56 protein-coding genes (2 of these 56 cut by a window edge) are annotated in these 57671 nt (G+C 65.6%); 27 read left to right on the top strand and 29 right to left on the bottom strand.

The window, feature by feature from the left end; all coding sequences use genetic code 11:
- The 10 genes from pks13 to glf all read right to left on the bottom strand — a co-directional run.
- Positions 1–557 carry the 5' portion of a polyketide synthase Pks13 gene (pks13, locus tag H7K34_RS25350; protein ID WP_264064872.1) on the bottom strand. It extends 4672 nt beyond the left edge of the window, so only the first 557 of its 5229 coding nucleotides appear in the window; it begins with the start codon at positions 555–557; its stop codon lies off the left edge, out of view.
- Positions 558–664: 107 nt separating this feature from the next.
- Positions 665–2557 (bottom strand): long-chain-fatty-acid--AMP ligase FadD32, encoded by a 1893-nt coding sequence (gene fadD32 / locus H7K34_RS25345; protein WP_108926399.1) that lies wholly within the window; start codon positions 2555–2557, stop codon positions 665–667.
- Positions 2558–2878: 321 nt separating this feature from the next.
- Positions 2879–3892, bottom strand: a complete 1014-nt coding sequence (culp6, locus tag H7K34_RS25340; RefSeq protein WP_264064718.1) for a carboxylesterase Culp6 — start codon at positions 3890–3892, stop codon at positions 2879–2881.
- A 131-nt stretch (positions 3893–4023) separates the two neighbouring features.
- A complete protein-coding gene (locus tag H7K34_RS25335) occupies positions 4024–4920 on the bottom strand; it encodes an esterase family protein (protein WP_108926517.1) in 897 nt (298 codons plus the stop codon).
- Between the two features lie 183 nt (positions 4921–5103).
- On the bottom strand, positions 5104–6141 hold the full coding sequence (locus tag H7K34_RS25330) for an esterase family protein (protein ID WP_264064717.1): 1038 nt from the start codon (positions 6139–6141) through the stop codon (positions 5104–5106).
- A gap of 324 nt (positions 6142–6465) precedes the next feature.
- Positions 6466–8460: a terminal beta-(1->2)-arabinofuranosyltransferase gene (gene aftB, locus H7K34_RS25325; protein WP_272896309.1), complete on the bottom strand. Its 1995-nt coding sequence runs from the start codon at positions 8458–8460 to the stop codon at positions 6466–6468.
- On the bottom strand, positions 8447–9358 hold the full coding sequence (locus H7K34_RS25320; protein ID WP_108926518.1) for a decaprenyl-phosphate phosphoribosyltransferase: 912 nt from the start codon (positions 9356–9358) through the stop codon (positions 8447–8449). The genes aftB and H7K34_RS25320 overlap by 14 nt, the downstream gene beginning before the upstream one ends.
- 11 nt (positions 9359–9369) lie before the next feature.
- Complete coding sequence (locus H7K34_RS25315; RefSeq protein ID WP_264064715.1) at positions 9370–9888, bottom strand: phosphatase PAP2 family protein; 519 nt, start codon at positions 9886–9888, stop codon at positions 9370–9372.
- Entirely contained in the window at positions 9881–11791 is a 1911-nt protein-coding gene (locus tag H7K34_RS25310) for a glycosyltransferase (protein ID WP_264064713.1), read from the bottom strand. The genes H7K34_RS25315 and H7K34_RS25310 overlap by 8 nt, the downstream gene beginning before the upstream one ends.
- Positions 11788–12990 carry a UDP-galactopyranose mutase gene (gene glf / locus H7K34_RS25305; protein WP_264064712.1) on the bottom strand — a complete coding sequence of 401 codons (1203 nt, stop codon included), beginning with the start codon at positions 12988–12990 and terminating at the stop codon, positions 11788–11790. Before glf ends, H7K34_RS25310 begins: the two co-directional genes overlap by 4 nt.
- Before the next feature lie 251 nt (positions 12991–13241).
- Here glf and H7K34_RS25300 point away from each other — a divergent pair, with 251 nt between their 5' ends.
- The 3 genes from H7K34_RS25300 to H7K34_RS26695 all read left to right on the top strand — a co-directional run bounded on the left by H7K34_RS25300 (position 13242) and on the right by H7K34_RS26695 (position 17883).
- Complete coding sequence (locus H7K34_RS25300) at positions 13242–14129, top strand: PirG (RefSeq protein WP_264064711.1); 888 nt, start codon at positions 13242–13244, stop codon at positions 14127–14129.
- Positions 14130–14271: 142 nt separating this feature from the next.
- Positions 14272–15918 (top strand): LGFP repeat-containing protein, encoded by a 1647-nt coding sequence (locus tag H7K34_RS25295; RefSeq protein WP_264064710.1) that lies wholly within the window; start codon positions 14272–14274, stop codon positions 15916–15918.
- 48 nt (positions 15919–15966) lie between these two features.
- Positions 15967–17883 (top strand): spermine/spermidine synthase domain-containing protein, encoded by a 1917-nt coding sequence (locus tag H7K34_RS26695; RefSeq protein ID WP_308205458.1) that lies wholly within the window; start codon positions 15967–15969, stop codon positions 17881–17883.
- Here H7K34_RS26695 and H7K34_RS25280 read toward each other — a convergent pair.
- The 7 genes from H7K34_RS25280 to H7K34_RS25250 form a co-directional block, all read right to left on the bottom strand.
- A complete protein-coding gene (locus tag H7K34_RS25280; RefSeq protein ID WP_264064708.1) occupies positions 17880–18350 on the bottom strand; it encodes a DUF350 domain-containing protein in 471 nt (156 codons plus the stop codon). The two genes, H7K34_RS26695 and H7K34_RS25280, sit on opposite strands and share 4 nt — an antisense overlap.
- Before the next feature lie 29 nt (positions 18351–18379).
- Positions 18380–19546, bottom strand: coding sequence for a glutathionylspermidine synthase family protein (locus tag H7K34_RS25275; protein ID WP_264064707.1), 1167 nt, complete (start codon positions 19544–19546; stop codon positions 18380–18382).
- Complete coding sequence (locus H7K34_RS25270; RefSeq protein WP_264064706.1) at positions 19543–20169, bottom strand: hypothetical protein; 627 nt, start codon at positions 20167–20169, stop codon at positions 19543–19545. Before H7K34_RS25270 ends, H7K34_RS25275 begins: the two co-directional genes overlap by 4 nt.
- 136 nt (positions 20170–20305) lie before the next feature.
- Positions 20306–21133: an HAD family hydrolase gene (locus H7K34_RS25265; protein WP_264064705.1), complete on the bottom strand. Its 828-nt coding sequence runs from the start codon at positions 21131–21133 to the stop codon at positions 20306–20308.
- 45 nt (positions 21134–21178) lie between these two features.
- Positions 21179–21964 (bottom strand): lysophospholipid acyltransferase family protein, encoded by a 786-nt coding sequence (locus H7K34_RS25260; protein WP_264064704.1) that lies wholly within the window; start codon positions 21962–21964, stop codon positions 21179–21181.
- Positions 21965–21985: 21 nt separating this feature from the next.
- Positions 21986–22735: a lysophospholipid acyltransferase family protein gene (locus tag H7K34_RS25255; protein ID WP_264064703.1), complete on the bottom strand. Its 750-nt coding sequence runs from the start codon at positions 22733–22735 to the stop codon at positions 21986–21988.
- Positions 22736–22741: 6 nt separating this feature from the next.
- Positions 22742–23509, bottom strand: a complete 768-nt coding sequence (locus tag H7K34_RS25250; RefSeq protein WP_264064702.1) for a lysophospholipid acyltransferase family protein — start codon at positions 23507–23509, stop codon at positions 22742–22744.
- Between the two features lie 60 nt (positions 23510–23569).
- On the opposite strand from H7K34_RS25250, the gene H7K34_RS25245 reads away from it, so the two are divergent.
- From H7K34_RS25245 to H7K34_RS25235, 3 genes are read left to right on the top strand one after another with little or no spacing between them, the layout of a single operon-like run.
- Positions 23570–24325, top strand: a complete 756-nt coding sequence (locus H7K34_RS25245) for a phosphotransferase (protein WP_264064701.1) — start codon at positions 23570–23572, stop codon at positions 24323–24325.
- Between the two features lie 38 nt (positions 24326–24363).
- Positions 24364–25914, top strand: coding sequence for an MBL fold metallo-hydrolase (locus H7K34_RS25240; RefSeq protein WP_264064700.1), 1551 nt, complete (start codon positions 24364–24366; stop codon positions 25912–25914).
- The gene (locus H7K34_RS25235) at positions 25911–26243 is read left to right on the top strand and encodes a hypothetical protein (protein WP_264064699.1); all 333 of its coding nucleotides are present in this window, start codon (positions 25911–25913) and stop codon (positions 26241–26243) included. Before H7K34_RS25240 ends, H7K34_RS25235 begins: the two co-directional genes overlap by 4 nt.
- Here H7K34_RS25235 and H7K34_RS25230 read toward each other — a convergent pair.
- Positions 26240–27796 carry a phytoene desaturase family protein gene (locus H7K34_RS25230; protein WP_264064698.1) on the bottom strand — a complete coding sequence of 519 codons (1557 nt, stop codon included), beginning with the start codon at positions 27794–27796 and terminating at the stop codon, positions 26240–26242. The two genes, H7K34_RS25235 and H7K34_RS25230, sit on opposite strands and share 4 nt — an antisense overlap.
- A 49-nt stretch (positions 27797–27845) precedes the next feature.
- On the bottom strand, positions 27846–28493 hold the full coding sequence (locus H7K34_RS25225) for a TetR/AcrR family transcriptional regulator (protein WP_264064697.1): 648 nt from the start codon (positions 28491–28493) through the stop codon (positions 27846–27848).
- A gap of 69 nt (positions 28494–28562) precedes the next feature.
- Between H7K34_RS25225 and H7K34_RS25220 the strand changes: the two genes are divergently transcribed.
- Positions 28563–29048, top strand: coding sequence for a DUF2834 domain-containing protein (locus H7K34_RS25220; protein ID WP_264064696.1), 486 nt, complete (start codon positions 28563–28565; stop codon positions 29046–29048).
- A gap of 4 nt (positions 29049–29052) precedes the next feature.
- Here the strand turns inward: H7K34_RS25220 and serS are convergent, their stop codons facing one another.
- A complete protein-coding gene (gene serS, locus H7K34_RS25215; protein WP_264064695.1) occupies positions 29053–30312 on the bottom strand; it encodes a serine--tRNA ligase in 1260 nt (419 codons plus the stop codon).
- A gap of 111 nt (positions 30313–30423) precedes the next feature.
- Here serS and H7K34_RS25210 point away from each other — a divergent pair, with 111 nt between their 5' ends.
- The 3 genes from H7K34_RS25210 to H7K34_RS25200 all read left to right on the top strand — a co-directional run bounded on the left by H7K34_RS25210 (position 30424) and on the right by H7K34_RS25200 (position 32402).
- On the top strand, positions 30424–31791 hold the full coding sequence (locus H7K34_RS25210; RefSeq protein WP_264064694.1) for a septum formation family protein: 1368 nt from the start codon (positions 30424–30426) through the stop codon (positions 31789–31791).
- Between the two features lie 4 nt (positions 31792–31795).
- Entirely contained in the window at positions 31796–32146 is a 351-nt protein-coding gene (locus H7K34_RS25205) for a metallopeptidase family protein (RefSeq protein WP_264064693.1), read from the top strand.
- A gap of 64 nt (positions 32147–32210) precedes the next feature.
- On the top strand, positions 32211–32402 hold the full coding sequence (locus H7K34_RS25200; RefSeq protein ID WP_264064692.1) for a hypothetical protein: 192 nt from the start codon (positions 32211–32213) through the stop codon (positions 32400–32402).
- Here H7K34_RS25200 and H7K34_RS25195 read toward each other — a convergent pair whose 3' ends face one another.
- Together H7K34_RS25195 and pheA are read right to left on the bottom strand one after the other, a co-directional pair.
- Positions 32403–33095 (bottom strand): histidine phosphatase family protein, encoded by a 693-nt coding sequence (locus tag H7K34_RS25195; protein ID WP_264064691.1) that lies wholly within the window; start codon positions 33093–33095, stop codon positions 32403–32405. It abuts the gene before it with no gap.
- A 3-nt stretch (positions 33096–33098) separates the two neighbouring features.
- Positions 33099–34064 (bottom strand): prephenate dehydratase, encoded by a 966-nt coding sequence (gene pheA, locus H7K34_RS25190; protein ID WP_264064690.1) that lies wholly within the window; start codon positions 34062–34064, stop codon positions 33099–33101.
- Positions 34065–34163: 99 nt separating this feature from the next.
- On the opposite strand from pheA, the gene H7K34_RS25185 reads away from it, so the two are divergent.
- The 3 genes from H7K34_RS25185 to H7K34_RS25175 all read left to right on the top strand — a co-directional run bounded on the left by H7K34_RS25185 (position 34164) and on the right by H7K34_RS25175 (position 36912).
- Positions 34164–34952, top strand: a complete 789-nt coding sequence (locus H7K34_RS25185; RefSeq protein WP_264064688.1) for a DUF2470 domain-containing protein — start codon at positions 34164–34166, stop codon at positions 34950–34952.
- A gap of 280 nt (positions 34953–35232) precedes the next feature.
- Positions 35233–36177 carry an LCP family protein gene (locus tag H7K34_RS25180; RefSeq protein ID WP_308205461.1) on the top strand — a complete coding sequence of 315 codons (945 nt, stop codon included), beginning with the start codon at positions 35233–35235 and terminating at the stop codon, positions 36175–36177.
- Positions 36178–36354: 177 nt separating this feature from the next.
- The gene (locus H7K34_RS25175; protein WP_108926424.1) at positions 36355–36912 is read left to right on the top strand and encodes a ferritin; all 558 of its coding nucleotides are present in this window, start codon (positions 36355–36357) and stop codon (positions 36910–36912) included.
- On the opposite strand, the gene H7K34_RS25170 is transcribed toward H7K34_RS25175, so the two are convergent.
- Together H7K34_RS25170 and H7K34_RS25165 are read right to left on the bottom strand one after the other, a co-directional pair.
- Complete coding sequence (locus H7K34_RS25170) at positions 36909–37733, bottom strand: glycerophosphodiester phosphodiesterase (RefSeq protein WP_264064684.1); 825 nt, start codon at positions 37731–37733, stop codon at positions 36909–36911. The genes H7K34_RS25175 and H7K34_RS25170 overlap by 4 nt on opposite strands.
- A 4-nt stretch (positions 37734–37737) precedes the next feature.
- The gene (locus H7K34_RS25165) at positions 37738–38778 is read right to left on the bottom strand and encodes a DUF4328 domain-containing protein (RefSeq protein ID WP_264064870.1); all 1041 of its coding nucleotides are present in this window, start codon (positions 38776–38778) and stop codon (positions 37738–37740) included.
- 537 nt (positions 38779–39315) lie between these two features.
- Between H7K34_RS25165 and H7K34_RS25160 the strand changes: the two genes are divergently transcribed.
- From H7K34_RS25160 to rraA, 10 genes are all read left to right on the top strand, one after another.
- Positions 39316–39471: a hypothetical protein gene (locus H7K34_RS25160; RefSeq protein WP_264064682.1), complete on the top strand. Its 156-nt coding sequence runs from the start codon at positions 39316–39318 to the stop codon at positions 39469–39471.
- A gap of 165 nt (positions 39472–39636) precedes the next feature.
- The gene (locus tag H7K34_RS25155; protein WP_108926524.1) at positions 39637–40260 is read left to right on the top strand and encodes a superoxide dismutase; all 624 of its coding nucleotides are present in this window, start codon (positions 39637–39639) and stop codon (positions 40258–40260) included.
- A gap of 197 nt (positions 40261–40457) precedes the next feature.
- Positions 40458–40991, top strand: coding sequence for a peptidase (locus H7K34_RS25150; RefSeq protein ID WP_090597853.1), 534 nt, complete (start codon positions 40458–40460; stop codon positions 40989–40991).
- Positions 40992–41245: 254 nt separating this feature from the next.
- Positions 41246–41773 carry a TMEM165/GDT1 family protein gene (locus H7K34_RS25145; RefSeq protein WP_264064681.1) on the top strand — a complete coding sequence of 176 codons (528 nt, stop codon included), beginning with the start codon at positions 41246–41248 and terminating at the stop codon, positions 41771–41773.
- 390 nt (positions 41774–42163) lie between these two features.
- Positions 42164–42562, top strand: coding sequence for a transcriptional regulator (locus H7K34_RS25140; protein WP_108926525.1), 399 nt, complete (start codon positions 42164–42166; stop codon positions 42560–42562).
- A 122-nt stretch (positions 42563–42684) separates the two neighbouring features.
- A complete protein-coding gene (locus H7K34_RS25135) occupies positions 42685–43341 on the top strand; it encodes a DUF6474 family protein (RefSeq protein ID WP_264064680.1) in 657 nt (218 codons plus the stop codon).
- A gap of 15 nt (positions 43342–43356) precedes the next feature.
- Positions 43357–44031: a YcnI family copper-binding membrane protein gene (locus H7K34_RS25130; protein ID WP_264064679.1), complete on the top strand. Its 675-nt coding sequence runs from the start codon at positions 43357–43359 to the stop codon at positions 44029–44031.
- Positions 44028–44540: a copper resistance CopC family protein gene (locus tag H7K34_RS25125; protein WP_264064678.1), complete on the top strand. Its 513-nt coding sequence runs from the start codon at positions 44028–44030 to the stop codon at positions 44538–44540. The genes H7K34_RS25130 and H7K34_RS25125 overlap by 4 nt, the downstream gene beginning before the upstream one ends.
- Positions 44541–44650: 110 nt before the next feature.
- The gene (locus H7K34_RS25120) at positions 44651–45097 is read left to right on the top strand and encodes an Rv3852 family protein (protein ID WP_264064677.1); all 447 of its coding nucleotides are present in this window, start codon (positions 44651–44653) and stop codon (positions 45095–45097) included.
- Positions 45097–45570 carry a ribonuclease E activity regulator RraA gene (gene rraA / locus H7K34_RS25115; RefSeq protein WP_264064676.1) on the top strand — a complete coding sequence of 158 codons (474 nt, stop codon included), beginning with the start codon at positions 45097–45099 and terminating at the stop codon, positions 45568–45570. Before H7K34_RS25120 ends, rraA begins: the two co-directional genes overlap by 1 nt.
- A gap of 4 nt (positions 45571–45574) precedes the next feature.
- Here the strand turns inward: rraA and H7K34_RS25110 are convergent, their stop codons facing one another.
- On the bottom strand, positions 45575–47044 hold the full coding sequence (locus H7K34_RS25110) for a flavin-containing monooxygenase (RefSeq protein WP_264064675.1): 1470 nt from the start codon (positions 47042–47044) through the stop codon (positions 45575–45577).
- 77 nt (positions 47045–47121) lie between these two features.
- Between H7K34_RS25110 and H7K34_RS25105 the strand changes: the two genes are divergently transcribed.
- The 3 genes from H7K34_RS25105 (at position 47122) to H7K34_RS25095 (ending at position 49893) form a co-directional block, all read left to right on the top strand.
- The gene (locus H7K34_RS25105; RefSeq protein ID WP_264064674.1) at positions 47122–47763 is read left to right on the top strand and encodes a TetR/AcrR family transcriptional regulator; all 642 of its coding nucleotides are present in this window, start codon (positions 47122–47124) and stop codon (positions 47761–47763) included.
- Positions 47764–47786: 23 nt separating this feature from the next.
- Positions 47787–48986, top strand: coding sequence for a DNA polymerase IV (gene dinB, locus H7K34_RS25100; RefSeq protein WP_264064673.1), 1200 nt, complete (start codon positions 47787–47789; stop codon positions 48984–48986).
- 148 nt (positions 48987–49134) lie between these two features.
- Positions 49135–49893: a YoaK family protein gene (locus H7K34_RS25095; protein WP_264064672.1), complete on the top strand. Its 759-nt coding sequence runs from the start codon at positions 49135–49137 to the stop codon at positions 49891–49893.
- A gap of 4 nt (positions 49894–49897) precedes the next feature.
- Here the strand turns inward: H7K34_RS25095 and H7K34_RS25090 are convergent, their stop codons facing one another.
- Positions 49898–50905: a PHP domain-containing protein gene (locus H7K34_RS25090; RefSeq protein WP_264064671.1), complete on the bottom strand. Its 1008-nt coding sequence runs from the start codon at positions 50903–50905 to the stop codon at positions 49898–49900.
- 21 nt (positions 50906–50926) lie between these two features.
- Entirely contained in the window at positions 50927–51367 is a 441-nt protein-coding gene (locus H7K34_RS25085) for a hypothetical protein (RefSeq protein ID WP_264064670.1), read from the bottom strand.
- Positions 51368–51418: 51 nt separating this feature from the next.
- On the opposite strand from H7K34_RS25085, the gene H7K34_RS25080 reads away from it, so the two are divergent.
- Positions 51419–52270, top strand: a complete 852-nt coding sequence (locus tag H7K34_RS25080) for an LLM class F420-dependent oxidoreductase (protein ID WP_264064669.1) — start codon at positions 51419–51421, stop codon at positions 52268–52270.
- 374 nt (positions 52271–52644) lie between these two features.
- Here H7K34_RS25080 and H7K34_RS25075 read toward each other — a convergent pair whose 3' ends face one another.
- A complete protein-coding gene (locus tag H7K34_RS25075) occupies positions 52645–54111 on the bottom strand; it encodes a glutamate synthase subunit beta (protein ID WP_264064668.1) in 1467 nt (488 codons plus the stop codon).
- On the bottom strand, positions 54104–57671 hold the 3' portion of the coding sequence (gene gltB / locus H7K34_RS25070; protein ID WP_264064667.1) for a glutamate synthase large subunit. Its footprint extends 1016 nt past the window's final position; 3568 of the gene's 4584 nt are visible here — the last part of the coding sequence; its start codon lies beyond the right edge, outside the window — the gene reads right to left on this strand; the stop codon is at positions 54104–54106. The genes H7K34_RS25075 and gltB overlap by 8 nt, the downstream gene beginning before the upstream one ends.

The following is a 57671-nucleotide window of genomic DNA, read 5'->3' as shown; positions in this document are numbered from 1 at the left end:
GGGTCGATGTTGTCGGCCTCGGTCTTGGCCACCGCGAAGAACTCGGAGTCGAAGCCTTTGATGTCCTTGAGGTAACCGCCGCGGGTGCGGGCGGCGGCGACCCGCTCGGCCAGCCGGGGTTCTTCGAGGAACTCCGACCAACGCCCTTCGGGCAAGTCGGTGATGGCGTCGCGACCCTCCATCAAGGCTTGCCAGGTTTCGTCCGGGCTGTTCATGTCGCCGGGCAGCCGAGTAGCCAAACCCACGATCGCGATGTCCACGCGCTCGGCCGGGCCGGTGCGCGTCCAGTCGACACCGTCGAGGTCGTCGTCGGGCCGTTCCGGTTCGCCCTCGATGATCCGGGTCGCCAGCGACTCGATGGTCGGATGCTGGAACGCCACCGCGACCGACAGCATCACACCGGTCATGTCTTCGATGTCGGCGGCCATCGCGACGGCGTCGCGTGATGACAGCCCCAGCTCGACCATCGGAATCGACTCGTCGATCGCGTCGGGTGACTGCCCGACGGCCTTGCCCACCCAGTTGCGCAGCCACTGCCGCATCTCGGGGACCGTCATCTCGGTCTTCTTGGCGGGCACCTCCCCGGTCTCGTCGCCGGGGACCGAGGCGGTGTTATCCGAGTTGTCCGGGAGGTCAGATTCTGTGTCAGCCATGGTTCCTGAATTCAGTCTGTTGCGGTGGCGAAAGCGGTCGGGGAGCCGACACCGCTGCGCAGACTGCCGTCGAGATAGGCGGCGCGGCAGGCGCGGTGCCCGATCTTGCCGCTGGAGGTGCGAGGAATCGTCCCCGACTGCACCAGCAGCAGGTCACGGATCGTGACCCCGTGACGCACGGCGATGGCCGCGCGAATGTCGTCTGCGATGGGTTGGTAGTCGAGCTTGTGCGTGCCGGCCGCACGCTCGGCGACGATCACCAGCTGCTCGGAGGTGTCCTCCGCGTCGAACTTGAGCCCGGCGTGCGGGTTGTCGAACACCTCTTGCGGTAGCTGGTTGGCCGGGACCGAGAAGGCGGCCACATATCCGGTGCGCAGCGCCTTGCTGGCCTCCTGCGCCGAATACTCAAGATCCTGGGGGTAGTGGTTACGCCCGTCGATGATGACCAGGTCCTTGATGCGGCCCGCTATATAGAGGTCGCCGTTGAAGTAGGTGCCGTAGTCGCCGGTGCGTACCCACAGCCCATCGTCAGCCGCACCTTCGGCGTGGGACTCGGGAACGCGCGACTTGAGGATATTGCGGAAAGTCTCGGTGGTCTCGGCTTCCTTACCCCAGTAGCCGACGCCCAGATTCTTGCCGTGCAGCCAGATCTCGCCGATGTGCTCGTCGGGCACCTCGCTGGCGGTGTCGGGATCGACGATGACGGCCCATTCGTCGACACCAATCCGTCCCGCGGATACCTGCGCGACGGCGGTCGGCGCGTCGGGAGCCACCTCGACGAAGCGGTGGTTGTTCAGCTCGTCGCGATCTACATGGATGACCGTCGGTGCGGTGTTGGGCGGGGTGGTCGAAACGAACAGCGTCGCCTCGGCCAGGCCGTAAGACGGTTTGATCGCCGTCTCCGGCAAACCGTAGGGCGCAAACGCCTCGTAGAACTTGCGCATCGACGCCGGCGATACCGGCTCGCTGCCGTTGAGGATGCCTTTGACGTTGCTCAGGTCCAGTGGCGGCTCGTCGTCGCGGGGCAGGCCGCGAACGGCGGCGTGTTCGAAGGCAAAGTTCGGCGCGGCCGAGAAAACGCCGCCCGTCTCGCCGGGCTTACGCGCCAGCTCCCGAATCCAGCGGCCGGGCCGGCGGACGAACGCAGCGGGCGTCATGATGGTGAAGCTTTGACCGAGCACCGGCGCCAACAGCGCCGTGATCAAGCCCATGTCGTGGAAGAGCGGCAGCCAGGACAGGCCGCGGTCACCCTCGGTGCCCTCCAAGGCCTGCAGCACCTGCAGCACATTGGTGGGCAGGTTCAGGTGGCTGATCTGCACGCCGGTCGGGGTGCGGGTGGAGCCCGAGGTGTACTGCAGGTAGGCGGTGGTGTTCTCGTCTGCCTCCGGCTCTACCCAGGTGGCGGCAACCTCGTCGGGCACCGCGTCGACAGCGATCACCCGGGGCCGTTCCTTGGCCGCCCGAGCGCGGATGAATTTGCGGACGCCTTCGGCGGAGTCGGTGGTGGTCAGGATCGTCGAGGGGGAGCAGTCGTCGAGCACCGCGTGTAACCGGCCGATATGGCCCGGCTCGGCCGGGTCGAACAGCGGAACCGCGATGCGGCCCGAGTACAGCGCGCCAAAGAAGGAAACGAGGTAATCCAGGTTCTGCGGGCACAGGATGGCGATGCGATCACCGGGCTGCGTGACCTGCTGCAGACGAGCACCCACGGCACGGTTGCGGACGCTGAAGTCGGACCAGACGATGTCGCGCTCCACACCGTCGCGCTCGGTGGAGTAGTCGATGAATCGATAGGCCAACTTGCTGCCACGAACCTTCGCCCACTTCTCAACGTGACGAACCAGGTTCGTGTTATCCGGGAACTTGATTCGACCGTTCACAATGAACGGGTTGTGGTAAGCCATGCCGCCCTCTCCTGTTACACACTCGCCGGCCAGCTACTCCGGCGGTCCTAGTTGTCGGCCTCGCCGACGATTTCCCTGCGCGGGCCGGCTTCCTGCACAGCGCAAACTGCGCCGGTCCGTGCGAGCTTCGACCCGGTCAGGAACCGACAAACACTGATAGCTCTTAGTTTTCTCTTAATGTTAGGCGTCGGCGCGCAGCAGACCAAATCTCAAGGTACCGCCGATTGCCCCCGGTACGGCCGACCTAACCGCTGTGTCCCCTCGTCCAGCTACCCCCCGCGCCGTCCGGCCCGCCGGCTTTGTCCGCGGCCACCCGGGCGGTCACCCATGCTTGGGATGTGGCGCATTTTCGATGAGATTACGCGTCCAGTTCAACGTCCAATCCGTGGCCGCGGCGCCGTCCAAATTCCAGAACTGGGTGGTGGCGTACATGGCGTGGATCGGCTGGCCCGCACCGCCGGCCAGCGTGTTGAGTGTATTCGGCAGGTTCGCGACGCTGAACGCCTCGTTCGGAGCGGCGCAAATCAGGTCACCCGGCGCGCAGATCTCGTTGGTCTTGGCGTTGAGATCGCCGAAGCCGCCGGGCCGCGCACCGGTCATCGTCAAACCGAGCCCGGACAACATCGGCACCTCGTGCAGCGTGACCTCGGCGCCCTCACCCGGCGGGTTGGGCCCGATGTCGTTGCCGACGCCCTGCTGGCGGCGGCCGTCGGCGATCACCGTCACCCCGAGCACCAGGTCGTCGTCGACGGGTCCGCGGCCGTTGCCGACATCGCTGGCGATGTCGCCCGCGATCACCGCGCCCTGCGAAAAACCCACCAGCACATAGCTGGTCAACGGGCACTTGTTGTTCATGTCGGTCAGCGCTTGGACGGCCGCGCGGGTGCCTTCCGCCCGGCTTTCGTTGTAGGACATCTGCGTGTCGGAGCTCAACGGGTTATGGAACTGTGCCGTGTAGGGGACGGTGTAGGTCAGCACCCGCGAGGGCGGGAACTGCGCGCTGATCGCCCCGGTCAGCTTGTGCAGCAACGCATTAGGAAACTGCACCGGGTTGAGGGGATCGTCCTGCAGGGATGACTCCCACGTCCCGGGAATCACCATCAGCTCGACGTCGGGGCAAGAAGCGTCCTGCGAAGCGGGCCGCGGCTTGTGCGGATGCGTCGTCGTCGAGGACGGCGGCAGCACGCCCGGCGGCACCGCGCTGGGCGGTGATTCGGTGTTGCGCAGCATGGTCACGACCGCCACGATCACCAACAGCACGACCCCGGCCATGCTGAGCGCGGCCACCCAGGCGAGGATCCGGCGGCGTCTGTTGCGCTGGGCGTTCGTGCTCATGTTCTCCTGCTAGCAGAGTCGGCGGGTCGCTCCTCGAATACAGACAAGCGGCCATCCCGGCCCTGCTGCACTCAATACACGGTACCGGCTGAGCGCGCGGCGCCGTCCCTGCTGCCAGCGAGGCCGGGTGGCTAGCGGATCGCGCCCACGATGTCGCCCGACATGGCACCCAGCTGTCCCGACCACGAGCCCCAGCCGTTGTCGCCGCCACCCGGGAAGTCGAAGTGGCCGTTGTGCCCGCCGTCGTTGCGGTACTGCGAGTAGAACATCCGGCTGTTGCCCATCGCCTCACCGGCTTGCCCGATCATCGCGGCCGCATCGCCGCCCATGTTGGTCGGGCTCCAGACCCATACCCGGGTGTTGTTCTGCGCCAGCAGCGCGGCGTGCACGTAAGGGTCGTGCCACTTCCACCGGCCCAGCTGCGGGGCTCCCCACATGCCGTTGCCGTCCACGCCGCCGAACTGCTGCAGGCCGGCCAGGATCGCGCCACCCGTGGTGGTGTTGGACGGGTAGAGGAATCCGGACAGCGAGCCGGCGAAGCCGAATCGGTCGGGGTGGAAGGCGGCCAGCGCCATTGCGGCATAGCCACCCTGGGAGGCGCCGACGGCGGCGTGGCCACCGGGTGCCAGACCCTTATTGGCCGCCAGCCAGTCGGGTAGTTCGCTGGACAGGAATGTGTCCCATTGCTTGCTGCCGTCCTGCTCCCAGTTGGTGTACATGCTCCAGGCCCCCCCAGCGGGCGCCACCACCGAGATCCCCTTGCCGCCCAGCGTGTTCATCGCGTTACCCGCGGTCACCCAGTTGCTGACGTCCGGGGCGGCGTTGAACGCGTCCAACAGATACACCGCGTGCGGACCACCCGCCAGGAAGGCGACCGGGATATCGCGGCCCATGGCGCCCGAGGGCACCATCAGCGTCTCGTAACTGGCCGCTGCAGCCTTGCCCGTCATTCCCGTCGCCACACCGCCGAACCCCAGTGTTAGCGCGGCAACGCAAAGCACCCGCAGAAGCGCTGACAGACCCCGCACGTTACCCATGTGACCCTCCATCATGTCGTCGCTGTGTTTGCACAGTAACCAGGGCTGAAGTGAAGCCGACCCGCAGGGTAGTGAAATGGACCACACCCGACGACGGCCACGCGGATAGCTAACGGCGGCGACCCGTGAGGATCGCCGCCGTTAGCTGTTTTGCTTTGGTTTTTCGCTGCCGGACTAGGTGCCCTGAGTGGAACCTGCGTTGGAAGCGGTGGCCGGGCCGGCGCCCGGGGTAGCGCCCAGCGCCGACTGCAGGTCAGGCAGCATCGCGTGCAGCTGCGAGCCCCAGTAGGGCCAGTCGTGGGTTCCGTTGGCGTCGAAGTTCCACACCGCGTTGTGACCACCGGCCGCGTTGTAGGCGTCCTGGAACTTCAGGTTGCTGGTCCGCACGAAGCCTTCCAGGAACTTGGCGGGCAGGTTGTCGCCACCGAGGTCGGACGGCTTGCCGTTACCGCAGTACACCCAGATCCGGGTGTTGTTCGCGACCAGCTTGCCGACCTGCAACGACGGGTCGTTACGCTGCCACGCCCCACCGTCGGTCGGGCCCCACATGTCGTCCTTCTTGTAGCCGCCGGCGTCACCCATGGCGAGGCCGATCAGCGACGGGCCCATCCCCTGCGACGGGTCCAGCAGCGCCGAAAGCGAGCCGGCGTATGGGAACACGTCGGGGTGGTAGGCAGCCAGGATCAGCGCCGACGACCCGGCCATCGACAGACCGACGGCCGCGCCGCCGGTCGGCTTGACCTGCTTCTCAGCCGACAGGTACTGCGGCAACTCGCTGGTCAGGAAGGTCTCCCACTTGTAGGTGGTGCAACCGGCCTTACCGCAGGCGGGCTTGTACCAGTCGGAGTAGAAGCTGGACTGGCCACCGACGGGCATCACGACCGAGATGCCCGATTGGTTGTACCACTCGAAGGCGGGGGTGTTGATGTCCCAACCGTTGAAGTCGTCCTGAGCGCGCATGCCGTCGAGCAGGTACAGTCCGGGCGAGTTCGCGCCACCGCTCTGGAACTGGACCTTGATGTCGCGGCCCATTGCGGCCGAGGGAACCTGCAGGTACTCCACCGGCAGACCCGGGCGAGAGAACGCCGCTGCGGTCGCCGGTCCCCCCACGACGCCAATCAGACCCGAAAGCAGGGCCGCGCCCACAGCTCCCACCGCGAGCCGGCGTGGCATGCGTGCCACGGCGCCGCGAAACCTGTCAACAAACGTCATCCTTGCTTCCTCATCTTCTCGGCGCACCCAACATCAGGACGCGTCGTTGATTGGGGTCGAACTGCATGCGATCTCCGCGCAGCAGTGCTCTTGTAGTGAACCACACCAACCCGCGCGGGCTCTCATTGAGACGGTTCCGCAAACCCTCGTCCGGCCGTGATTTCTTGGGGTTTTCAGGCCGGGCACCAAAGCTTGGAGCGCCATTTCCGCATGTGCCGGACGGTGAACGCATACAGGTGAACGTGCAAATGTGAATTTGCTGTCAGCATCAGGAAGCAAAAATTGTGCCGCGTTCGAGATCTGTGAGATTTCTCCCCGCAATATTCACTCGCGCGGGGGCGGGGGACTCGGCTCGGGGACCGGAAGACCGCACCGGGCGAGCTCGTAGAGCGGGACCCTATCGATCCGGTAGGCGGTGAATTCAAAGGAGTGCAAGAAGTTTGAGAAGAACCGGTGCAGCGACATCGGGGCGCGCACCGACGCCAGCATCGCCTTCGTCTCGGGGCATTGCAGCGCCGCCACGGCCTGGGCGACCCAATTCGCGTCCAGGTAGCCCGGAATCCCCGGATATACCTTCACCCACGGGCCGTCGGCGATCACCCAGTCCGGGAAGAGGTTTTTGTCGTGCCCGATCCTGCCGTGCGTGAGGCGCTGCGTGTGCTGGGCGAGCGGGTTCGCCAAACCGATTTGGTCGATCACTCGGACGTCGAGCCCGACGTTCATGCCCAGCATGCCCAAGTTCGTGAAAAACACTGCATGCTGCGGCTTTTGCGGCGGCCTGCTATCGGCAGGGCTGCCGGGCGCCGGCGGTGGCTGCTGCAGTTGCGGCACGATGTCCCACTGGATGTAGTTGCCCGACGGCAGCAACAACGCCCCGTCCGGAGTGTTGTCCAGCGCGGCCAGCACGGCCGCCATCCTCGGGTAGTCCAGGTAATCGGCGGCGGTCAGCGGGTGCGCGTGCCCGGTCGCCTGCGCATAGAAGCGGCGCTCGTCGACGATGCCGCTGTAGGTGACGTGGGTGGCGTCGTAGCCCATCCCCGGTGAGTTTGCTGCCCACAGCGACCAGCCCGCGATGCCGAGCCAGAGCGCGCTGGCGGCACCGGCCAACCAGTAACCCGTCTCGCGTGAGTAGTCCTGCCCGTCGGGGATCAGCACGGGGATGACGGCGACGGGGGCCAGCAAACAAAATAGCGGCGCCAACAGCACCCGCGCATGCATGAAATCGCCGCCCTGACGGGTCCAGTACAGCGCCTGCAGCAGCCCGCTCACGAGGACGAATGCCACCACCGCGGGTGGGCTCTGCACCGCATGAGCCAGCCGGCCGTAATTGGGCGCGAGCATCGGGCGTAAGAACGACGGGCGGCGCCGCGCACCCGACAGCAGCAGCCCCAGCGGCACCAGCAGCAGCACCGGCAGCCAGACGGCGTAGGGCGAGACGAAGTTCGACAGATAGGTCATGCCCTGAGACCACTTGTCACCAGCGGCATCCTTGGCCAGAGCCGTCCCGGGAACCAGCAGCCCGTAGTAGCCCATCCGGAAGATCTGGTAGGCCACCGGCAGGAGCCCGCCGGCCACCACGATCAGCGTCCGACGGCGCCAGGTCCGGGCCGCGATCAGCATCATGATCAGCGCCAGCCCGCCCATCAACGCCAGCTCCGGTCGCACCAGAACACTGAACCCCGCGACGAACGCCAGCAGGCCGGTGAACACCTCGTTGTCCGGACGGTTTCGCAGCGCCTGCGACCAGCGGACCATCATCCACCACAGCAACCCCAGGTAGGCCAGGGCCAGCCCACTCTCGAGGCCGGAGGTGGCGAAGTCACGCGCCGGTGGCAGCGCAATGTAGACCAGCACCCCGGCGGGCAGCATGATCGCCCGTCGCCCCCGCAAGCTGGGGGCGTATAGGCGGCCGGCGCCCAGCATCAGCAGCGCCACACCCAGCACGGAAAGGATCAGCGCCAGCGTCAGTGCCACGTACTCCATGCGCACCGGTCCACCGACCCAGCTTCCGACGTACATCAGGTAGGTCCACGCCGTCGAGGTATTCGCCTCGACCCGCTCGCCCTGGTTGAAAACCGGCCCGTTGCCGGCCAACAGGTTGCGCACGGTGCGCAACACGATCAGTCCGTCGTCGGCGATCCAGCGTCGCTGCCAGGCTCCCCACCCGAAGAGCACCGCGACAATCGCGACACTGATCCACAGGCTGACCCGGGTCACGGTGTCGTACGGGAAGGGCTGTCGGCCACCCCGCCTGACCCTGGGCCGGTGGCGCATCAACTCGCGCTTGATGGCCTCCAGACCGGGGCTAGCCGAAGGCAACCGCGGCACCAACTGTTGCGATCCACGCTAGGAACAGCAGCTGCAACACCCGGTCACGCAGCGCGATTTCTTCGGGCTCACCGGCCAGCCCGCCGTCGACGTCGACCGCGTAGCGCAGGACCGCGATGGTCAGCGGGACCATCGACACCGCGTACCAAGAGCCCGAACCCCGGTCCCGCTCGAACGCCCACAACCCGTAACACATCACAAAGGCCGTGGCCGACATCGTCCAGACGAACCGCAGATAGGTACTGGTGTAGCTCTCCAGCGACTTGCGGATCGCGGCTCCGGTCCGCTCGGCCAACTGCAGTTCGGCGTAGCGCTTGCCGGCCGCCATGAACAGCGACCCGAACGCCATGATCAGTAGGAACCACTGGGACAGTGGGATGTCGGCGGCCGCGCCGCCGGCGATGGCCCGGATCAGATAGGCCGAGGAGACGATGCAGATGTCCAGCACCGCTTGGTGTTTGAGGCCGAAGCAGTACGCCAGCTGCATGCCGATATAGATGGCCATCACCACGGCCAGGTTCGGCGTCAGCCACCAGGCGATGCCCAGCGACGCGGTGCCCAGGACCACGGCCAGGGTGTAGGCCAGCCATTCGGGAACCACGCCGGCCGCGATCGGCCGGAATCGCTTGGTGGGGTGTTCCCGGTCGGCCTGGACGTCGCGGACGTCATTGATCAGGTAGATCGCCGAGGCCGCCAGGCAGAACACGACAAACGCCACGCCCACCTTGGTCGCCACTTCGGCGTAGTCGTAGCGGACTCCACGGCCGGCTGCGGCGACCGGCGCGGCCGCCACCAACACGTTCTTCACCCATTGCCGCGGGCGCATCGCCTTGATCACCCCGATGATCAAATTCGCCGGGGGTTGTCCGGTCGCCACGTCTTCACTCATTTCGGCCACACCTATCTCGACTTTCTATCGAGCCAGAGTGCAAGGCGGGCGACCGCGGCGCCGAGCGCCACGCCGAAAGCAACGTCGCTGGGATAGTGCACGCCCAGCAGTATCCGTGACAGCGCCATCGGCGGAACCAGCAGCACGGGCAACGGCAGATCGGTGGCCCGGCCCATCAAAACGGCCGCGGCCGTGGTGGAGGTGGCATGCGCCGACGGGAAGCTCAGTTGGCTGGGGGTGCCGACATTGACCGCGACGGCCGGATGATGTGGGCGTTTACGGCGCACCACCCGTTTGATCAGCACGGCGGCCGCGTGCGCGGAAAACGTGCCGCCGGCGGCTACCAGCCACTCCCGGCGTCGGCGCCGGATCAACGACGCACCGAGCAACTGCACGATCAGCCAACCGACGCTGTGCTCACCGAAGTGGGACATGCCACGGGCGGTGGCCAACACGCCGGGCCGGTCTGCCAGCGCCGCCTGCACGGCCACCATCGCGGCGACTTCGCCGCGCGGCGCCGCTTCATCCATGTTTCGACTTTTGTCCGGTCGGCTGGCTCGTCTGGGGCAGTAGCACCGTCTCCCACTTCTGCTTGCTGGACAGCACCGGCAACGCTTCCTGGTACACCCGGCGCATCTCGTCGAATCGGCTCAACAGCTGACGCTGGCGGCGCAGCGACTTCAGTAGCAGCGTGAACATCTTGCGCCGATCACGCTGCCGGTAGACCACGCCGCAGCCATCGGCGGTGGTGACGGTGACACCGTCGACGGTGCATAGCCGGAACCAGCGCGCGTCCTGGGTCGGCACGTTGAACTCCGGGCGGCGGTGGCTTTCCGGGTCGGCGGCGGTGAGGTTGTGCAATATCCCGCGGGCCAGCCGGTAAGCGATGGACACCGGGTTCACCGGCGGCTTCATCGCCTTGCTCTGATTCAGCGGTGCGGGCAGCTCGGTCGCCGCCGGCAGCACGACGGCGTCCGGGTACTCCTTGCGCAGCCGATGCACTTCCGGCAGCCCCGATTCCAGAATCGAGAAGATGTGCTCCGGGCCGGCGAGGAAGTCGTCGATGGCCCTGTTCTGGATCACAACCGTTGAATATTCAAGGCAGGCAAGGTGTTTCAGTGTCGCCTTGAGGTGGCTACGGACCAGGCCGGTGATGTCGCCGTCCCAGTGCATGGCCGCGACCACCAGCCGATTGCGCAGGTGGAAGTAGGCCTGCCAGTCGATGGCGTCGTCCTTGTCGCTCCAGGCCATGTGCCAGATCGCGGCGCCGGGCAGCGTGACGGTCGGGTAGCCGTGCTCGCCGGCGCGCAGGCCGTATTCGGCGTCGTCCCACTTGATGAACAGCGGCAGCGGCTGGCCGAGCTCCTCGGCGACTTGGCGCGGGATCATGCATGTCCACCAGCCGTTGAAGTCGACGTCGATGCGCCGGTGCAGCAGCGCGCTGCGATCGCTCTTGTCGCTCAACGGGAATTCGGCGAAGTCGTGGTCGTATTCGGTGTGCGGCGCGGCGGTCCACATGAAGTTCGATTCGTTGACGACCTCGCCCATGATGTGCAGGTGCGACGGCTCCTGCAGATTGAGCATCTGACCGCCGATCAGCATCGGCGTCTTGGCGAAGCGGTTCATCGCCAACACCCGCAGGATCGTGTCCGGCTCGATGCGAATGTCGTCGTCCATGAACAAAATCTGTTGGCAGTCAGTGTTTTTCAGCGCCTCGTACATCACCCGGCTGTAGCCACCGGACCCGCCAAGGTTGGGCTGATTGTGGATGGAGAGCCGACTACCCAGGCCCGCCGCCGCCGCCGGAAAGTCCGGGTGCTCGCGCACCTTGCGAGTTCCCTGGTCCGGAACGATCACCGCACCAATTACCTTGTCCACCAAGGGGTCTGCGGTGAGGTCGGCCAGCGCGTTCACACAGTCCGCGGGCCGGTTGAACGTCGGGATACCGACGGCGATGTTGGCCGTGCCCGGAGCGGGTTCGGTCGCGTACCAGCCTCCGCTCACCAAGTTGACCGCGGTGTCGGTGGTGATGTCGAACCAGATCCAGCCGCCGTCCTCGAACGACTTGAGTGGCACCTCGATCTCGACGACGGCCGGCTGATCCTCGGTGCCGACGAACGCGCGGCCCTCCACCGAGATCCGCACCCCGGTGGCCTTGGTCCGGTACAGGTCGACGCGTCCGGTTCCGGTCAGCTCGACGCGCAGCACCACCGATTTGCAGATCGACCAGCGGCGCCAATAGCTCGCCGGGAAGGCATTGAAGTAGGTGGCGAACGAGACCTCGGACTCCTTGCCGATCTCCAGCGAGGTACGGCCGGTCGCATGCGCACGCCGGGAGTTAGTGGTCGACTCCTCGAGGTAGAGCTTGCGCACGTCGAGCGGTTCACCCGGACGCGGCAAGATGATTCGGGACAGCAAGCTCACGGCACTCATCCGCGCGCGCCTTCCTCTTCTTCGGCTAAAGCGGCGCCGTCGCGCAGGTGTGGCGCCAGGGTGTTGTCGTACATGTTCAGTGCGCTGGCAATCGCCATATGCATATCCAGATACTGATAGGTGCCCAACCGCCCCCCGAAAAGCACCTTCGAAGCGGCGGTCTCGGACTTCGCCCTCGCTCGATAGGCGGCCAACAGGGCGCGGTCGGCTTCGGTATTAATCGGATAGTAGGGCTCATCGTCGTCCGCGGCGAACCGGGAGTACTCCCGCATGATCACCGTCTTGTCGGTCGGGTAGTCGCGCTCGACATGGAAGTGACGGAATTCGTGGATGCGGGTGTAGGGAACGTCGGGATCGTTGTAGTTCATCACCGGCGTGCCCTGGAAATCGCCCACAGGTAAGACCTCGAGCTCGAAGTCCAGGGTGCGCCAGCCAAGCCGGCCCTCGGCATAGTCGAAGTAGCGGTCCAGCGGGCCGGTGTAGACGACGGGAGCATCGGGGCTGTCGGCCCGCAGTTGGTCGCGGACTTCGAACCAGTCGGTGTCGGTGCGGACCTCGATGCGGTCGTCGGCGGCCATGTTCTGCAGCCACGCTGTGTATCCGTCGACCGGCAGTCCCTCGTAGGTGTCGTTGAAGTAGCGGTTGTCGAAGGTGTAGCGCACCGGCAGCCGGGTGATGTTCGCCGCGGGCAGTTCCCTCGGGTCGGTCTGCCACTGCTTGGCCGTGTAGCCCTTCACGAAAGCCTCGTAGAGCGGCCGGCCGATCAGCGAGATGGCTTTTTCCTCGAGGTTCTGCGCGTCGCCGGTGTCGATCTCGGCGGCCTGCTCGGCGATCAGCTGCCGGGCCTGCTCGGGGGTGAAGTACTTACCGAAGAACTGCGACACCAGGCCCAGGCCCATCGGGAACTGGTAGGCCTGTCCGTTGTGCATCGCGAACACACGGTGCTGGTAGTTGGTGAATTCGGTGAACTGGCGCACGTAATCCCACACCCTCTTGTTCGAGGTGTGGAACAGGTGGGCGCCGTACTTGTGCACCTCGATCCCGGTCTGCGGCTCGGGCTCGGAATAGGCGTTGCCACCGAGGTGCGGGCGTCTTTCGACGACAAGCACACGCTTCCCGAGTTGGCTGGCCACGCGCTCGGCGATGGTGAGGCCGAAGAATCCGGAACCGACAACGAGGAGGTCAAAACGAGCGGTCATCGGTTGCTTAGGCTATCTGACACCGGAGGCGCACCCTCATCTGACGAGGCTGATGCGCCGGTGTTCGGGCACGTGAAGACTGGTTTGCAATGACCCGAATCACACGTAACGCGCAGGGTCGCAATAACCTCACGATTCAATATCACCACTCTAGTAACACCTTCCTCACTCGTACCATCGACTGTGTGCGGTTCCCACCGGATAAGTCCGGCAGGACACGCCGACACAACCGATAGATTGAGGAGACTTCCGTGCCGAACCGACGCCGTCGCAAGCTCTCGACAGCCATGAGCGCCGTCGCCGCCCTGGCAGTGGCGAGTCCTTGCGCCTACTTCCTTGTTTACGAATCGACTTCTGGCAGCAAGCCGCCGGAGCACCACGAGTTCAAGCAGGCAGCGGTCATGACCGACCTGCCCGGCGAGCTCGTGGGCGCGCTGACGCAAGGCCTGTCCTCGTTCGGGATCAATCTGCCCCCGGTGCCCGCTCTGGGCGGTGCCGGTACCGGCACCACGGGCCTGACTTCGGGCCTGACCAGCCCCGGTCTGACCAGCCCCGGTCTGGGAACTCCCGGCTTGGGCACTCCTGGCCTGACGAACCCCGGCTTGACGAGTCCAGGCTTGACGAGTCCGGGCCTGACTCCCGGTCTCACCAACCCGGGCCTGACTCCTGGTGCCGCGCCCGGTGCGCTGACGCCCGGTGTGCCGACCACGCCCGGTATGCCGACCACGCCGGGTGCAGGGTTGAACCCGGCGCTTGCCAACCCGGGGCTGACCAGCCCGGCCGGGCTCACCCCCGGCGGTCTGGGTGCTCCCGGTGAGGTGCCGATCAGCGCACCGATGGACCCGGGTGCCGACGGCACCTACCCGATCCTGGGTGACCCGTCGACCCTGGGTGGCGCGTCGGGTCTCGGCGGTGCCGGCACCGGCGGCAGCGGCGCAAGCGGCGGTCTCGTCAACGACGTGATGCAGGCCGCCAACCAGCTGGGCGCCGGTCAGGCCATCGACCTACTCAAGGGCGTGCTGATGCCGGCCATCATGCAGGCTCGCGGCGGCGCAGGTGCCGCTGGCGCTCTGCCCGGTGCGGCTGGTGCTCTGCCGGGTGCGGCCGCAGCGCTCCCGCCGGCGCTGCCTCCCGTCTAAAGCTTCGGGGGTCCTGTTACCTGACGGCATCGCAGAGGCACACCCTCTGCGATGCCGTCGAACAGTTTCTGCAGCGGTTTTAGACACCAGGAAACTCGTGTCGCCTCATAGATAACATCAGAATCACACGTAACATCAGCTGGTGTCGTCCCGCAGCCGTGCGCCAACGATGTTGCTTACTGCCGTCGCGGCCACGGTTGTCATCGTTTCGGCGGTGGCGGACTTAACTCGCGATCGCGGCGCCACCGTCTCCGCGCCATCCCCACGCGAAACCCAACTCGCCGAGCAGCCGCTGATCGGCCTGGGCGGCGGCGTCACGGTTCGCGAGCTCACCCAGGGGACGCCGTTTTCTCTGGTGGCACTCACCGGCGACCTGGCCGGCACCTCGACCCGGGTGCGTGCGAAGCACCCCGATGGTTCGTGGGGCCCCTGGTATCAGACCGAGTACGAGACCGCGGCTCCCGACACCAAGCCGTCGGATAGCGGATCCGGCCCCACCGAAGGTCCCCGCAGCACCGATCCGCTCTTCGTGGGGACCACGACCACCGTGCAGATCGCGGTCACCCGGCCGCTCGACGCCGCGCTGACCCGGCCGCCCGCACTGCCACCATCGGATAACGATCTCGGATACCGGCCGGCCTCCAAGGAACAGCCCTTCGGGCAGAACATCTCCGCGATCCTGATCTCGCCGCCGCAAGCGCCCGCCAAGACGCAGTGGACGCCGCCGGCCGGGGTACTGATGCCCGGCCAGGCGCCCCCTATCATCAGCCGCGCGGAGTGGGGTGCCGACGAGTCGCTGCGATGCGGTAGCCCGCAATACGACAACGGGATTCGCGCCGCCGTCATCCATCACACCGCGGGCAGCAACGACTACTCGCCGCTTGAATCGGCGGGGATCGTCAAGGCCATTTACACCTACCACAGCAAGACATTGGGCTGGTGCGACATCGCCTACAACGCGCTGGTCGACAAGTACGGTCAGGTGTTCGAGGGCAGCGCCGGCGGTCTCACCAAGGCGGTCGAGGGTTTCCACACCGGTGGCTTCAACCGCAACACCTGGGGTGTCGCGATGATCGGCAACTTCGACGACGTGCCGCCGACTCCTCTTCAGCTTCGTGCCGTCGGGCGGTTGCTGGGCTGGCGCCTTGGAATGGACGGCGTCGACCCCAAGGGCACGGTCACCTTGGAGTCCGCGGGTAGTCACTACACCACGTTTCCGGCCGGCGCCTTCGCGACGCTGCCGACGATTTTCACCCATCGCGACGTCGGTAACACCGATTGCCCCGGCAACGCCGCCTACGCGCTGATGGACGAAATCCGGGATATCGCATCCCATCTCAACGACCCGCCCGAGGAGTTGATCAAGGCGCTGCAGGGCGGGGCCATCTACCAGCACTGGCAGGAGATGGGCGGCATGAACAGCGTGCTGGGCGCTCCGACCTCGCCGGAAGACAACGCCGATGGGGACGGGCGCTACTCCACCTTCGCCAAGGGCGCCATGTACTGGTCACCGGTGACCGGAGCACAGCCCGTCACCGGCGCGATCTATGACGCCTGGGCCTCGCAGAGCTACGAACGCGGACCGCTTGGCTTGCCGACCAGCGCCGAAATCCAAGAGCCGCTGCAGATCACGCAGAACTTCGCGCATGGAACGCTGAATTACAACCGGCTGACCGGGGACGTCAACGAGGTGCTCGACGGGATCACCACACCGCTCTCGTCACAAAACCCCAGCGCTCCGAGCGTCCCGCCGGAACACTTCTCGCTACCGACGCACCCGGACGCCTGACCGACGGCCCCGGGGCACGACGCCGCCGCGCGTACTAGTCTGCGACCTGTGCCCGAGTCACCGTATCTGAGCATCGATCTTGGTCAGGTGCGCAAGAACTTCCGGGCGCTGCGCACCGCACTGCCCGACGCGCAGATCCGCTACGCGGTCAAAGCGAACCCGGCCGAACAGATCCTGCGTCTGCTCGCGGCACAGGGGTCCGCATTCGACGTCGCATCGGTCGGCGAGATCGACACGTGCGACGACGCCGGCATCGACGGCGGCTTGCTGACGTTCGGGAACACCGTCAAGAAAGCCGCCGACGTTGCCCGGGCGTATGCGCGCGGGGTCCGTCGGTTCACGTTCGACAGCGAGCAGGGTATGGCGGCCATCGCCGAGCACGCCCCCGGCGCGGCGGTGGAATGCCGTATAGCACCGGACTTTCCGTCTTCGGTGACGCCATTCGGGCACAAGTTCGGCTGCACGCCGGAAGCGGCGACGGGGCTGCTGGACCGCGCCCGGCTGCTCGGGCTGCAACCGCAAGGCGTGTCCTTTCACGTCGGCTCGCAGCAGCTCGACCCCGAGGCATGGGCGTTGGGAATTCGCTGTGCCGCACCAATTTTTGATGCGATAGCAGAACTCAGCACGATCAATATCGGCGGTGGCTACCCGCTGGCATACGCGGTCGGTGCACCCGATCTCGACGTCATCGCCGACGTCATCACCTCGGCGCTGGCCCGGCATTTCGGCGCGGACCCACCGCAGCTGGCTGTCGAACCCGGGCGGGTTATCGCGGGTTCGGCGGGCACGATCAGCTGCGAGGTGGTGTCGGTGCGTACCGGCACCGACGACCGGCGCTGGGTGTACCTCGACATCGGCCGCTACGGTGGTCTGGCCGAGACGGAGAACGAGTACATCCGGTACCGGCTGCGAACCGACCGCGACGGCGATCGGGTCGATGACGCAGTGGTCGCCGGGCCGACCTGTGACGGCGACGACGTGCTGTACCGAAACTATCCGCTTCCGGTAACGCTGCGCCCCGGCGATCGGGTCGAGATCGACGACGCCGGCGCCTACACCGCGAGCTACGCGTCGGTGGAGTTCAATGGATTTCCTTCACTGCCAACGTATTTCGTAGGTTCACCCGACAAGAGTCGGGAGATCGTCGAGCCGCTGGCGCCGGGGCTGACCCGAAGCTGGCATATCTCCAAGGTCATCTGCGACGTGGACACCGAATTCCAGAACCTGGTGATCGGCCACACCCACCAAGGCGTCGCGTTGTTCAGCGACGGCGAACGGCAGAGCACCGAATTCAGCCAGCTCGTCTATCACGAGGCGTTGCTGGTGCCCGCGCTGCTGCTGGCCGGCGACATCGATCGCGTGCTCGTCATCGGGTCGGGCGAGGGCGTGGTCAGCCAGCTGGCGGTATCGGCGGGCGCCACACACGTCGACCACGTCGACATCGACCGCGAAGCGGTTCGGCTGTGCGCGCAGCATCTCCCCTACGGCTACACCGTGGACGAACTGCACAGAGCGGAAACAGGATTCGGGCCTGTCGCGGTGCACTACTGCGACGGCTGGGAATTCGTCGAACGGTCCACCACGCCATACGACATCGCGGTCATCGATCTGCCCGACGAGCGAACCGAGCCCGCCCAGCACAACCGGCTCTACGACACCGAGTTTCTGCAGCGCTGCCGCGACGTCAGTCATGTAGTTGTAGCTCAGGCCGGTTGCCCGACGCTGTGGCGCAACGAGTCCCTACATACCTCCTGGCAGCGATTCCGTGAAACCTTCGGCACCGTCCTATATTTCGGCAGCGACGAGCACGAATGGGCGTTTCTTTCCGGGCTGACCGAAACCCACGACGATCCCGTCGCGCTGATGTCGGCGCGATTACCGACGCTGCCGTACCGGCCGGGCACCGTCGACACAGAGACGCTGCGTGCGTCCACCATCCCCCCGAAAAGCCTGCGGGATCGCTAGAGAATCGCGACCGCCACCACGATGCCGAGCGCGACCTGTGCGGCGGCCACCATCAATGCCTCATAGCTGAATTCGTCGGCGTTGAACAATGTGTCCATGTCGATACCGATCACCATGGTCGCGATCCGCATCATGATCACCTGGGCGATGATTCCGACCAGTCCGAAGACCGCCGACCCGACCAGCCCTTCGATCAGCTTGCCGGACGACGAGTAGATCGCCAGCACCACGATCAACGCCATGCTCACCATGCCGGCGGCGGACACGATGATCGCGTTCGGCTTCCCCACGTTGACCATCTTGCGCAGCGGCCCCGGTGTGGTCAGGTCGATGGCATAGAACCCGACCAGCATCAGCACCAGGCCGATGACCGCGTACAAGACAATGGCGCCCGCGCCACGGCCCAGCACCGTCCAATAGCCGGCATCCCAATAGCCCGAATTCAGCGCCACGATGGTTGTTGTCATCGATCAACTCCGTTCACTTGCTCAGAAGTTCACTTCTGGGGGATCCGATGTGGGACAAAGGCTGCACCGTCATCGGTGATCAGACCCGCGGTCTCGCGGATACCAAGCCCGGCCGCCGAATCGCCGACGATCCACGCACCCAACGCGGGACGCATGTCGTCGAATTCCGGCAGCGGGTCCAGCAACTGATAGACGTATCCCTCTTCGCCATAGACGCCGCCGGTGGCGGTTTCCATCCCGGCGCCGACGACGCTGATGTTCGAGCCCTCGCGACCCAGCTTGGGCTTACGCACGTACTCGGTCAACTCGTGCGGATCATCGATATAGGCGGGCAACAGATTTGGGTGTCCCGGGTACATCTCCCACAGCACACCCAGAATTGCCTTGTTGGACAACAACGTCTTCCACAGCGGTTCGATCCACGCCGTCTGCGGCAGGCTGGACACCACGTGCTTGCCGAACTCGTCGTCGAGCACCCACTCCCACGGGTAGAGCTTGAAGACCGCGTGAATCTGCGACTCTTCCAAGTCGACGAAGCGCTCCAAGGCGGAGTCCCAGCCGAGGTCCTCAATCGTGAGGCCAACGGTCTGAAAGCCGGCCTCCGCGGCGGTTTCCTGCATATAGGTCGTGGTGATCTGGTCCTCGCCGGTGGCTTCCACGCCGGACCAGCTCAAGTGCAATTCGTCGCTGGGCAGCAGATCCCGCAGCTGCTTCCAGCGGGCGACTAGCTGCTCATGCAATGAGTTCCACTGGTCATCGCCCGGGGAAACGTCCTTAAGCCAATACCATTGCAGGATGGCGGCTTCCAGCAGCGTCGTGGGTGTATCGGCGTTGTACTCGAGCAGCACTGCCGGCCGTCGCCCGTCGTAACGTAAGTCAAAGCGCCCGTACACATGCGGGTCGGCGCGGCGCCATGATTCGCCGATGGCCTGCCAACTCCATTCCGGCAGACCGAAATCCGCGTAGCGCTCCATCAGGACCACCTGCTCGACGGCGTTCAGGCACATCGAATGCAGCAGTTCGACATCGGCTTCCAGCGCCAGGATCTCGTCCATCTCGAATTCGTAGTGCACCGATTCATCCCAATACGGCCGGTCCCGGCCCCTGGCATCGCGCGCGGGTGTCCCATACACCAGTCCTTGCGATTCCACGGTCGCCTGCCAGTTCGGACGCGGCTGCCGGCGCACCCGCTTCACGAGCCGCTGCTCTTCCCGGGGGACGAGCCACCCAGGCCGCCGCGCGAAATGCTGGTGCCCGACTTGGTGGTGATGTTGGCGCCCTTGGGCGCGACGGTCGAGCCGCCGATCGGCCGCGAACCCACTGACCCCGAACTGCCGTAGTAGTAGTGGTATTGGTGGCCACCGAAATAGTAGAAGCCGTTGAGCCCCGCCGTGTGTCCGGTGCAGTAGCTGTCCGGCACGATTATCGGTTGACCGTTCGGATCCTCTTGAACGCACTGGGCGGTGACATCGGGTGTCGAGAGCATCCAATATCCAAGGCCGGCAACCAGACCGACCACGCCGACAGCGGCCGCGGCACCCATCAACACGCGGCGCTGGTGGCGCTGCTTGTCCTCGGCCTCGATGCGTGCCTCTTCGAGTTCCTTCTGCTTTTTGGCGTACTTGTCCCGCGCCCGCAGTTCGGCGGGCGTCGGCGGTCGCGGCTTGGTAGTCGCCGCATCCTGGAACTCGATACTGCCGCCGGACGAGTAGTCGCCCTCGGGTTCGGGTTGCTCGGTGTCGCCTTCGTCGGGTTGCTTGACCTGCTCGAACTTGTCGTCCGCGGGCTCGCCGCCCTTCGGCGGCTCTTCGTCGGACACCGCTACCGATCCTTCTCGCCGCGAACGGCGCCATCACCCGTCGACCAAGCGAACATGTAATGACAGAAGGCGGGCACGCGGGCAGTCTGCCACATTTGCTACGGCTGCGGCAGAGGTCAGCACCGAACGCGGTCGGCTAGCCCCACCAACGTTCCAGCACGCGTCCCACCCCGTCGTCGCTGTTGGGTGCGGTGACCTCGTCGGCGACGGCGCGCACCTCGGGGTGGGCATTGCCCATCGCCACGCCGTGACCGGCCCACCGCAGCATCGGAATGTCATTGGGCATGTCGCCGAACGCCACCACCTGGCCGCTATCGATCTCCAGCGGCCTGGCGATCTCTTCGATGCCGGTGGCCTTGCTGATTCCCAGTGGCACTATCTCCACCAGCCCGTTGTTGGTGGAGTAGGTGATGTCGCCCTCGACACCGACGTGCTTGACGAGTTCAGCCGCCATATCGGCGCTGCGGGCGCCCGCCTGGCGGATCAACAGTTTGATCGCCGGTGCGCTGAGCAGGTCTTCGATCGAGACCTCGGTGTTGTCCGGGTTCAGCCACGCGTGCTCATAGCCCGGCGAACTTACGAACTGCGGGGTCGCGGTGTCGTGGGCGCTGCGCCCGATCCGCTCCACTGCCAGGCCCGCACCCGGGATGACGCGCATCGCAAGCTCGGCCAATTCGGCCAGGGAGTCGACGGGCAATGTGCGCGTCGAGACCACCCGGTCGTTGGCGGGGTCGTAGATGACGGCGCCGTTGGCGCACACCGCCATCGGTGCGAATCCCAGCTCGTCCACGATCGGGCGTATCCAGCGAGGCGGGCGGCCAGTTGCCACAACGAATTTGGCGCCGGCGGCGACGGCGGCGCGCACTGCGTCGCGGGTACGTGGGGTGATGGTTTCGTCGTCGCCGAACAAGGTGCCGTCGACGTCGCAGGCAATCAGCGCCGGCCTTGGAGTCGGCGCCGTCATTGAGCTGTCACTAAGCCGATCCGCCTGTCCGGCCGGCCGCGCTGGTCAATGCCGGCCGCTTTGCGCGTCTCCCGGCCGGGTCACCCCGTCGGTGCCGTATTTCTTTGCCCGCTCTTGCAACTCGACCAGCCGGATCGCCTGGGAGTCGTCCCGGTTCGGGGCGCTGCCGCCCAGCCGCCGCGGCACCCAGAACTCCCCCTCCGGGTGTGGGTACTCCTCCTGCACCCGGTAGAGCAAGCCGTTCATGGCTTCGCGCAACGCGGCGTTGAGTTGCTCGACGCCACCCTGCGGCGGGATCGGCCTGCCGACGGACACGGTGATCGGAACCTTGTTGCGGAACACCTTCTTTGGATGGTCTTTCGGCCAAATGCGATGGGCGCCCCAGACAATCACCGGGATGACGGGCACCTGTGCTTCCAAGGCCATCCGTGCCGCGCCGGACTTGAATTCCCTGAGTTCGAAACTGCGGCTGATGGTGGCCTCGGGGTGCGTCCCGATCAGCTCGCCCGCGCGCAGCCGCTGCACGGCTGACGCGAAAGCGCCCTGCCCATTGCGGCGGTCCACCGGAATCAGCCGGGCGTGCTTGATCACATAGTCGACGGCCTTCACGTCGGCCATCTCGGCCTTAATCATGAAGTACATGCGCCGGTTGCGCTCCCGCGCGGCGAACAGGGACGGTAGCCAGTCCAGGTAGCTGGTGTGATTCTGGGCAAGCAGTGCGCCGCCCCGTTGCGGAATGTTTTCAAGCCCGTGGAAAGTGAACTTGGTCCCATTCATCGCGACGAGCGAGGGAACGATCAACTCCCCTAACCGGTAGAACGGCTCTGCCATGTCTTCTCCTTCGCTGTAAGGCTACTGGCGCGGGGGGCGGTTCGCTGCCCGCGCCAGTAGCCTTACAGCCTCGATCTGCGCGGCCTCCTCCAACGTCGGTGCCGCGCCGCCCAGCCGGTGTGGCACCCAATATTGTCCGGCCGGGTGCGGATACTGCTGCTGCGCCTCGTAGAGCAGCTTGGTCATCGAGTCGCGCAGCGCCGCGTCGGTCTGCGCGATGTCGTCGGTGGCATGCAACGGCGGGCCGACCTGCACGGTGATCGGCACCTGGTGCCGGCCGAGGCGTCGGGGGTGGTCCTTGGTCCAGATCCGCTGCGCACCCCAGACGATGATCGGCACGATCGGGACGTCCGCTTCGCTGGCCATCCGGGCGGCGCCCGTCTTGAACTCCTTGAGCTCGAAGCTGCGGCTGATGGTGGCTTCCGGATAGACCCCGACCAGCTCGCCCTCGCGTAGCCGCTGCACGGCCACCGCATAGGCACCCGACCCGGCGTTGCGGTCCACCGGAATGGTGCCGGTCCGCTTGATCAGGAAGCTGACCACCTTCACTTGTTCCATCTCGGCCTTGATCATGAATCGCAGCCGACGGCGCCGCCGCCGCATGGCCAGCCCGGCCGGCAGCCAGTCGATGTAGCTGGTGTGATTGATGGCGACCACCGCACCGCCGCGCTCGGGGATGTTCTGCACCCCGCCGTAGCTGATCGCGGTGCCAGTGGCCAATACGCCCACCTGCGCCAGCAGCTCGCACGTGCGATAGGTCGGCTCCACCATCGGCAGCTACTCCGGCGCCCCCGCGGCTTGGGCCCGCCGAGCCGCGCGCGCGGCGGCCTCCTCGGCGTCTGGGCGCGCAGCGTCAGCCAACGATGGGGCGCCGCCGCCCAACCGGTGCGGTACCCAGAACTCACCAGCCGGGTGAGGTCCGTACTGTTCCTGCGCCTTTTCCAGTAAATGCTGCATCCGCGAGTGCAGCAGCCCCCGCAATTCCGGCACGCCCAGTGTCGGTTCGATCGGCTCACCGACCAGCACTGTGATCGGCACCTTCGGGCGTCCGAGCTTTTTCGGGTGGTCCTTGGTCCAGATTCGCTGGGCGCCCCACACGATGTGCGGGACAATCGGCACCCCCGCCTCCACCGCCATCCGGGCGGCGCCGCTCTTGCATTCCTTGATCTCGAAGCTGCGGCTGATGGTCGCTTCGGGATAAACCCCGACCAGCTCACCGTCCTTGAGGTTTCGGACGGCCGCTTCGTAGGAGGCGGCCCCGTCCTGCCGGTCCACCGGGATGTGCCGCAGGCTGCGCATGATGGGCCCAGTGGTTTTAGAGTCGAACACCTCTTGCTTGGCCATGAACCGTACTTTGCGGCCCAGACCCTGCTGGTAAGCGGGAAGGCCGGCGAACGTGAAGTCGAGGTAGCCGGTGTGGTTGATAGCGATCACTGCCCCACCGCTAGTCGGCAGATTCTCGACGCCCGTGACGGTGATCTTCAGGCCCTGCAGACGCCAGATCGAACGAGCGAGCAGGATCGCAGTGCCGTATACCGGTTCCACAGCTTGTCAGCCTAGTGCTACCAGCTGTGCGTCGCCTGAAGTGGTGAAAAGAGGTGAGCAGTGACCTTCCCGTCGTCGCAGCCCCCGGTACCCGCAATCGTTGACGGATTCGCCGGCGGCCGGCCCGTGCAGGCTGTCTGGGTCAACGACGAGGGCGGGGTGACGTTCCGGCTGGGCTTGGCCAGCTCCGATCGCGAGTTCGTCAAGGTGGCCAACGCGCGCGGCACCGACTTTGCCGGCGAAGCACGGCGGCTGCGCTGGGCGGCCCGGTACGTGGCGGTGCCACAGGTGCTCGGGGTCGGGGTCGACGCAGAACGTGCCTGGCTGTACACCCGTGGATTGCCGGGCCTGTCCGCGGTGCACCCCCGCTGGGTGGCGGCCCCGGACGTTGCGGTGCGCGCGATCGGCACGGGGCTTCGCGAGCTGCACGACGGATTGCCGACGCACACTTGCCCTTTCGAGTGGTCGGCGACCAGCAGGCTGGCCGCGCTGTCTCCCGCTGCCCGGTTACGTGTGGGCGAGCCGCCACCGGTCGATCGGCTGGTGGTCTGTCACGGCGACGCGTGTGCCCCCAACACCTTGATCGACGACGACGGCCGGTGCTGCGGGCATGTCGACCTCGGCGAACTCGGCGTGGCCGACCGCTGGGCGGATCTCGCGGTGGCGACACTCTCATTGGGCTGGAATTATCCCGGCCGGGCATGGGAGGCCGAGTTCTTCACCGCCTACGGCGTCGCACCAGACCCGGCGCGCATCGACTACTACCGGCGACTTTGGCAGGCCTTCGATGGCACCTCGGACAGCACCTCACGCTAAGCTCGAACCGATTCACCGGAACCATTCGAAAGGCATTTGTGCAGGTCACGAGCGTCGGTCACGCTGGATTTCTGATCCAAACCCAGGCGGGCAGCATTCTGTGCGACCCCTGGGTTAATCCGGCCTACTTCGCGTCGTGGTTCCCGTTCCCGGATAACACGGGGCTGGACTGGGCTGCGCTGGGCGACTGCGACTACCTGTACGTCTCGCACCTGCACAAGGACCACTTCGACGCGAAGCATCTCCGCGATCACGTCAACAAGGACGCTGTGGTGCTGCTTCCTGATTTCCCGGTGCCCGATCTTCGAAATGAGTTGGAAAAAGTAGGGTTTCACCGCTTCGTTGAGACCAGCGACTCGATGAAACACCAAATCAGCGGGCCCAAGGGTGACCTCGACATCATGGTCATCGCGCTGCGGGCGCCCGCCGACGGCCCGATCGGCGACTCGGCGCTGGTTGTCTCCGACGGTGCGACAACGCTTTTCAACATGAACGACGCCCGGCCCGTCGATCTCGACATGCTGACGGCCGAGTTCGGGCACATCGATGTGCACCTGCTGCAGTATTCCGGCGCGATCTGGTACCCGATGGTCTACGACATGCCGGCCCGGGCCAAGGCGTCGTTCGGGACCCAGAAGCGGCAGCGTCAAATGGATCGCGCTCGTCAGTACGTCGCCCAGGTGGATGCGACCTGGGTGGTGCCATCGGCCGGGCCGCCGTGCTTTTTGGATCCGGAGTTGCGGCACCTCAACGACGACCACGGGGATCCGGCCAACATCTTCCCCGATCAAATGGTGTTCCTGGACCAGATGCGCAACCACGGACACGACCGGGGCCTGCTGATGATTCCTGGTACGGTTGCGGATTTCACTGGCACGTCATTGAATTCGCTACAACATCCGCTACCGCTCGACGAAGTCGAGGCCATCTTCACCACCGGCAAGGCGGCCTATATCGCCGACTTCGCCGATCGGATGGCGCCGGTGCTGGCCGCGGAGCGCGCCGGCTGGGCTCCGCCGACCGGCGAGCCGCTGCTGGAGCCACTGCGGGCATTGTTCGAGCCGGTGATGCTGGGCAGCAACGAGATCTGTGACGGCATCGGCTATCCGGTCGAGCTAGTCATCGGCCCCGAGACCGTGGTCCTTGACTTCCCGAAACGGACAGTGCGCGAACGTATTCCGCACGAGAAAGTCCGCTACGGCTTCGCCATCGCGCCGGAGTTGGTCCGCACCGTGCTGCGCGATCACGAACCCGACTGGGTCAACACCATCTTTTTGTCCACACGTTTCCGGGCGTGGCGGGTCGGTGGCTACAACGAATACCTGTACACCTTCTTCAAGTGCTTGACCGACGAGCGAATCGCCTACGCCGACGGCTGGTTCGCCGAGACCCACGACGACTCCGCGTCGATCACGATGGACGGCTGGGAGATGCAGCGTCGTTGCCCGCACCTCAAAGCCGACTTGTCGAAATTCGGTGTGGTAGAAGACGGCACGCTGACCTGCAATCTGCATGGCTGGCAGTGGCGGCTACAGGACGGTCGCTGCCTGACCACCCGCGGGCACCAGCTGCGAAGCCGCCGGACATGAGCGACACCTACCAGGACGGCGTGGTGCAGCTGGACCGCACGGCGATCACGTTGCGCCGCTATCACTTTCCGTCCGGCACGTCGAAGATCATCGCGCTGGAAGCGATCCGTGGGTACAAGGCTCAATCGCTGGGCTGGTTCACGGCCCGGTTCACCTTCTGGGGCGGTACCGACCCGCGCCATTGGCTGCCACTGGACGTGCAGCGCCCACTGAAGTCGACGCTGATCACGCTGGACGTTCCGGGGACCCGCCCAAGTCCGGCGTTCACCCCGTCGCGCCCGGACGAGTTCCTCGCCCTGCTGGAGGAGCTGCTGGCCCGGATCGGCTAGCGATCGGCCAGCGCCGCATGAGCGGCGTTGTAGCCCGGGGTGAACGTGATCCCGGGGCCGCCGTGGCAGCCCGCACTGCCCAGGTATAAGCCTTTGATCGGGATGGGTTGGCCGAGAAAGCCTTTCGGTCCAGGCCGGTTGGGGCCGACCTGATTCGCATTCAACAGACCGTGGCAGTAGTCGCCGCCGGGAGCGCCGAACATCACACCCATATGCCGGGGCGTGAAGGTGGTGTGCCGGATGATGGTGCGCTCGAAATTCGGTGCCAGCCGGGTGATCTTGTCGATCACGCGCTGACCCATTTCGACCTTCGCCTGCCCGTAATCCACGTCGCCCTCGATCGGGAAAAACAGCGCGAACGCCGACGCGGCATGCTTGCCCTCGGGCGCCAGGTCCGGGTCGTTCTGCGACGGGATCTGCAACACGACCGTCGGATCAGCCGGAACAATTCCGCGCCGAGCATCCTCCCACTGCTGCTGGACTTCCTCCGGCGTGCAGAACAGACCGATCGAGGCCTGCATGGCCGGATCGTTGAGGACCTCGTACGGCGCCACAAATTCGGGAGCCTCGTCCAGCGCGAAGTGCATCTGCAGATAGCTGCCGCGGTGGTCGATGCGCGCATAGCGTTCCCGGACATCGGCGGGCAGCGCGGCCGGATCGATCAGCTCGTTGAGCGTGACGTCCGGCGCGATTCCGGACACGACGATCGGGGCGTTCAACGTCTCGCCCGCCTCGGTGCGCACTCCGGTCACCCGCCCGTCGGCGACCAGAATCTCGGTCACCTTGGTACGCAACCGAACTTCGCCGCCATGGCTCTCAAGCACCTCGCGCAGATGCGCGGTGAGCGCGCCGATGCCCCCGCGCAGCTTCTTCATCTGCATGGTGTCCCCGTCGGGAACGCCGAGTCCGAAAGCGAGCGCCGCCGCGCTGCCCGGCGTGGACGGCCCCCGGTAAAGCGTGTTGACGGCCAGCACGGTCATCGAGCCGCGGATCGCGCCGTGCTTCTCGCGGTCGGGAAGGTAGCGGTCCAACACGTCGGTGACCGATCCGAACAACATGTCATCGATCGCCGAGCGCTCGAATTCATTGGTGGCACACGCATACATCTCGTCGATGCTCTTGGGCGGTAGTCCGGCTTCGAACCGGCCCAACGCGCGGTTCGGTGCCTGGGCCCATCCCATCAGCCCCGCCATGCCGTTGACGGCGTCCGCCCCGTGCACCTCGTTGAGGTGGGTGAACAGCTTGATCGGGTCGCTGTACTGAATCAGCGGATCGTCACCCACACCGCGCACTGCCACCGACATCACGTCCAAGTCGATAGTCGGCATGGCGTCCAGGCCCAGCTCGCTGACCACCTTGGACGAGGTCGGGAACAGCACCGAACCCGCGATCTCGAACTGGTATCCGTCGAAAAGCTCGACGGTGGATGCCATGCCGCCCGCGTAGAGCTTGGGGTCCAGGCACAGCGTGCGCAGTCCCGCCTTCTGCAGCAGCACGGCCGCGGTCAGCCCGTTATGCCCTGCACCGATAACTATCGCGTCATAACCAGTCATGTCCCTGTCCTCCGAAGAGGAGGCTCGCACGACCGCGAAGTTTTGTCAATTATGACGAAACTTGGCGGACGGTGGCCGTAATCCAGGAGTCGGTGATCCCCGCGCGCAGCGACTCCAGCGCCGCGTGGCACAGGCGCGCGAGTTCGCCCAGCGACCGATCGTCGCTTTCCATCCATACCTCCATCGCGCCGAACACCGCGGCCGCAATGCATCGCGCAGTCACCGCGGTGCGCACCTGTTGGTCGGCCGTACGCTCGGCGGTTCCGCTGGCAGCGCGACTACGTCGTTCCAATTGCGCCGCAATGGCATCGGCGAAGTCGGCTTGGACCTCCCGAATGTGGCGGACGATGCGCCCGGGATCCAGCTCGCCTTGGCGCAGGGCGGCGATTTTGCTCACCGCGTCAACGTCGTACGGGAACGCGAAGATGGCCGACTGCACCGAATCGATGATCGGTTCGTCGGCCGGCCCGGCATCCAGGGCCGCCCGAAACCAGTGCAGCCCGGTGTAGTCCGCGAACAGCAGGTCGTGCTTCGAGCTGAAGTGGCGGTAGAACGTGCGCAGCGACACCCCGGCATCGGCGGCGATCTGTTCGGCCGAGGTGTCTTCCACGCCCTGTGCCAGGAATCTCACCACCGCGGCCTGGCGCAACGCTTCACGCGTGCGCTCGCTGCGCGCCGTCTGTGCGGGCCTGACCATTTCAGTAAGGTACCAAGAAATATTGTGTCAATATTGACAAAACTTCGCGATGGGGGTGAGACTGCGCCCATGGTCTCCCTCATCACCCACGCGGTACTCGGACTGGCAGTCATCACCTGGATTGTCAGATCCAACTCCAAGGTCTTCGCCCGGCCGGCCGGCGGCCCGCTCTTCTCACCCATGGAAATCGTGTACTACGTCGTCGGCATCGCATCGGTCGCGCTCGGCTGGTACTTCAACATCACCTACGTCGAGGAGTACTCGCACGGCTCCACCAACCCGCTTTGGGGCGAACACGGGAGCTGGGCCGAATACATCAAGCTGATGTTCACCAACCCGGCCGCCAGCTCGGCCAGTCAGGACTACACGATCGCGAATGTGGTTCTGCTGCCAATCTTTACGATCGTGGACGGCCATCGCCGCGGTCTGCGCCACCCATGGCTGTACTTCGTATCCAGCCTGTTCACCAGCTTCGCGTTCGCGTTCGCGTTCTACTTCGCGACGATGGAACGGCAGCGCCGCCACGAACTGGACCGCGCGGCCGTCAACGCCTAACCGCCTAGGGCTTCGGTTCCAACGCCTCGGCGCCGACGAATGGAACCAATGCTTCGGGCACCCGCACGCTGCCGTCGGGCTGCTGGTGGTTCTCCAGGATCGACACCAGCCAGCGGGTGGTGCCCAGCGTTCCGTTGAGCGTGGCCGCGGTCTGCGGCTTGCCGTTGTCGTCGCGGTAGCGGGTCGCTAGCCGGCGCGCCTGGAACGTGGTGCAGTTCGACGTCGACGTCAGCTCGCGGTAGGTCTGCTGCGTGGGAACCCATGCCTCGCAGTCGAACTTGCGGGCGGCCGACGAGCCGAGATCGCCCGCGGCGACGTCGATGACCCGGTACGGCACCTCGATGAGAGCCAGCATCTCGCGCTGCCAGCCCAGCAGCCGCTGGTGTTCGGCCTCGGCGTCAGCCGGCGTGCAGTAGACGAAACCCTCGACCTTGTCGAACTGATGCACCCGGATGATGCCGCGGGTGTCCTTGCCGTAGCTGCCGGCCTCGCGGCGGAAACACGACGACCAGCCCGCATACCGCAGCGGCCCGTCGGACAGATCCAGGATCTCGTTCGAGTGGTAGCCGGCCAGCGGCACCTCCGAGGTGCCGACCAGGTACAGGTCGTCGGCTTCCACCCGATAGATCTCGTCGGCGTGAGCACCCAGGAATCCGGTGCCGGCCATCACCTCCGGGCGCACCAGCACCGGGGGGATCATCGGGACGAAGCCGTTCTCGACGGCCAGGCGCAGCGCCAGCTGCAGCAGGCCGAGCTGTAGCAGCGCGCCCGGACCGGTCAGGAAGTAGAACCGCGAGCCGGACACCTTGGCGCCGCGCTGCATGTCGATGAGGCCCAGCGACTCACCCAGCTCAAGGTGATCCTTGGGGTTGGCGATCGCCGGTGGCTCTCCGACGACGTCGAGAACGGCGAAGTTGTCTTCCCCGCCGGCCGGAACCCCGTCGATGACGACGTTCGAGATCGCCATGTGTGCCGCGGTGAACGCCGTCTCCGCGTCGGCCTGGGCCGTCTCGGCGGCCTTCACCTGCTCGGCCAGCTCCTTGGCGCGCGCCAACAACGCCGGGCGTTCGTCGGACGAGGCGGCGCCCACGCTCTTGCTGGCGGACTTCTGGTCGGCCCGCAGCGTGTCGGCGGTCGAGATCGCGGACCGGCGGGCGCCGTCGGCGCTCAGTAGCGCATCCACCAGCGCCGGGTCCTCGCCGCGGCTGCGTTGGGAGCGGCGGACGGCGTCGGGGTCTTCCCGGAGCAGCTTGAGGTCGATCACGGCAGCAAGATTACTTTCGGTTCGGCACCGGCCGCGCGCAGCATCGGCCAGGGCTAACCCCAGGACTCACATCTGTAACGTTTGTCACGTTAGCTTGGGCGCCCTGTCAGAATGGAGTCGATGTCGGACACGCTCGAGACTCAAGTCGCCGCAGCCAGCCCGCCCGCCACTGAGGCGGAGCAGCAGCTGGCCGGCTTTCAGTGGCCGCGCACTTTGCAGGCGACGGCGACCCGGCGGGCGTTGCTGCTGTTCGCGCTCGGCGGCCTTTTGATCGCGGGACTGGTAACCGCGCTGCCGGTTGGCGGACCCGGGCAGGGCCGGCTTGCGGGCTACCTCGACAGCAATCCCGTGCCCAGCACCGGAGCTAAGACAGACGCCGCGTTCAATCGCGCCAAAACCGGCGATTGCCTGATGTGGCCGGATGTCACGCCGGAGTCCGCAAGCATCGTCAAGTGCATCGACGACCACAAGTTCGAGGTCGCCGAGTCCATCGACATGAGAACTTTCCCCGGCTCGGAATACGGGCCCAACGCCGCCCCGCCGTCGCCGGCGCGCATCCAGCAGATCAGCCAGGAGCAATGCGAGGCGGCGGTGCGCCGATACCTGGGCCCTAAGTACGATCCCAACAGCAAATTCAGTGTGAGCCTGCTGTGGGCGGGTGACCGAGCGTGGCGTCAGTCCGGCGAGCGCCGCATGTTGTGCGGGCTGCAGATGCCCGGCTCGAACAACGAACAAGCCGCCTTCAAGGGCAAGGTCTCCGACGTCGACCAATCCAAGATCTGGCCGTCGGGCACCTGCCTGGGCATCGACTCGACGGCCAACCAGCCCATCGACGTCCCGGTTGACTGCAAGGCGCCGCATGCCATGGAGGTCACCGGGACGGTCAACCTGGCCGAGAAATTCCCCGGTGCGCTGCCCGCGGAGCCCGAGCAGGACGGCTACATCAAGGACGCGTGCACGAAGATGACCGACGCGTACCTGGCGCCGATCAAGTTGCGCACCACGACGCTGACGCTGATCTACCCCACCGTGTCGCTGCCCAGTTGGTCGGCGGGTAGCCGGGAGGTCGCGTGCAGCATTGGCGCCACTCTGGGCAACGGGGGCTGGGCCGCGCTGGTCAACAGCGCCAAGGGCCAACTGCTGATCAACGGTCAGACACCGGTGCCCCCACCCGATATTCCCGAGGAGCGGCTCACCCTGCCGCCGATTCCGGTGCAGGCACCGGCCAGCCCTCCCCAGCAGTCCAACACTCCGCCGGAGATGCCGCAGGGCAATCAGCACCTGCCGCAACAACAGCCAGTGGTGACGCCACCCCGGGCGACCGCCACGCAGGCGCCGGCCACCCAGGCGCCGCAGGATCAGCCGCCACCTCCGGCCGACGGTGGTGCGCCGCCACCGGCCAACCAGGCGCCGCCGCCCATGCCGGATGCACCGGCACCGGGCGCGCCTCCGCCAGCCGAGCCGGCACCGGGAGGTTAGCCGGGTGGCCGTGCGGATGGATCCGCAGCGGTTCGACGAACTGGTCTCCGACGCACTCGACCTGATTCCCACCCAGCTGGCCGCCGCCATGGACAACGTCGCGATCCTCGTCGAGGATCGTCACCCCGAAGACCCCGAACTGCTGGGGCTCTACGAGGGGGTAGCGCTGACCGAACGCGACTGGAACTACGGCGGATCGCTGCCCGACGCCATCACGATCTACCGCCGCGCGCTGCTGGACATCTGCGAATCCGACGACGACGTCGTGCAGGAGGTGGCGATCACGGTGATCCACGAAATCGCCCACCACTTCGGCATCGACGACGACCGATTGGAAGAGCTGGGCTGGGGCTGAGAATCCGGCGCAAATTCGGGCGCGGCATCGTGGATTTGTCATGCCCTGGTGCTAGGAACGGCGTATGAGCGCAGATTGCCGCGAGTGCCGGGCAGGCTTAGAACACTGCCACGGCACCATCATTCGCCACTCGTTGCGCCGTTCGGAATGCACCGAGCCGGACTGCGTCAGTCCCGAGCTATTGACGCACACGTTCGTCATCGACTGCGACGCCGTCGGCTGCAGCTGCACGGAACTGGTTGCGCTGGCTGTCTGATCAGCCCATCGGATCGGTGCTGGACCGCACCGCGTCGGCGACCGGCGTGACCTCGGCGCTGGGCTCGGGGTAAAACGGGGGCGCCAGGGTTCCCCACCGCACGCAGCTCCACCGTCCGTCGGTGATCGGCGCCAACACCACGGACTCAGCATTGGCCAGATGGTTGTCCAGCGCGAAGTCTGCGTCCACGCCGGCCAGCACCGCGGAAACCAGCCGGATCGCGGCGCCGTGGCTGACGACGACGATGTCACCGTTCCAGTCGCGATCGTCGAGATAGCGCATCCGTAAGTCGGTGAGCACCGGGACGTAGCGGTCCAACACCTCGCTGGCGGTCTCGCCGCCGGGCAACGGCAGATCGAGTTCACCGTGCTGCCATCGGCCGTAGATGGCATTGAACTCCGCTACCGCCTCGTCGTCGTTGCGATTTTCCAGCGCACCGACCTGTACCTCATGGATGCCGGCGACTTCGTGCGGAGCGACGTCGACCTCGGCGCCAATCACCGCGGCCGTCTGCGACGCCCGGTTGGCCACCGAGTGCGCGAGCAGCGCCGGCCGTCCGGCATCGACGGCGAACGCCCGCGCCTGATCCCGTCCCGTGGGCGTCAGATCCGCCCCGGGCGGGCGGGTGTCCAGCCGGCGTTCGACGTTGCCGAAGGACTGGCCGTGCCGCAACAGCACCAACCGACCACTCATCGTTTAGATCCCCCCACCGGATGCTTCGGCCTGTTCAGGTTTGCCCTCCCGTAGCCGCGCCAGCCACCGCGACGCTTCGTCTGGTGGCGGTGGCCCTATCCCCGCTGCCGGGCCAGTCGGCCAGGATCCTAGATATCGCACATCCACACAACGTCGATGCAGTGCCTTGAGTGCCTCGGCGACGTCGCCGTCGTCGATATGCCCCGCACAGTCGGCAAAGAACTGGTAGGTGCCGAGTTCGGTTCGGGTTGGCCGGGATTCGATGCGGGTCAGGTCGATATCGCGGATGCCGAATTCGCCGAGCGCGGCCAGCAGGGCGCCCGGCGCATTCTCGATCCGCAACACCACCGACGTGCGATCGGCTCCAGTGCGGACCGGCGGCGGCCCCGGCAAGCCCACCAGGACGAACCGGGTACGGGCGTTGAGTTCGTCGACCACGCCTTCGGCCAGGGCCGCGAGCTTCCAGTGCTTGGCGGCCAACGGCGACGTGACCGCGGCGTCAGCCTCGCCCTGGGCTACCTGCCTGGCGGCGTCGGCATTGGAGTAGGCCGGCCGCAGTTCGACGTTGGGCAGGTTGGCGGCCAGCCATCGGCGCACCTGGGCCGCGGCCACGGGAAACGCGGCCAGGGTTTTGACCCCATCGGCGCCCGGCGTTTTCTCCAGGCCGGGTTTGACGACGATGCTGAACGCCACATCGAGGGTTGTCTCGGCGAAAATCTGCATCGGCGAACCGTTGGCCAAACTGTCCAATGTCGGCACCACCGTGCCGTCGATCGAGTTCTCGATCGGCACGCACGCGTAGTCGGTCTCCCGGTTACGGACCGCCTCCAGCGCCGCGGGTGTGCTGTCGATCGGCAACCGCTGGACCGGGCTCAGATGTTGGTCGGGGATCAAGCCTGCGGAAATCATCTGCAAGAGCGCCGCCTCGGTGAAGGTGCCTTCGGGACCGAGGTAAGTGATGCCGACCACGACCACAACCCTAGTGGGGTCATTGCAAAAACAGACCTTGCTTCGACCTGCGATCTAAGTTAACTTAGGCTTACCTAAGGATCGAAGGAGAACGGGACGATGTTGCCGCTGACCAGCGCCGCGCCGACGACTGCCGAACGCATCCGCAGCGCCTGCGCCCGGGCCGGCGGTGCCCTTCTGGCCGTCGAACGCGAGGACCCGGTGCCCACCCCGGTGCATCACCTCCTGCACGACGGATCCTTCGCCGTCGCCCTCCCCACCGATAACAGCGCGACCGACCGCCGGGTCTGCGGATCGCAAGCACTGCTCGAACTCACCGACTACGCGCCGCTTCCGCTGCGGGAGCCGGTCCGTTCGCTGGTATGGGTTCGCGGCCGGCTGCAGCAGGTCCCGGCGGCCGAGATCACCCCGACCCTCGATCTGATCGCCAGCGAGTGCCCGCATCCGGCACTGCTGCAAGTTGATACGCCGCAGTGCATGCCGCCCACTCCGGGCGATGAGCGATACACGCTGCTGCGGCTCGAGATCGCCTCCGTCGTGGTGACGGACGCGACCGGCGCCGAGCCCGTCAGCGTCGAAGACCTGCTCGCGGCGCGCCCCGATCCGTTCTGCGAGATGGAGTCGAGCCTGCTGTGGCACCTCGACAACGCCCACAGCGACGTGGTGGCGCGCCTGGTGTCCCGACTGCCAGCGCCGCTGCGGCGCGGACAGGTCCGCCCACTCGGGCTCGACCGCTATGGCGTGCGGTTCCGCATCGAAGGCCACGACGGCGACCACGACATCCGGCTGCCGTTCCTCAAGCCGGTCGACGACATGACCGGCTTGAGCCAGGCCATTCGCGTGCTGATGGGCTGCCCGTTCATCAACGGCCTGCGGGCCCGCCCCTAGCCATCGAAAGCACCGACGCGGACCGCGACGCACGCGGTGGGCGCCTGGATGCACGTAAATTGACCGGGTGACCGGCGACCGATCACCACGACGTGGACGGCCTGCGAGACCGATCCCACCGCGGGAGTCGCGTCCCGAGGCACCGCCGGTGCTGCATCGCCAGACCAATCCGCCACCGTCGGCCGCCGACCCAACGGTGCCGATCCCCCGCGTCTCGGGATCCCCGCCCGCCGCGCCACGGGTGCGCCGCAAGCGCAAAAAACACCGCTGGGGCCGCGCCATCGCGTCGACATTGCTGATCGTCTTGCTGCTGGCACTCGCTGGCGTGCTGGGCGGCGGCCTCTGGCTGGACACGACACTGCATCGCAAGCCGGTATTGGCCGACTACCCCGATCGGCCCGCGCCCGGTCGCGGCACCAACTGGCTGCTCGTCGGGTCGGACAGTCGCGAAGGCCTGTCGGCCGAACAGCAACAAGACTTGGCCACCGGCGGCGACGCCGGGAACAGCCGCACCGACACGATGCTGCTGATACACATCCCCGCATTGGGGTCGCGCACCCCGACGACGCTGGTGTCGATTCCGCGCGACTCGTACGTGCCGATCCCCGAGCACGGCAAGGACAAGCTCAACTCCGCGTTCGCGATCGGCGGGGCATCGTTGCTGTTCCAGACGGTGGAACAGGCCACCGGACTGCGGCTCGATCACTACGCCGAGATCGGGTTCAGCGGGTTCGCCGTCCTGGTGGACGCGCTTGGCGGTGTCACCGCCTGCCCGACCGAGCCGATCAACGATCCGTTGGCCGGCATCGACCTGCCCGCGGGTTGCCAGCAGCTGAACGGTCGCGACGCGCTCGGATACGTCAGGACCCGGGACACCCCTCGGGCCGATCTGGACCGGATGGTCAACCAACGGCAATTCATCTCAGCGCTGCTGCAGCGCGCCGCCAGCCCGTCGGTCTGGCTCAATCCGTGGCGCTGGTATGCCGTGCCGCACGCCGCCGCCGACGCGTTGACCGTCAACGAGGGCGATCACGTCTGGGACCTGGCTCGGCTGGGCTGGGCGATACGCGGATCCGCCACCGCGCTGACCGTCCCGATCGCCGAGTTCACCAGCAACGGCGCCGGCTCGGTCGTGGTGTGGAATCACGACGTTGCCGGCCAGCTGTTCGACGCCCTGGCCTCCGACGCAGCGGTACCCAGCGACGCGCTCGAGGGACCGCCTTAGCGATTTCGTGGCCCTAATGCGGGGTGCAATTCCCGAAATATGAGCAGTGTAATGTGACGCTTCTACACATAGGCGAACCGGGCCTGCATAAATGGCGTGTATATAAGGCTCAGAAACTTTTTCCGAGCTTATCTGACGCTCTTTACGATGCCCTTCTAGCTGCGCTAAGGTGCTTGCATGACCGCGACTGATACTCCCAAGACCAAGTTCCACTCATTACTCCAGGAGCAGATTTCTCACGAATTCACTAGCTCTCAGCAATACGTTGCGATTGCCGTTTATTTTAGCGCCGCCGAACTGCCGCAATTGGCGAGGCATTTTTACGGGCGAGCGCTCGAGGAACGGAATCACGCAATGATGCTGGTGCAGCATCTGCTCGATCGCGACGTGGACGTCGAGATCGCGGGCATCGACGCGGTACGCAATCAATTCGACCAACCACGGGACGCGCTGGTCCTAGCCCTGGAGCAGGAACGGTTGGTCACCGACCAAATCACCCAGCTTGCACGCGTGGCTCGCGACGAGGGTGATTACCTGGGCGAACAGTTCATGCAGTGGTTTCTGCAGGAGCAGGTCGAAGAGGTAGCGGTGATGAAAACCCTGGTGACGGTGTCCGATCGCGCCGGCGCCAACCTGTTCGATCTGGAGAACTTCGTCGCCCGCGAAGTGGGCACTCAGGCCATTAGCGCCAGCGCCCCACCAGCCGCGGGCGGCCACCTCGTCTCGCCGGTCTAGCCAGTCCCTCCGATGGTCCGCGTGTTGTCCAGCCAGGCCTTCGTCCGGCCGGGGTGGTTGGTAGCAATCCAGGCCACCCCCACGTCCCGGCAGAAGTCAACGTCGTCGTACCCGTCGACGGTCCAGCAGTACACGGCCCGGCCCTGGGCGACGGCACGATCCACCAGTTGCGGATAGTCCTTCAGCGCGTCCAGCGACGGCCCGACGGCGGTGGCCCCGACGGCGGTGGCCGCGCTGCTGGTCAGATAGCGAGCGTTCCGGCCGAGCAGCACCGTTGGCAGCAGCGGTGCTGCTCGGCGTATTCGCCAGACCGCTGCCGCTGAGAAGGACATCACCACGGCGCGCGACCGGTCGGCAGATGCCGGCGAGGCGATACCGAAGCGGTGCAGCAGGGCCAGCACCTTGCTCTCGACCAGCGAGCCATACCGCACCGGATGCTTGGTCTCGATGAAGATCTTCACCGGCCGGTTCCAGTCGAGAACCATCGATACCAGGGCATCCAGCGTGAGCAGGCTGGTGTCACCGTGGGTGCCGTCCGATCGCCAACTGTCGTGCCAGGCACCGTATTCCAGCTCGCCTAGCTCGGCGAGGGTCATGGTGCTGACCAAGCCGGCGCCGCTCGACGTCCGGTCCAGCTTGCGGTCGTGCACACACACCAAATGGCCGTCGCGGGTCAACCGCACGTCGCATTCGACGCCGTCGGCGCCCTCCTTGAGCGCGAGGTCGTAAGCAGCAAGCGTGTGTTCGGGGCGAGACGCCGACGCACCTCGGTGGGCAACGACAAAAGGATGCCCGGCGAGCACCTCGTCGGGCCACGTCATACCCCTATGCTGCCGGTTCCTCCCCCTCCAACTCAACAGGAACGGCGGCGGGCGCGCCGGGTTGATCCGGGATATCGGCGGCCACCGCGACCCAGCGATGCGCGGGCCGTGCGACGGGTTTGCGTTCAAATCCCTCAAAAACACGGGCCACAGTGGCCAGGGTCGCCGCCGCGAAAAGGTATCCGAACACCATCAGGACGGTGTTGTTGGCGATGCCTTGGGGGTCGGTCGCGAAGCTGGTGACGATCGCCCAGATTGAAACTAGGTAGCTGAAAACCCAAGCGATCCACCACTCGACGATCGGTCGCCGCGCCCGGCCATAGTGCTCTTCGAGCACGGCCAGCTCGATCACGTAGACCGGAGCCCACAGCAGATTGGCGAACGGAACGGCGCAGCCGGCCCGCAACGCCCTGACGGAACGGTGATCGGACAGGCCGTAGTGCGAGAACACGGCCGCCCGCCGCGCGATCAGCCATCGGATCAGGAACACGCCGGAGGTGATCAGCGCCGCGACCGCCGCCACGCTGGCCAAGTCTGTGAACCAGTCCGCGGCGGCGGCCACTATCGAGTTCAGCAAGGTTTTCCGGTTGAAGACCAACAGGACATACCGGATTACGTACATCAGCGCCGCACTGCCGAGCACCAGCACGCCAATGAACAGCGCAAGGCGCACGGCTGCCGCCGACGGGCCGGTTTGTACCGAAATGTCGTCGGTCGCCGGGGTCTGCTCGACGTGGTCGGTCAAACCCCAACGCGGGATCACGGCGTAACGCGGCGTCGGACCTAGCGACCGTGGTCCCCGCCGCGCGGGGGGAGCGGCGCCGGGGCGCACCGCGATCCACCGGAAACCCGGCGGCAACCGCGGCGGTGTGCGTTGTGGTGCGGCCGAGCGAGCGGGCGGCGGACCACCCTGCGTGCTCCACCGGGGGCCGCCCGGCACATCCGCCAGAGGTGCCATTAGCGCACCCCGACAACGCGGACACCACTCCCGGCGACGTTCGCGCACGTTCCAACGGGTGCCGCACTGGGAGCACACCTGGATCACCGGACCAGCGTAGCGCCGGCGCAGACACGGCCCGCGCAGCAGCGGCGATACCGCGGGATTGCACGGACCGCGGGACGCTTCGCGAAACCTCACCGATGCGAGGGCCGAAATGGCCTTCCGCGAGCCGAATCCGCACCTGTTACCGGCGTCACAGCTACTTCATGGCTATCCACAGTTTCCACAGGTTTATCCACATGGGGGGCGGGGTATAGACGCAATCAATCAGCAACTTGCGGTTAACCCTGGCCCTAACTGTGGATAACGCCGGGCATTTGCAGCGCGCCATCGACAGGCCAGACGAGCAGCGAGCGAATGGACCGTCCCACTGCGCAACAATCGGACCCGCCCAGTCGAAGCTCCGACTCATCCGCGTCCCCGGGTGCACCCCGCCGACACCGGCTACCACGAACCCGCAGCTCAGCGTGTTGTTGCGCGGTACATTTTCCAACCCCATCACAAAGGGTTATGATCGCCATCACGAAAAATGTTGTGACTCACTTCACTCGGCTGAGGTCACCGGCCGATGAAAGGCGATTGATGGCGACGCATTCGTTCGGTCCAGGTACCCCGGCCGCATCGAACTCGTATTACGGATCGCCCGCCTGGAACCACAGCTACAGCATCGCCGCGTTGCGTGCTGGCCTGATCGCGTTGGCGTTGCTCGCGGTTCTCGCGCTCATTGTTTTGTCTTGATTATTTCCTCTTGAAACCCTCTCGGCCGGGTACCCGGTCTATCGGCCCATAAGGGTCGTCCTTGCGGCGCGTGCAGTCATGGAGCAGGGTTGATTACGCTGAGCCTGCCGCGCGGCGGGCTCCGTGCGAATGCGCGTCAAGACGATCATCGAGGAAAGGAATGCCGTGGCTGAATACACGCTGCCCGATTTGGACTGGGACTACGCAGCGCTGGAACCGCATATCTCAGGCCAGATCAACGAGATTCATCACAGCAAGCACCATGCCACCTACGTCAAGGGCTTGAACGACGCCATTGCCAAACTCGAAGAGGCGCGCGCCAATGACGACCACGCCGCGATCTTCTTGAACGAGAAGAACCTCGCGTTCCACTTGGGTGGGCACGTGAATCACTCGATCTGGTGGAAGAACCTGTCGCCGAACGGCGGAGACAAGCCGACCGGTGCGCTAGGCGCCGCCATCGACGACGCCTTCGGCTCGTTCGACAAGTTCCGCGCTCAGTTCAGCGCCGCGGCCAACGGCTTACAGGGCTCGGGCTGGGCGGTGCTCGGCTACGACACCCTCGGCGACCGGCTGCTGACGTTCCAGCTTTACGACCAGCAGGCCAACGTCCCGCTGGGCATCATCCCGCTGCTGCAGGTCGACATGTGGGAGCACGCCTTCTACCTGCAGTACAAGAACGTCAAGGCGGACTACGTCAAGGCGTTCTGGAACGTCGTCAACTGGGCAGATGTGCAGTCGCGCTACGAGGCCGCAACATCGAAGGCGAAGGGCCTGATTTTCGGCTGAGATCAGCTGCTTAAGGCAGGGGCGTCACGCGGATCGCGTGGCGCCCTTACCTTTACCTGGCCTATATGAGCCCGCTGCACAATAGGCATGCGCCAGATGCCGTGTCGAGTTGCAACACGTCTAAACCGCAGGCATTCTTAACTATTCGGGCTACCAGCGTGGTTATTTGCCAACCAACACGTCGCGCGGAGGTCGAGATGGAGACTGGGTCAGGCCAGCCGATAGGGGTTGCGCCCTTCCACGCTCGTGGTGCCCTGAAAGGGTTTGTGATCTCTGGCCGTTGGCCCGATTCGACAAAAGAATGGGCCCAGCTGTTGATGGTCGCTGTGCGGGTAGCATCCTTGCCTGGATTGCTTTCCACCACAACGGTATTCGGAGCCCGCGAAGAGTTGCCCGACGAGCCCGAGCCGGACACCGTCGGCCTGGTGCTGGCCGAAGGCACGGTATTCGGCGAATCGGCAATCCAGCCAGGGTATTTCGCGGATCATCAACCCCCCGCCCTACTGATGCTGCATCCTCCATCAGAGACCACACCGTCGTTGCCGGAATGCACCGGAGCGGCCTCGGGGTGCGTCCTGCTCCCGGGGCTGCCGTATCTGGGACTAGAGCACCGCGCGGCGTGGGTCGAAGCCGAGGCCGATGGCACCATTACCTCGATGGTGAGTCGAGTCGGCGTCGACCCCATCAGCCATCCCGACACCGCGATTCTGGCAATGCTGCTTGCGGCATAAGGATATTCAATCGTTTGGTTCGGAGTCCGAATCCGCAGATGCGGGCGCCCGAACTTCCGGGCCTTCCTGGCGCACCCCGGATTTGCCCGCTAGCCTGGGACCGTCAGCGAAGGGGAGTAGCCCCTAATCGTCGTGTCGACATACTGGCGAATAGCCCGGCCGGCGAACCGATCCCAGCGGATCGGTGGGCGAGACCTTCGACCGGTGTTCGATGACCACAGTGGTTGTCAACGACGCGTCGAAAGGTCATCCGGATGCTCGCGGCGACACTCCTGAGTCTTCCGGTGCTCTTGCCTGCCGAGGTCTCGGTGACGATCGGCCACTTCCTGGGCGCCACGCTGCCGGCGCGGCCGATGGCTCTCGCATCCGCGATCGCGTTCCTGATCTTCGCCGCGTGGGCCTGGCGTGAGGGCGCCGCCGCCGACGACGAAGCCGTCTCGCCCGGGCTCGAACCTCGGTTGGCTCTGCTGACCGACGTGTCGTCATTCGCACTCGCCGAAATGAGCGACAAGACGACATTGGCGCCGGCGATTGGCTCGGGAAGGCTGCTGCACCGCCGCCTTCCCCACCAGCTGCTGCACGTGTTGGCCAGCATGCTGTTTGTGACCATCGGCCTGTGGATGCTGCTCGACAGCGCACTGGGCTGGCGGCCAGCAAACTCTGCGCCGCCGCCACACGGGAGTTTCGCTGTCCGGGAGGTCACCGGAAACCGTCTAAGGTGCTGCGGCGCCGCTTCGCTCAAGCCGTGCGAGCCGGGCAGTCGCCCCCAGAGGTATCTCTGAGGGCTATTTTGTGCACCCTCGCCCTCTTAACGCGCCCAAAAACCGACCCGGCAGCAAAGTAGGCTTTCAAAGAGACTTCATAGACGGCTCGTTGCGAGATATTCGCCCGACACCATCCGCCGGGCCGGTCCGTCGTTCCTCGAGACCACGTCCCAAAGCACGCGCTTCAGACCTGATTTCTGCGGATAACCTGTGAGTTATAGTCCGTTTATGGACACTGCCGTTATTTAGTAAGACGCTCGTGAAGTGCGGACTCAGCGAACCTCGGGGATGTCACCAGCGAAGCCGGCCCGGTTTGCACCTGGTTGTGAGCACAAACTCTCGCTACCATGATCAGCAAATACACATAGGTAATAGTTTCGCTTCTACAGCCGCGTGGAGGTCATATCGATGAGCACGACGTTTTCCGCCCGCCTGAACCGCTTGTTCGACACGGTGTATCCACCCGGTCGCGGGCCGCATACCTCCGCGGAGGTGATCGCGGCACTCAAGTCGGAGGGCATCACGATGTCGGCTCCCTACCTGTCGCAGCTACGCTCCGGCAATCGCACGAACCCGTCGTCGGCGACCATGGCCGCTCTGGCCAACTTCTTCCGAATCAAGTCGGCCTACTTCACTGACGACGAGTACTACGAAAAGCTCGACAAGGAGCTGGTCTGGATGTCCACGATGCGCGACGACGGTGTGCGCCGCATTGCGGTACGCGCCGTCGGGTTGTCCGCACAGGCCCAGCAGGACCTCGTGGAGCGCGTCAACGAACTGCGCCGCGCAGAACACCTCGACGCCTAGCCGGCCACCGAAGCGCAGCCCGCCCTGTTGGGCTGCCGTCGGTCTGTTCCGATTAGGGTTGGCCTCACGGATCGCGCACACGCGAGAGCGATAGTCCAAGAGATACCGGGAGGCGGCCGGGAATGGGCCTGTTTCGCAAGCGAAAGAGTCGCGCGACGCGTCGTGCCGAAGTCCGTGCGATCAAGGCCCGCGCCAAGCTCGAGGCCAAGCTCGCCGCCAAGAACCAGGCGCGCCGATTCAGGGACGACCGTCGAGCCGCCGACAAAGTTCTCAAGGCGCAGATCAAATCGCAGCGCGACAGCGACCGCGCGGCGCTCAAAGTCGCCGAGACCGAGCTCAAGGCGGCACGGGAGGGCAAGTTGTTCTCGCCGACGCGGATCCGACGGGTGCTGACGGTGTCACGGCTGCTGGCGCCCATCCTGACGCCGGTGCTCTACCGGGCGGCAATGGCCGCGCGCGCGCTAATCGACCAGCGTCGCGCGGATCAACTCGGGATTCCGTTGGCCCAGATCGGCCAGTTCTCCGGGCACGGCGCCCAGCTGTCGGCACGCATCGCCGGCGCGGAGAAGTCATTGCGGGCGGTGCAGGAACGCAAGCCCAAGGACGCCGAGACCAAGCAGTTCGTGGCCGCCATCTCCGAGCGGCTCGCCGATCTGTCAGCAGCCGTCACTGCCGCCGAGAACATGCCGGCGGCTCGCCGGCGCGCGGCGCACTCGGCGATCTCCTCGCAGCTCGACGGGATCGAAGCGGATCTGATGGCTCGGCTCGGGTTGACCTGAAAGTGGTGTTGTGACATGCCATTCCGCGCCACCGGGATTTCGCGCGTCCTGATCACCGTCTTCGCCGCCGCCGCACTTTACGTCGGCGCCGCGAGCGTCACTGCGCCGGCGTGGGCGCACGTCCATGCCAGCAGCGACGACGCGGTCCGCGGCGCCATGGCGATCGTGACCTTTGAGGTGCCCAACGAATCCGACAAGGGCGCCGCGACCACGGCACTGACCGTCGCGCTGCCCAATGTCGCATCCGCGCGCACCGAAGCCATGCCAGGATGGACGGCCAAGCTCGACCGCGATGCGTCGTCCGGCACCGTCAGATCGGTGACGTGGACGGCCGCGCAGGGCGGCGGGATCGGCGTCGACCAGTTCGCACTGTTTCGGATATCGGTGAAGCTGCCCGACACCGACACCGTCAGCTTCCCGGCCACCCAGACCTACGCCGACGGGTCGATCGTGAAGTGGGACCAGCAGCCGCTGCCCGACGGCAGTGAGCCCGAGCATCCGGCCCCCATGCTGACGCTGGGCGCTGGGCCCGCTTCCCCGCATGAACACCACCATTCGGGGATACCCACCGGGCACAGTGGCACATCGACCTCCCCATCAGCCGATAACATCGCTCGCGTGCTGGGCGGAGCCGCCCTGGTCGCGGCCGCACTGGGCGTCGTCCTCGTGCTGGCCCGTCGCCGGACATGAGGCGGCTGGTCATCGTCGCCTGGGCGGGCCTGCTGCTGCTCGCCATGCTGTCGACCGCGACACTGACCGCACAAGTCGCGTCGGCGCATGCCAACCGGGTGTCCGCCGACCCCGCGGACAATGCGGTTCTCGCGGCCGGTCCGGCCCGGGTTAGCGCGACCTTCAATGAGCAATTGCAAACGACCTTCGCGGCCATGACCGTCGTCGGCCCGGACGGCAAGGTCTGGTCCAGCGGGGACACCACCGTGCGGGGTGCGGTGGTCGGCGTGGCGGTGCGCCCCCTCGGGCCGGCCGGCACCTACACGGTGAACTACCGGGTGACGTCCGCCGATGGTCATGTGGTGTCCGGGTCCTGGTCGTTTGGGCTGACGGTGGCCGGTACCGGTACACCGGGGCCCAGCGCCGCTACCAGCGACTCCGGCCACGGAATTCCCGTCTGGCCATTTGTCGCGGTAGCTGTGGCAATCGTCGGTGCGGGCCTGCTTTGGACCATGCGCCGCAAGCCCTGACCGACCTGGTCGGCAAAGCCGGACCACACGTCCTGGCATGATGGGTTCCGAGTAACTTTTGATGGCGCTAGAAATGGCCGACAGAAAGAAAGCTGCGAAGGAGCGGCCGCATGGCAGACCCTCAAGATCAACCCAACAGCGAATCCAACGGCGCGGCGACGCCGCCGGAGGCAAACCCGCCCGCCAAGGCCGCGAAAAAGGCACCGGCCAAAAAAGCGCCCGCCAAGAAGGCACCTGCGAAAAAAGCCGCGGCGAAAAAGGCGCCCGCCAAAAAAGCGCCCGCCAAGAAGGCTGTGGCCAATGGCCCTGCGCCCACCCCGCCGAAACCGCCAGCAGCACAACATGATCGACAGTCCCAGATCGGGACTGTCGGTGAAGTTGCCGCTGCCGCAAAAGATGCCGCGGCACAAGCGAAGTCGACAGTAGAAGGCGCCAACAACCCGGTCTCTGCCAACATTCCGCAGGCGGTAGGCGGCCAGTCATTGTTGCCCCTGGCAATAGCAGTCGCGCTCAGCTTGCTCGCGATCCTGCTGATCCGGCAGCTTCGGCGCCGCTGATGAGTGTGTCCTTCGAGGCAACCGCCGACCTTGTCGACAGCATCGGACCAGACGTACGCAGCTGCGATCTTCAGTTCCGCCAGTTCGGTGGGCGCACAGAATTCGCCGGACCGATCAGCACGGTGCGCTGTTTCGAGGACAACGCGCTGCTGAAATCCGTACTATCCCAACCGAGTACGGGCGGAGTGCTGGTGATCGATGGGGCCGGCTCGCTGCACTGCGCGGTGGTCGGCGATCTCATCGCCGACCTCGCCCGCTCCAACGGCTGGGCCGGGCTGATCATCAACGGCGCTGTGCGTGACGCCGCAGCGTTGCGCGGCATCGACATCGGCATCAAGGCGCTGGGCACCAATCCACGCAAAAGCAGCAAGTCCGGCGACGGCGAACGCGACGTCGAGGTCATCCTCGGCGGAGTGACGTTTGTGCCCGGAGAGATCGCCTACAGCGACGACGACGGCATCGTCGTCGTCTAGCCCGCTAAGCCGATACTCGCGCGCGCTTTTTCGCGAATCGCAGGCCTTCATCGGCAACCTTGCCGCGCCGGATCATGCGCATGTCGAACAAATAGTTCTGCTTGAGCCGCCACGGTGCGCGCGATCCCGACTTGGGCAACAGGTGCGCCGAGCGCTGGAAGTAGCCCGGACTGAAGTCCATGAACGGCAGCTCGTCGACGTCGTTGTCGGGACGCTGCGGCTCCACGTTGTCAAAGCCCTTAGCGTCCATGTAATTGAGCAGCCGGCATACGAATTCGGAAACCAGGTCGGCTTTGAGTGTCCATGACGCGTTCGTGTAGCCGAACGTGATGGCGAAATTCGGCACCCCGGAGAACATCAAGCCTTTGTAAGTCATCAGCGACGTCAAGTCGAAGGGCACACCATTGCGGGTGGGCTGCACTCCGCCCAGCAACTGCATGTTCAAACCCGTTGCGGTAACGATGATGTCGGCCGGTAGCTCCTCACCCGAAGCGAGCCTGATTCCGGTCTGGGTAAACCGGTCGATAGTGTCGGTGACGACATCCGCCTTGCCGTGCCGGATGGTCCGGAAGAAATCACCGTCGGGCGCCAGGCACAGCCGCTGGTCCCACACGTTGTAGCTCGGCCCGAAGTGCTTTTCGACGTCGTAGCCCTTCGGCAGACGGTGCTGCGCCATCATCATCAACGTCTTACGCATGTAGGCGGGGCGCTTGCGGGCCAGCTGATACTGGAATGTGCTGAACGCGATGGCTTTCCAGCGGTTCGCGAGGTGCGCAAGGCGTTCCGGCAGCAGCCGGTTGAATCGCACGGCAAACGGGTCGACCCCGGGCAGTGAGCCGATGTAAGTCGGCGAGCGCTGCAACATCGTCACATGTCTGGAGCCCGAATTCACCAGGGCGGGAATCAAAGTGATCGCGGTGGCGCCGGAGCCGATCACGACGATCTTCTTGCCCGCATAGTTGAGGTCGTCGGGCCAGTGCTGCGGATGCACGATCGTGCCGCCGAAGTCTTCGGCGCCGGGGAACGTCGGCGAATATCCCTCGTCGTAGTTGTAGTAGCCGGTGCACGCGATCAGAAAGGAGCAAGTGATCTCGCGCTGTTGGCCGTCGCATTCGACGGTCAGGGTCCAGCGATTGTCGGCGTCGGACCAATCGGTGGCCACGACGCGGTGGCGGTAGCGGATGTGCTGGTCGATTTTGTTCTCGACCACGGTGTCCTTGATGTACGCCTTGATGTCGGCGCCGTCGGCGATCGACTTCGCCGAGCGCCACGGCTTGAACCGGAACCCGAGGGTGAACATGTCCGAGTCCGACCGAATGCCCGGGTATTTGAAAAGGTCCCACGTGCCGCCGAGGTCGTCGCGGCGCTCCAAGATGGCGTAGCTCTTGGTCGGGCAGCGGTCCTGCAGGTGCCAGGCGGCGCTGACGCCGGAGATTCCGGCGCCCACGATGACGACGTCCAGGTGATCAGTCATGGCAGCAACGCTATCAACGCTGCGTCGAACTAGTCAACACACTGTCGAAAATCTCAACTGCGTGTAAAGTAGCGCGGGTGACCACTGCCGGCCAGACTCGCGCTTTGCGTGGCCGTCGTTCCCTGCGCCCATCGGGTGACGATCGTGAGCAGGCGATCCTGGCGACCGCCGAGCGCCTGCTCGAGGACCGCTCGCTGGCCGACATTTCGGTCGATGACCTGGCTAAAGGCGCCGGTATCTCGCGCCCCACGTTCTACTTCTATTTCAAGTCCAAAGAGGCCGTGCTGCTGTCGCTGCTCGAGCCGGTGATCGCGCGCGCCGACTCCGAGTTCGACGGCGCGGTGCAGCGACTCCCGGCCGACCCGCGCCGGGTGTGGCGTAACGGCATCAAAGCGTTCTTCACCGCGTTCAGCACACATCGAGCAGTGGCGCGGACCGCAACCGAGGCGCTGGCCACCAGCTCGGAGCTACGGACGGTCTGGTCGGGTTTCATGCAGAAATGGATCGACCAAACCACCGCCATGATCGCCGCCGAACGGGAACGCGGCGCCGCGCCCGACACCATTCCGGCCGCGGACCTGGCCACCTCGTTGAACCAGATGAACGAGCGCACGATGATGGCCGCGCTGTCCGCCGAAACGCCTGCGGTCGAGGCCGAGCGAGTCGTCGACACCCTCACCCACATCTGGGTGAGCAGCATCTACGGCGACGCCGGCTAGTTGTCACCCCTGCGTGCGAACATATGTTCGTGCGGCGTGAAGCGTCGATCCTGCACGCGGACCTGGATTCGTTCTACGCGTCCGTAGAACAGCGCGACGACCCGACCTTGCGAGGCCGCCCAGTGATCGTTGGCGGCGCAGTCGTGCTGGCCGCCAGTTATGAAGCGAAAGCCTATGGCGTGCGCACGGCGATGGGCGGCAGGCAGGCACGACAACTGTGTCCCGATGCCGTCGTGGTCCCACCACGGATGACGGCCTACTCGCGTGCCAGCGATGCGGTATTCGAGGTGTTCCGAGACGCCACGCCGATCGTGGATCCGCTCTCGGTGGACGAGGCTTTCCTAGACGTCGGCGGCCTGCGCCGGGTCTCCGGCACACCGGTTCAGATCGCGCAGCGGCTGCGCGTCGATGTGTGCGACCGGGTCGGCCTGCCCATCACCGTGGGCATCGCGAGGACCAAGTTCCTGGCCAAGGTCGCCAGCCAGGAGGCCAAGCCGGACGGGCTTCTGCTGGTGCCGCCCGATCGGGAGCTGGCGTTCCTGCGCCCACTGCCGGTGCGCCGGTTATGGGGAGTCGGTGCGGTGACCGCCGACAAGCTGCACGCCTACGGACTCACGACGGTGGCCGACGTCGCCGCGCTCAGCGAGTCGACGCTGGCTTCGCTGCTGGGCGTCGCGATGGGCCGCAAGCTGTATGCGCTGTCGCGCAACATCGACCGCCGCCGGGTGACCGCCGGCGTGCATCGACGGTCTGTGGGCGCCCAACGCGCGCTTGGGAACGCCGGAAACCGTATGTCGGACAACGAGATCGACGCGGTGGTCGTCACCTTGATCGACCGCATCACGGCTCGGATGCGCGGCGCCGGGCGCACGGGTCGCACCGTGGTGCTGCGGCTGCGGTTCGACGACTTCACCCGCGCGACCCGCTCACACACCCTGCCCTGGGCGACATCGTCGACGCAGCCGATCCTGGCCGCAGCCCGACGATTGGTCGCTGCGGTCGCACCCACGATTGCCCAACGCGGCTTGACGCTGATCGGCTTCGCGGTGTCGGGTATCGACCGCAGCGGTGCCCAGCAGCTGATGCTGCCGTTTTACTCCGAATCGCTCGCGGTAGACGCCGCTGTCGACCAGGTCCGTGGGCGCTTCGGCAAGGCCGCACTCACCCGGGGGGTATTGGTTGGACACGATTCGGGTATAGAAATGCCACACCTTCCCGACTGAATATTTTGCTCTGAATCACCAATTTCATTCCAGCCCATGATATTTCGAAGATAAGAGCATTGTTTGAGATGCTGTGGCCCCCGGCGGGCCCGAGTATCCGCTTGTAAGCTGACGAAAACCCGACCTTGAAAGTGAGTGACTGAACACCATGCCGCCGCCGGACAAAGCCCGCGACAGTGGCCTGCCTCGCGAAGGTCTCTTGCTCGGCTATTGCGCGGTGCTCGCGTTATCCGCGGGCTTCGTCAACGCGGTGGCCCTGCTGATTTTGGCCTTGCCGGTCGGCAACCTCACCGCTATCACCACCCAACTGGGCATGAATACGGCAAATCCGTGGCTGTACGAAGGCCACGTGCTCGGCGCGATCCTGTTCGGCTTCCTGGTCGGCGCGATCACGGCTGGGGCAGTTCTCGCACCCACCCAGGCACTGGCGGGCCGACGCCATGCCGTCGTGCTGTTTACCGAGGCGGTGCTGCTCGCGCTCGCCGCGGCCGGCGTCGAAGACACCTTTGTCAAGGCACAGATCACTTCGCTGGGAATCGAGCTAACCGCCGTGCAGGCGATGTTTGCCGCCGCGGCTTTGGGCCTGCAGAATGGGTTGACCTCGAGCTTTCGCGGAATGTCGATCCGCACTACACACTTCACCGGGACTGTCACCGACCTCGGGCTGATGCTCGGCCGCAGCCGGCACGACGGAATCCAGAAGTGGAAGGCTGCGATCCTCACGACGACGCTGTTGCTGTTTCTCGGCGGCGGCATCGCCGGAATCCTGTTCGGCGTTCACTTAGGCGGATATTCGCTGCTCCTTCCGGCCGCGACGTGCGCGATCGTGGCCGGCGCCAATTTGCTGCACAGCCGCGGCAACAGCGTCGAACCCGTTCCCGAGGCAGCGGAAACGGTCCGGGTCTGAGGTTTCAGTTGGATTCGGTCCACTCCAGCAGCTTGTCGGCCGGCCAGGTGTTGACGATCCGATCGATCGGAACGCCGGCGTCCAGTGCACGCTGGGCGCCGTAGCCCAGGAAGTCCAACTGGCCGGGGGCATGCGCGTCGGTGTCGATGCTGAACACGCAACCGATCTCCAGCGCGAGGTTCAGCAGCCGGGTCGGCGGGTCGCGGCGTTCGGGACGGGAGTTGATCTCGACCGCGGTGCCGTGATCGCGACAGGCGGTGAAGACCTTCTCGGCGTCGAACTTCGACTCCGGCCGGATGCCGCGGTTGCCGGCAACCAGCCGGCCTGTGCAATGGCCCAGCACGTCGGCATGGCCGTCGGAGACGGCGCGAACCATTCGGCGGGTCATTGCCGCGGAGTCCATCGACAACTTGGAATGCACGCTGGCCACGACGACGTCGAGGCGCTCCAGCAGTTCGGGCTCCTGGTCCAGGCTGCCGTCGTCGAGGATGTCGACCTCGATCCCGGTGAGGATGCGCATCGGTGCGAACTTGTCCCGCAGCCCGTCGATCACGCCGAGCTGTTTGCGCAATCGTTGCGCAGACAGTCCGTTGGCAATCGTCAACCGCGGCGAGTGATCGGTCAGCGCACAGTATTCATGGCCCAGGGCCGCGGCGCTGGCCATCATCTCTTCGATCGGTGCCGATCCGTCCGACCAGTTCGAATGCAGATGCAGGTCGCCGCGCAGCGCGGACCGCACCTCGCCGCCACCGAGATCGGTTGCCTCAGAACGCAATTCAATCAACGCGTCGGGCTCGCGGCCGGCCCAGGCCTGGGCGATGACCTTCGCGGTCTTGGGCCCGATACCCGGCAACGTCTGCCAGCTGTTGGCCTGCCCATGGCGCTCACGCTCGGCGTCGTCGAGGGCCTCGACGATATCGGCGGCGTTGCGGTACGCCATCACGCGTTTAGGGTCCTGGCGGCTGCGGTCCTTGTAGTAGGCGATCTGCCGAAGAGCAGCTACCGGGTCCATGGCTCCAGTGTGCCTGGCCCTTCACCACAATTGCCCGGCGATGAAGCCGGCGAATACCGCCGCGAAGCCGCCGATCTCGCCGACGATCAGCAGGGCCATTGCCAACCCCGTCCCCCGCACCGGCTTCTCGAATTGGTTGACGGTGTCGCGCCGTGCACCGTGTTCGATATAACTGGCGATCGCTGCGACGAAGAAGAAGACGACGACCATCGCCGCTGTCAGGTTGACCCAGCTCGGCCAGGCGCTGAGCTCGACGAAGACCGCGAGCAACAGGGTCGCGAACGAATAGAGCAACGCCGCGCGGTGGGCGATGTCGACGTAGGGATGCGCCCGGTGGTCGTCAGACGTCGCGATCCCCCGGTACTTCCAGACCCCGAGCACCAACGCCAACAAAAAGATCAGGCCGGCGAACAGCAGGGTGATCTTGGTGTCAGAGCCCAAGGGCCCAAAAGCGGTAGTCATCGTCCGCACGAGTTTAGTTGCGCTTCATAAATCTCGACTAACTTCGGTGACATGCGATTCGCGTTCAAAACCTCACCACAAAACACCACCTGGCCGGGCATGCTCGCGGTCTGGCAGGCCGCCGACGAGATCGACGTCTTCGAGTCCGGGTGGACGTTCGACCACTTCTACCCGATCTTCTCCGACAGCACCGGCCCGTGTCTGGAGGGCTGGACGACGCTGACCGCGCTGGCCCAGGCCACCAAGCGGCTGCGACTGGGCACCCTGGTCACCGGCATCCACTATCGCCACCCCGCGGTGCTGGCCAATATGGCCGCGGCCCTGGACGTCATCTCCAACGGACGACTCGAACTCGGGATCGGTGCCGGCTGGAACGAGGAGGAGTCCGGCGCGTACGGCATCGAACTGGGCGGCATCAGGGAACGATTCGACCGGTTCGAGGAAGCCTGCCAAGTGCTGATCAGCCTGCTCAGTGAGCAGAAGACGACCTTCGACGGCAAGTACTACCAACTCAAGGACGCACGCAACGAGCCCAAGGGCCCGCAGCACCCGCACCCGCCAATCTGCATCGGCGGCAGCGGCGAGAAGCGCACGCTCCCGCTGACCGCGCGCTACGCGCAGCACTGGAATTTCGCGGGTGGGACACCCGAGGAGTTCGCCCGCAAGCGCGACGTGCTGGCGGCGCGCTGCGCGGACATCGGCCGCGACCCCAAGGAAATCACCATGTCAGCCCACGTCCGCCTGGGTGAAGACCACGACCTCGGGCAAGTGATCGAGACGGCGGCCGGGCTAGGGGCCGAAGGACTGGACTTGGCGATCGTCTACCTGCCCCCGCCGCATGACCCGGCCATCCTGGAACCGTTGGCCGAGACGATCCGGGATTCGGGTTTATGGAAGGGATAAGCGCGGATCTTGGACTGCCTTCGGCGAAATGATGAATTCGGAACGCCGAGCAAACCCGTCCTGGAATTGTGGATAGCTAAGTCAGATCGTTACACCCCGAAGAGTAAGACCTCTTCGGCGGTTACCAAACGTTCCCGCTTAGCGGGGAACTCGCGGCTCTTCACCGGGTGTCGAAGCCAAGACCAGGCCATTCGCCCCACCCGCGAACTAGGTACTGGATTCATATGCACAGTGACCACTCCTGCAATCGGTCTGCCCCAACTGCGGCTCCGCTGTGACGAAGCACACAAGTCGCTATTAGACACCCGCGGCCTGGCAAACCGTGGGAGACGCGCCGGGCAATTCCAGGCGTGTTTCTGATGTGACTGGTGTGATTATTGAAGCGGTGCGGCTGTCGGCTTGATGGGCGCCGGAAGTGCGGTTGACCCCATCAAATACCGGTCCACCCCCGCCGCCGCGGCCCTGCCCTCGGCGATCGCCCAGACGATCAACGACTGACCCCGGCCCATGTCTCCGGCAACGTAAACGCCGGGCACCGAGGTCTCGTAATCGGAGCCGCGCGAGACGTTACCGCGGTCGGTGAGCTTCACATCGAGGTCGGTGAGCAAGCCCGGCTTCTCCGGTCCGACGAAGCCCATCGCCAGCAGCACCAAGTCGGCCTCGAGCTCGAAATCGGAGCCCTCGACCTTGACGAACTTGTCGTCCTCCATCGTCACTTCGTGCGCCTTGAGCGCGGTCACGCGCCCGTCGGTGCCGACGAACATCTCGGTGTTGACCGAGAAGACCCGTTCGCCGCCTTCCTCGTGCGCCGATGACACCCGGTACATCAGCGGGTAGGTCGGCCACGGCGTGGATTCGGCGCGGGCTTCCGGTGGCCGCGGCATGATCTCGAACTGGTGGATGGCGACCGCACCTTGTCGATGCGCGGTGCCCAGGCAGTCGGCTCCGGTGTCGCCGCCGCCGATGATGATGACCTTCTTGCCCTTGGCGGTGATCGGCGGCTGCCCGTCCTCGCCCAGAACGTCATCGCCTTGCTGCACCCGGTTGCCCCACGGCAGGTATTCCATTGCCTGGTGGATGCCGTCCAATTCGCGGCCCGGAACGGGTAGATCGCGCGCGGCGGTGGCACCGCCGGCCAGCACCACCGCATCGAAGTCGGCGAGCAGCTGTTCGGCGGTGATGTCACCTCCGACGTTGACGCCGGCCCGGAATTCGGTTCCCTCGGCACGCATTTGATCCAGTCGCCGGTCGAGGACGCGCTTCTCCATTTTGAATTCCGGAATTCCGTAGCGCAGCAGTCCACCGATGCGGTCGGCTCGCTCGAACACGGTGACGCTGTGCCCGGCGCGGGTCAATTGTTGGGCGGCGGCCAATCCGGCCGGGCCCGAACCGATTACGGCGACGGTCTTTCCGGTCAGCTTGGTCGGCGGCTTCGGCTCGACGAAGCCTTCGTCGAAGGCGTGGTCGATGATCTCCAGCTCGATCTGCTTGATCGTCACCGGATCCTGGTTGATGCCCAGCACACACGCCGGCTCACACGGTGCCGGACACAGCCGGCCAGTGAAGTCGGGGAAGTTGTTGGTAGCGTGCAGCCGTTCAATCGCGTCGCGCCAGCGCCCCCTGCGTACCAGGTCGTTCCATTCCGGGATCAAGTTGCCCAGCGGACAGCCATTGTGGCAGAAGGGAATACCGCAGTCCATGCAACGGGTCGCCTGCTCACGCAGGGTGTCGTCGTTGAAGTCCTCGTAGACCTCTTTCCAGTCTTTCAACCGGAGCGGGACAGGCCGGCGTTGCGGCAGCTCCCGATGTGTGAACTTGAGGAAGCCACTTGGATCAGCCATGCGCCGCCGCCATAATCGCCTTGTCGACATCGGCGCCGTCACGTTCCGCCTGGGCGATCGCCTCCAACACCTTCTTGTAGTCCCGGGGCATCACTTTCGCGAAATGCCGCTGCTGCACCTGCCAGTCGGCCAGGATCCGCTGGCCGACAGCGGAATCGGTGGCATCGACGTGCGCCTGGATACTGCCGTGCAGGAAGTCCACGTCTTCGGAGTCCAGCGCCTCGAGATCCACCATCTCGGTGTTGAGGTTCTGCGGCAGTTCCTCGTCCGGGTCGTAAACGTAGGCCACACCGCCGGACATGCCGGCCGCGAAGTTACGCCCGGTACGGCCGAGGATCACTACCCGCCCGCCGGTCATGTACTCGCAGCCATGATCGCCGACGCCCTCGACCACGGCGTGGGCACCGGAGTTGCGGACCGCGAACCGTTCGCCGACCACGCCGCGCAAGAAGGCCTCGCCGCTGGTGGCTCCGAACAGAATCACGTTGCCACCGATGATGTTTTCCTCCGCGACGTACTCCAGCGGCGCATTGTCTGACGGCCGCACCACGATCCGGCCACCGGACAGTCCCTTGCCGACGTAGTCGTTGGCGTCGCCGTACACCCGCAGGGTAATGCCCTTGGGCACAAAGGCGCCGAAGCTATTGCCAGCGGAGCCGTCGAAGGTGATGTCGATCGTCCCGTCCGGCAAGCCTTGGCCACCATAAGCTTTCGTCAACTCGTGGCCGAGCATAGTGCCGACCGTGCGGTTCACGTTGCTGATGGTAGTGGAGAACCGGACCGGCTTGGCGGAATCCAGCGCCTCGCGGCTCATCACGATCAACTGCTGATCCAGCGCCTTGTCCAGGCCGTGATCTTGACGCGAGCTGCAGTACAGGTCCTGGTTCATGAACGCGGACTCGGGCTCGTGCAGCACCGGAGCCAGGTCCAGCTTGTGCGCCTTCCAGTGTGCGCGGGCCAGCGTAGTGTCCAACGCACCCACCTGGCCGACGGCCTCGTTCAGGGTGCGGAAGCCCAACTGCGCCAGGTACTCCCGGACTTCTTCGGCGATGAACATGAAGAAGTTCTCGACGAATTCCGGCTTGCCGGTGAACCGCTCGCGCAGCACCGGGTTCTGGGTAGCCACGCCGACCGGGCAGGTGTCGAGGTGACATACCCGCATCATGATGCAACCCACCACCACCAGCGGGGCGGTCGCGAAGCCGAACTCCTCGGCGCCCAGCAGCGCACCGATCATCACGTCACGTCCGGTCTTGAGCTGCCCGTCTACCTGGACCACAATCCGGTCGCGTAACCCGTTGAGCAGCAAGGTTTGCTGCGTCTCGGCCAGACCCAGTTCCCACGGAGCACCTGCGTGCTTCTGTGATGTCAGCGGCGTGGCACCGGTGCCGCCGTCGTGTCCGGAGATCAGCACCACGTCGGCGTGTGCCTTGGACACACCCGCCGCGACCGTGCCCACACCGTTCTCGGAGACCAACTTCACGTGCACGCGCGCCTGCGGGTTGGCGTTCTTCAGGTCGTGTATCAGCTGCGCCAGATCCTCGATCGAGTAGATATCGTGGTGCGGCGGCGGTGAGATCAGGCCGACTCCGGGTGTGGAGTGCCGAACCTCGGCCACCCACGGGTACACCTTGTGCCCCGGGAGTTGGCCGCCCTCACCGGGCTTCGCGCCCTGGGCCATCTTGATCTGGATGTCGGAGCAGTTGGTCAGATAGTGCGAGGTGACTCCGAACCGTGCCGAGGCGACCTGCTTGATCGCGCTGCGCCGCCAATCCCCGTTGGCATCGGGGTCGAATCGCTTGACGTCCTCGCCGCCCTCACCGCTGTTGGAGCGGCCACCCAGCCGGTTCATGGCGATGGCGAGCGTCTCGTGCGCCTCGGCGGAGATCGAGCCGTAGCTCATCGCGCCGGTCGAGAATCGTTTGACGATCTCGCTGGCGGGTTCGACTTCTTCCAGCGGAACCGGGGGCCGCACACCCGCACGGAACTTCAACAAGCCACGCAGCGATGCCATCCGCTCGCTCTGGTCGTCGACCAGCCGGGTGTAGTCCTTGAAGATCTTGAACTGGCCGGTGCGGGTGGCGTGCTGGAGCTTGAACACGGTCTCCGGGTTGAACAGGTGGTACTCGCCCTCACGGCGCCACTGGTAATCCCCGCCGACCTCGAGTTCGCGGTGCGCGCGCTCGTCCGGCCGGTCCAGATATGCCAGCTTGTGCCGCACGGCCACGTCCGTGGCAATGTCCTCTAAAGAGATGCCGCCGGTGGGGCAGGCCAGCCCGGTGAAGTACTCGTCGAGCACGTCCTCGGAGATCCCGATGGCCTGGAACAGCTGGGCACCGGTGTAGGACGCCAGTGTCGAAATGCCCATCTTGGACATGACTTTCAGCACGCCCTTGCCCGCGGCCTTCACGTAATTGTTGAGCGCCTTATCGCGGTCGATCCCGTCGATGACATCGCGGTCGAGCATGTCCTCGATCGACTCGAACGCCAGGTACGGGTTGACCGCCGCGGCACCGCAGCCGATCAGCATCGCCATGTGGTGCACCTCGCGGGCATCACCGGACTCAACCACCAGACCCACATGGGTGCGGGTCCGATCGCGCACCAGGTGATGGTGCACCCCGGCGACGGCGAGCAGCGACGGTATCGGGGCCATCTGTTCGTCGGAATCCCGGTCGGAGAGAACTATCACCCGGGCACCGTCGGCAATCGCGGCCGACGCCTGAGCACGCACCTCATCCAGCGCGGCTGCCAGCCCGGCGCCACCGTCGGCGACCGGGTACAGACAGCGAATCGTCTTGGAGCGCATACCGTGTGCGCGCCCGTTGACCTCGTCGTCCGGATTCAGGTTGATCAGCTTGGCCAGCTCGTGGTTACGCAGAATCGGCTGGCGCAGCGCGATCTGGTGGCACGAGTACTCGTTCGGCGTGAGCAAGTCGCGCTCCCCGCCGGTGGTGCCCTGCAGGCTGGTCACCACTTCTTCGCGGATGGCGTCCAGCGGCGGGTTGGTTACCTGAGCGAACAGCTGCTGGAAGTAGTCGTAGAGCATCCGGGGACGCTGCGAGAGCACCGCGACCGGGGTATCGGTACCCATCGAGCCGAGTGGCTCGGCACCGCTGCGCACCATCGGCGCCACCAGTAGGTTGAGCTCTTCATAGGTGTAGCCAAAGGCTAACTGCCGCATGACAAGTCGCTCGTGCGCCATCCGCACGTACTTACCTTGTGGCAACGATTCGAGCGGAACGAGGTTCTTGTCGAGCCATTCCTGGTACGGGTGCTCGGCGGCCAGCTCGGCTTTGATCTCCTCGTCCGCAACGATGCGGCCTAAAGTGGTGTCCACCAAGAACATCCGGCCGGGTTGCAGCCGCATCCGCTGCACCACCGTCGACGGGTCCAGGTCCAACACGCCGGCCTCGGACGCCATCACCACCAAGCCGTCCTCGGTGACCCAAATGCGGGACGGGCGAAGGCCATTGCGGTCGAGCACGGCGCCAACGACGGTGCCGTCGGTAAACGTCATCGACGCCGGGCCGTCCCATGGTTCCATCAGCGATGCGTGG

The organism is Mycobacterium montefiorense (assembly GCF_025823255.1).
GTDB lineage: Bacteria > Actinomycetota > Actinomycetes > Mycobacteriales > Mycobacteriaceae > Mycobacterium > Mycobacterium montefiorense.
The sequence above is the reverse complement of the archived record's forward strand: the minus strand, read 5'-3'. Positions and strand labels throughout refer to the sequence as shown.

Excerpts from the sequence above, each read along its gene's own strand:
- H7K34_RS25320 (WP_108926518.1), bottom strand. The coding sequence starts at position 9,358 with ATGAGTGAAGACGTGGCGACCGGACAACCCCCGGCGAATTTGATCATC.
- culp6 (WP_264064718.1), bottom strand. The coding sequence starts at position 3,892 with ATGAGCACGAACGCCCAGCGCAACAGACGCCGCCGGATCCTCGCCTGG.
- H7K34_RS25085 (WP_264064670.1), bottom strand. The coding sequence starts at position 51,367 with ATGACTACCGCTTTTGGGCCCTTGGGCTCTGACACCAAGATCACCCTG.
- H7K34_RS25210 (WP_264064694.1), top strand. The coding sequence starts at position 30,424 with ATGGAGTCGATGTCGGACACGCTCGAGACTCAAGTCGCCGCAGCCAGC.
- H7K34_RS25235 (WP_264064699.1), top strand. The coding sequence starts at position 25,911 with ATGAGCGACACCTACCAGGACGGCGTGGTGCAGCTGGACCGCACGGCG.
- H7K34_RS25140 (WP_108926525.1), top strand. The coding sequence starts at position 42,164 with ATGAGCACGACGTTTTCCGCCCGCCTGAACCGCTTGTTCGACACGGTG.
- H7K34_RS25090 (WP_264064671.1), bottom strand. The coding sequence starts at position 50,905 with ATGGACCCGGTAGCTGCTCTTCGGCAGATCGCCTACTACAAGGACCGC.
- H7K34_RS25175 (WP_108926424.1), top strand. The coding sequence starts at position 36,355 with ATGACCGCGACTGATACTCCCAAGACCAAGTTCCACTCATTACTCCAG.
- H7K34_RS25185 (WP_264064688.1), top strand. The coding sequence starts at position 34,164 with ATGTTGCCGCTGACCAGCGCCGCGCCGACGACTGCCGAACGCATCCGC.
- H7K34_RS25160 (WP_264064682.1), top strand. The coding sequence starts at position 39,316 with ATGGCGACGCATTCGTTCGGTCCAGGTACCCCGGCCGCATCGAACTCG.
- H7K34_RS25330 (WP_264064717.1), bottom strand. The coding sequence starts at position 6,141 with ATGACGTTTGTTGACAGGTTTCGCGGCGCCGTGGCACGCATGCCACGC.
- H7K34_RS25260 (WP_264064704.1), bottom strand. The coding sequence starts at position 21,964 with ATGGCAGAGCCGTTCTACCGGTTAGGGGAGTTGATCGTTCCCTCGCTC.
- glf (WP_264064712.1), bottom strand. The coding sequence starts at position 12,990 with ATGACCGCTCGTTTTGACCTCCTCGTTGTCGGTTCCGGATTCTTCGGC.
- H7K34_RS25170 (WP_264064684.1), bottom strand. The coding sequence starts at position 37,733 with ATGACGTGGCCCGACGAGGTGCTCGCCGGGCATCCTTTTGTCGTTGCC.
- H7K34_RS25135 (WP_264064680.1), top strand. The coding sequence starts at position 42,685 with ATGGGCCTGTTTCGCAAGCGAAAGAGTCGCGCGACGCGTCGTGCCGAA.
- dinB (WP_264064673.1), top strand. The coding sequence starts at position 47,787 with ATGTTCGTGCGGCGTGAAGCGTCGATCCTGCACGCGGACCTGGATTCG.
- H7K34_RS25255 (WP_264064703.1), bottom strand. The coding sequence starts at position 22,735 with ATGGTGGAGCCGACCTATCGCACGTGCGAGCTGCTGGCGCAGGTGGGC.
- H7K34_RS25110 (WP_264064675.1), bottom strand. The coding sequence starts at position 47,044 with ATGACTGATCACCTGGACGTCGTCATCGTGGGCGCCGGAATCTCCGGC.
- rraA (WP_264064676.1), top strand. The coding sequence starts at position 45,097 with ATGAGTGTGTCCTTCGAGGCAACCGCCGACCTTGTCGACAGCATCGGA.
- H7K34_RS25195 (WP_264064691.1), bottom strand. The coding sequence starts at position 33,095 with ATGAGTGGTCGGTTGGTGCTGTTGCGGCACGGCCAGTCCTTCGGCAAC.
- H7K34_RS25075 (WP_264064668.1), bottom strand. The coding sequence starts at position 54,111 with ATGGCTGATCCAAGTGGCTTCCTCAAGTTCACACATCGGGAGCTGCCG.
- H7K34_RS25150 (WP_090597853.1), top strand. The coding sequence starts at position 40,458 with ATGGAGACTGGGTCAGGCCAGCCGATAGGGGTTGCGCCCTTCCACGCT.
- H7K34_RS25130 (WP_264064679.1), top strand. The coding sequence starts at position 43,357 with ATGCCATTCCGCGCCACCGGGATTTCGCGCGTCCTGATCACCGTCTTC.
- H7K34_RS25125 (WP_264064678.1), top strand. The coding sequence starts at position 44,028 with ATGAGGCGGCTGGTCATCGTCGCCTGGGCGGGCCTGCTGCTGCTCGCC.
- H7K34_RS25220 (WP_264064696.1), top strand. The coding sequence starts at position 28,563 with ATGGTCTCCCTCATCACCCACGCGGTACTCGGACTGGCAGTCATCACC.
- H7K34_RS25095 (WP_264064672.1), top strand. The coding sequence starts at position 49,135 with ATGCCGCCGCCGGACAAAGCCCGCGACAGTGGCCTGCCTCGCGAAGGT.
- H7K34_RS25315 (WP_264064715.1), bottom strand. The coding sequence starts at position 9,888 with ATGGATGAAGCGGCGCCGCGCGGCGAAGTCGCCGCGATGGTGGCCGTG.
- H7K34_RS25120 (WP_264064677.1), top strand. The coding sequence starts at position 44,651 with ATGGCAGACCCTCAAGATCAACCCAACAGCGAATCCAACGGCGCGGCG.
- H7K34_RS25280 (WP_264064708.1), bottom strand. The coding sequence starts at position 18,350 with ATGACAACAACCATCGTGGCGCTGAATTCGGGCTATTGGGATGCCGGC.
- H7K34_RS25265 (WP_264064705.1), bottom strand. The coding sequence starts at position 21,133 with ATGACGGCGCCGACTCCAAGGCCGGCGCTGATTGCCTGCGACGTCGAC.
- H7K34_RS25200 (WP_264064692.1), top strand. The coding sequence starts at position 32,211 with ATGAGCGCAGATTGCCGCGAGTGCCGGGCAGGCTTAGAACACTGCCAC.
- H7K34_RS25230 (WP_264064698.1), bottom strand. The coding sequence starts at position 27,796 with ATGACTGGTTATGACGCGATAGTTATCGGTGCAGGGCATAACGGGCTG.
- fadD32 (WP_108926399.1), bottom strand. The coding sequence starts at position 2,557 with ATGGCTTACCACAACCCGTTCATTGTGAACGGTCGAATCAAGTTCCCG.
- H7K34_RS25145 (WP_264064681.1), top strand. The coding sequence starts at position 41,246 with ATGCTCGCGGCGACACTCCTGAGTCTTCCGGTGCTCTTGCCTGCCGAG.
- H7K34_RS25225 (WP_264064697.1), bottom strand. The coding sequence starts at position 28,493 with ATGGTCAGGCCCGCACAGACGGCGCGCAGCGAGCGCACGCGTGAAGCG.
- H7K34_RS25310 (WP_264064713.1), bottom strand. The coding sequence starts at position 11,791 with ATGAGTGCCGTGAGCTTGCTGTCCCGAATCATCTTGCCGCGTCCGGGT.
- H7K34_RS25080 (WP_264064669.1), top strand. The coding sequence starts at position 51,419 with ATGCGATTCGCGTTCAAAACCTCACCACAAAACACCACCTGGCCGGGC.